The sequence below is a fragment of the Rhodococcus sp. 66b genome (genome assembly GCF_002076325.1).
GTDB lineage: Bacteria > Actinomycetota > Actinomycetes > Mycobacteriales > Mycobacteriaceae > Rhodococcus_F > Rhodococcus_F erythropolis.
This window is the reverse complement of the sequence record NZ_MUZB01000011.1, coordinates 230686-288356: the sequence shown is the minus strand read 5'-3', so window position 1 is coordinate 288356 and position 57671 is coordinate 230686. Positions and strand designations below refer to the sequence as shown.

The following is a 57671-nucleotide window of genomic DNA, read 5'->3' as shown; positions in this document are numbered from 1 at the left end:
CTCATGGTGACGGTGCCGCTGCTGGTTCAGCGTCTCAAGGGATGGCCTCGCACGGCAGTCGGCCCCAAGTTCGACGCCGAAGGCAAAAAGCTTTTCTCCCTGGGCATCTGGGGAGTTCCGGTCAACATCGCCGCGGTTGTGTACGGCGCGCTGATGGTGATCAACCTGTCATGGCCACGAGCCGAGATCTTCAACCCCACCGGGGAGTACCCCATTCTGCAGTGGGCCGCGCCCATCACGGTAGCGCTGGTCGTGGGGCTGGGAGTCGCTTGCTTCCCACGTGGCCGCGCCACCCCGAATCCCGTCACGATCGGAGCCTGACCATGAGTACTCAGACCACCGCCGGAGCGCGCGAGCATGCCCGGTCCCAGGCCGGAACAATCACAGACTCCATGCCGGTGTTGCCGGCCACCCGCTGGCCGAACCCGCCCGACGACGTCGCTCCCGAACGTCTGACCTGGGCTGAAACAGTGCCAGGTGGGCGATACACGACCAAGGTTCTCGCCCGTGGAACCCGATTGCGACTTCGCGACGTCGTCGGCAGCGCCTGTGCAAACATCTTGCTCTACCGCGCCGACGCCCCCTGGGAGCGTCTCAACGTCGCCGATACCGTCAAGGTGCCATGGCAGGCCTATCTCGGTGTCGGGCACCCGTTGCTCTCCGATCAGGGGCGAGTACTCGCGACGGTGGTCGCCGACACGTCGGGTCACCACGACGCGTTCTGCGGAACGACGTCACGCGCTACCAACGAGGCGAAGTACGGGCAGGGTTCGCTGCACAGTGCCTCACCCGCCGGTCGTGAACTGTTCACCGTCGCTGCCGCGAAGAACGGACTCGGGCCGCAGGACATTGCGCCGCCGTTGTCCTTCTTCCATGGTGTCCGCGTCGAGGCGGACGGCGCTCTCACCAGTACGGGTTCCGCCGGCGCCGGCGCGACGGTCGACCTTCTGATCCACCTGCCGGTCATCGTGATGATCGCCAACACCGCGCACCCACTCGATCCGGCGCTGGAGTTTCCCACCACGTCCCTCGAAGTGCTCGCGTGGAACGCGGCCGACGAACTCGGCAGCCTTGACGATCTCGGGCCGGAATACCAACGCGCAGTGCTCAATACCGGAGACGCCTGGACGGCTTCGAACCTGGAGGAGATCGCATGACCACCACCCTGGATGTCCCCGCCCTCGTTCCCGGAACGGTGATCCTCGACGAGATTGCTGACGCGTTCGGGCCGTGGTCCGCAGTTGTACGCGCCGGCGACGTCCTGACCATCGTCGATCTGCACGGAAATCAAGCCGTCGACACACTCGTCTTTGCCAGTGACGATCACAGCGTTCGGTACTCGGCAGCAGCGACGGTCACAGCGCAGCAGAATCTGTTTCTGACCACAGGATCCGTGCTCCGCAGTGACGACGGAACTCCGCTCATGACCCTGGTCGCGGACGAGGTCGGAAACCACGACACCGTCGGCGGCGCGTGCTCACAGGAATCGAACACCCTGCGATACGGCCACCACACCAAGCACCAGCACGCGTGCGTCGAGAACTTCCTCGTCGAGGGCGCCAAATGGAGGCTCGGTAAGCGGGACCTGGTGTCCAACATCAACTTCTTCATGAACGTCCCGGTCGACCCCGACGGCACACTCGGAATCGTCGACGGACTGTCTGCGCCAGGCAAGCGGCTCGCGTTGCGTGCCGAACGCGACGCGCTCGTCCTCGTGTCCAACTGCCCGCAGATCAACAACCCGTGCAACGGCTTCGATCCGACGGCCGTCCGCATGATCGTCACACGGCCGGAGGCAGACGAATGAATGCAAAACTGACCATCGTGCGTCCCGGAATGTTGACGACGGTTCAGGACTATCCAGGGCGCGTCGGGTACTGGCAGATCGGTGTCCCACCGTCGGGCCCGATGGACGACCTGTCGTTTCGGTTGGGAAACACCGCACTCGGAAATCCCGAAGGCGCACCCGGCATCGAATGCGCGATGGCCGGACCTGCGATGACGTTCGACGAGGACACCACGGTGTGCGTCACGGGCGCTCCGGTGTCTGTGGCCGTCGACGGCATCGCCCACGGTCAGTGGCGTCCTGTTTTCGTCCCCGCTGGAGCGGTGCTCGACGTCGGGACGCTCAGCGGCCCAGGACTGCGCATCTACGTACTCGTACAGGGCGGAATCGAGACCGACGACTATCTCGGCAGTGCGTCGACCTTCACCCTGGGCAGGTTCGGTGGACACGAAGGTAGGACTTTGCGGGCGGGGGACGTTCTCAAACTCGGACAGGCGACCGGGGCAGCGGGAGGTGTTCCCGCCGAGCATGTTCCGGCGATACACACGTGCTGGGAACTTGCGGTGACCGAGGGCCCGCACGGGGCGCCGGAGTTCTTCACCCGCTCCGACCTCGACACGCTGTACGCGACCGAGTACGAGGTCCACTTCAACTCCGACCGCACCGGAGTCCGGTTGATCGGTCCGAAACCTGACTGGGCCAGAACCACCGGCGGCGAAGCGGGACTTCACCCTTCGAACATCCACGACAACGCGTATTCGATCGGTGCACTCGACTTCACCGGCGACACGCCCATCCTCCTCGGACCCGACGGACCGAGCCTCGGCGGCTTCGTCTGCCCGATCACGGTGGTGTCTGCTGATCGCTGGAAGCTTGGACAGTTGGCTCCCGGGAACAAGATTCGCTTCGTGCCGGTCCGCGCCGACCGGGCAGCCTCCCGCCGTGACCTCGGAGTATCGCGTCGAGCGTCCAATTCGGTTGTGCATTCCTCCGGTGGTGACGGCGACGACGGCGTCATAGCCCGCCGTGACGGCGACACCGCGGTCACGTACCGGCGCTCAGGCGATGACAATGTGTTGGTCGAATACGGCGACATGAATCTCGACCTGGCGTTACGTGCGCGTGCACATGCACTGCATCAGCGACTCGAAGCCGAGAAGCCGGCCGGACTACTCGATCTCACCCCGGGAATCCGCAGCCTGCAGGTCCGCGTCGACCCAGACGTGCTGCCCGTCGGCAAACTGATGGGAATGCTGGCCGAGGCGGAGGACACCTTGCCTGCGGCCAACGAACTCGTTGTGCCCAGTCGCACTGTGCGGATGCCACTGTCGTGGGACGACCCGGCTACGCGCGAAGCGATCCAGCGGTACATGCACGGAGTGCGCGCGGACGCGCCGTGGTGCCCGTGGAACATCGAGTTCATCCGCCGGATGAACGGTCTCGAATCCGTGAACGACGTATTCGACACCGTTTTCGGCGCCGAATACATGGTGCTCGGACTCGGCGACGTCTACCTCGGAGCTCCGGTCGCGACGCCGCTCGACCCACGTCATCGCCTTGTCACGACCAAGTACAACCCCGCCCGTACCTGGACCCCCGAAAACGCCGTCGGGATCGGTGGGGCTTACCTCTGCATCTACGGCATGGAAGGCCCAGGTGGGTACCAGTTCGTCGGACGTACGACGCAGGTGTGGAATCACCGCCACCCCGCGAAGTCGGGCCCGTTCGAGGAGGGCACTCCGTGGTTGCTGCGATTCTTCGACCGGATCTCCTGGTACCCCGTCGAGCCGGAAGAGCTGATGGATCTGCGCGCGGACACTGCGGCCGGCCGCGGCGGGGGAGTCGAGATCGAGGACGGCAGCTTCTCGCTGGCCGAGCATCAGGAGTTCCTTGCGTCGAACTCGCGCTCGATCGAGGAGTTCCGCGCGATGCAGTCCGTCGCATTCGGAGCCGAGCGTCAGCGCTGGTCCGACGCGGGAGAGTTTGCGCTGCCCGGTTGATGGTCGAGTGAGCACCCTTTTCTTCGAGTGAACACCGCTTCCAGCGTGGCGGAAGCGGTGCTCACTCAGCAGTAACGGTGTTCAGTCCGCCCGGAACGGGCAGCAGATGTTTGCGTCAGCGAGTCAGAGCGCGATTGAATAGATCGATGAACGGGCGAGGCGACGGGGTCCCGGTGGGCCGGAAAGGCGCAGAATCCCTCGACGCGGATACCCACTCGGTTCTGCTCACCCGCGACAAGTCGAGCTGATATCGGGTGTCGGCGGCGAGTCGGTGGAGGAAGAGTGTTCCGGTTCGCCCGTTTCCTTCCCGAAACGGGTGGGCATGATTGAGCGTCGAGTACACCGATGCGAGCGCGAACGACGCAGCGCCGTGATCGAGCGCTACCCAATCGACGGCGGCGATGATCTCTTCCACCTCGGACAGGTAGTTCCGAATCGCCGAGACCGGAGCAAACGTTGCCGCACCTTTCCTGATGTCGACGGTTCTGATGTGTCCGGCCCACTGGTACAGATCTTGGAAAACGTGCTGGTGAAGTAGGAGAAGTTCGGCTGTGTCTCGCGTGTGCGGTACGAGGTCGCCGCCGAGATGCGCCTCACCCAGACGAAGCGCGGTCGCCGCGAACTCGAGTGATTGCAGTGCGGCGGGATCTCGCACGTCGAAATTGTTCTCCAGCACCGATGTACCGCGATAGACGTACGGCGCTGATCTTCGCCAGCGGATTCGCGGGGGGATTGCTGACGACAGGCCGACGGCTCGCGCTAATTCCTGCTCGAAATACTCACGCCGAGAAAGCATCCCGATCATGACGGCCTCGAGTTCCGCGATCTGCTCGTTACTCGGATCCCAGCCTTCGAGGCGCTCCGCCGCCAGAACCTGTTCGAGCGCAGTGCGATTCACGGGTCGATGTCGGGTAGCGCCGACGCGGACGCGGCATATTCGAGTCGTCGTTGCACACCTGCGACCTCGCGCACTGCATTGCTCAGCAAGCTCCGCGAGAGCGGAGTGAGTTCGGAGATCACGACTTCGTCGGTCGGTGGCCGACCTGCCGCGAACTGATCGGTCTGGTGGCGGACACGAATCTGCTGCAACACCTCGAAAGATTCGATCAGTACCTGGGCGTCGTCGTCGAGTAGGAAACCGCTTCCCGCCGCAGCCTTGAGGCGTTCGAGTGTCGAACTCGTGCGGGCGCCCACGGAAATCCCCGCCCATCGAGCGATGTTCACGATCGGTTGGACGGCGCTGGCTTTGAGGTCGACGGTTCCGGTCCGACGCGTCATCACGTCCTTGAACGAATGGAGCTTTGCCTTGTCTCCGACCGCTTCGCGAAGGAGTAGTCGCATGACGGCCGGGTGCAGTCGCAGTTGATCCAACGCCGCGGGACGAGGATCCAACGCCGGATCGCCTGCGACGACGCGGGCATCCGCCAGCATCGACAACATGACCAGGGCTTGGTCCTGATACGGGTTGGACACCCATTTCCGCAGCGCAGTGCGCCATTGTGGGAGCGTCCGAGCAAACCTGGCCTGGGTCGCGACGGCGTTCTTGGTGTCGCGAGGGAACCCGCAGAGATCGAGGATGTCGTGGATGGTCTTCGCGGCGTCGGCTCCCTCGTGATGTGATTCGCCGCCCCACACCAGCGCACTGTCGATATCCGAAGAGGGGAGCGCTTCACGCCTGGCGACGCTGCCGAGCGACAGCCACGCGAAATCCGGTCGCTCGTCTCCGCCCACCACCAATTCGATGGCTCGCCTGACCGTCACGTCGATCAGCACGGCCAGCGTCGCGCCGATGTCGAGCGGTGAGACCCGTGAGGCCACCAATTCCGTCACCAGAACAGGGACCGCGCGGGCTGTTTCGACGAGGTGGGCGTCGTCCTGTGCTGTGGCGAGCGCTGCGCGCAGTTCGAAACCCTGATTGGTGGCCGAAGTCAGGAGGTCGCTGAGTTCGAGCACACCCATCAGTGCGCCTGCCTCGGTCACGACCGGGAGATGGCGCAATCCGTACTCGAGCATGTCGGTCACGGCGTCGGCGCCCAATCGATCCGGATCGACTGTCACTGCTGACGGCGTCATCACTGTTGATACCGGCTGATTGCTGTCGATACCACCGACTACCACGCGAGCGCGTAGGTCACCTTCGGTGAAGATTCCGAAACCGCTTGTCTCCGTCGGGATCACAACAGCACGGCGGCCCGCATCGGTCATCAACTTCGCGGCCTCGCGGATGGTTGCCTGGCCGTCGCAGACAATTGCGGGCCCGCGCAACAGGTCTCGCACCCGGCGCATGGCGGGACTCTGGATGCCTTGCCCCGCCGAGTGCCCCGTCATGGGGTCATTGTCGCAGGTGTGTCCGTTTCAGGCAGCGGAGGGTGAGATGTCAGAGACCACCGAGCCGCGAGAGTACGTCGAGAGCGGAATCTGTAGTACGCCAGAGTGCGTCGATCTCCTGTTCTGCGCCGGGACGTGTCTGCGGATTCTGGAGGGCGAATCCGTTGGCCAGTGTGATGGTGTTGTATCCGCTGTCGGCGGCGCGGAGCAGCAGTTCCGAGGGTTGCGAGTTTCCGGCCAATCGGTCGAGTCCTTCGCCGACGAAGTAGAACCGCCAGAGCGGCCCCAGATCGGCGTCGTACTCGGCCTTGGTGAGGGTCACGATCGAACCACCCTTGACGGCAATGGAATCGACGATCTTGTAGAAATCGGTGACATCCTCCGCAGTGGTTCCGGACGTGGCGACGGCGTGAGCGAGGTCGACGGTGAGATGCGCGTTGTAGCCGGCCATGGCAACCCGTGCTGGACTGGCGTCGCACTGACGTGTCAGGGCGAAGTAGTTGGTCCACGCCGGATCGGTGGGAGTATCGGTGAACTCCGCATGGACGTTCACCAGGTACCTGCGCAGCAATTCGAAGCTGACGGAATGGGCCCACTCGTCATCGGCGAAGGCCGCAGGGTCTCGCTGCAGCGGCATCACCGCCTCGTGTTCGACAGCGTCGAGGCCGATGGAGAACAAGCCTCGCCAATCGTGGTGTGAGACGAGGATCGACGTGATCTCACGATGACGTTCGACAGCGGTCTCGAGCCGAGGCAGTCCGGCACCGTTCAGCGTCGTGACGTCGCTGAGTTCGGCAATCCGGCCCACCTCGGCATCGCTCAACTGGCTGCCGCAAGCCGTCGAAAGACTCTCGCCCGGATCTGCGAGTGCAGAACCGGGCGAGAGGAAAGCGGCGGTGATGCCGAGCGCGAGCGTCAACGGATACAGCCGCATCGGTTTCATCGGCTCAGACTAGGCGCCCATTTCACAAATGTCCGGATTGGCGATCAGCTGAGAACCGCGTCGGCCTCGATCTCGATGAGCAGAGCGGGGTCGATCAGCGAGCTGACCTCGAGGATGGTCGTGGCGGGACGAATCTCGCCGAACACTTCACCGTGCGCGAGAGCGGCCTGCTCCCACTGCGTCATGTCGCGCAGGTACATGCGAGTGCGGATGACGTCGTCGAGCGAGGCGCCGGCCTCGGCAAGTGCTGCCTTGATAGTTTCGAGCGCTGCGCGGGTCTGATCGGTGAGGGTCTCACCAGGAGCGGTGGTGCCAGAGACTGCGATCTGGTTACCGATGCGCACGGCACGGGAGTAACCGATCTTGGGTTCCCATTCGGAACCGGACGAAATATTGATTCTGTTCGACATGCACCGAATTCTGCCAACAACTTCCCGGCCGTGGTGAGGCACGGTCGGGTATTCGCTCCATCTTGACATACCTTAGAACAAGTGTTCGACTTGGGGCCATGAGGTGGTCGGGTCAGGCATTGGATGCAGATGACGGAGCGCTACCCGGACTCGAACGGGCCGGGTTGGTTCGCTCCGTGCAGACTCCCGAGTTCGAGGGAATCACGTTTCACGAGGTGCTCTGCAAGAGCGCGCTCAACAAGATGCCCGAAGAGTCGACGTTGCCGTTCAGCTTCACCGTCAACGCTTTTCGTGGTTGCTCGCACGCATGCCGATATTGCTTCGCGAGACCGAGTCACGAGTACCTCGACCTCGACGCCGGCGCGGATTTCGATTCCCAAGTGGTCGTGAAGACGAACATTGCCGCGGTGCTCCGCAAGGAATTGGCGCGAAAGTCCTGGAAACGGGAGGCAGTGGCACTGGGTACCAACACTGATCCTTATCAGCGAGCGGAGGGCCGATACCGCTTGATGCCCGGCATTATTCGCGCGTTGACCGAATCGGGAACTCCCTTCTCGATCTTGACGAAGGGAACTTTGCTCCGACGGGACCTGCCGCTGTTGAAAATGGCGGCGGCGCAGGTCGACGTCGGAATCGGAGTGTCGTTGGCGATCAACGACGCTGCACTTCAGAAGCAGATCGAGCCTGGTACCCCGTCACCGCGGGCGCGTCTCGAGATGATCCGGGCCATCACCGACGCGGGATTCTCGTGCAATGTCATGGTGGCGCCGGTCATTCCGTTCCTCACCGATTCCACCAGTCACCTCGACGGTCTGTTCGAGGCACTGTCCGAAGCCGGTGCGACGAGTGTGACGGTCTTCCCGATGCACCTGCGGGGGAGTACTCGGGGTTGGTTCATGAATTGGCTTGCTCAGGAACATCCGGCACTCATCCGTCGCTACCGCGAGCTGTACGGGCGGGGTGCGTATGTCACTCCCGAATACAAGCGTTGGCTCGCAAGCCGTGTCGAGCCATTGGTCGAGCGTCATGGGTTGGGTGGTCGTTCGGAGCATCGAGACGTCAGTGGGGCTGGCAGTGAATCGCGTGAGGCGCCTCGGGAACTGGTGGGTGCGGGAGCAGCTCTCACTTTGTTCTGACGGCCGCGGGCGCGTAAATCGGAGGCGCCCCGGACGTTTGCCGGGCTACATTCGCCTGGTGCTACTCACACTGACGTCCACCCCGACCCCGCAGACTCCTGATGCGACCGCGTTGAGCTACCTGCTGCACAAACATCCCGACCGCGTGCAAAGCTTCGACTTGGCGATCGGCACCGCCACGGTTCTGTACCCGGAGGCCTCGGCCGAAAAGACCACGGTGGCAGTGATTGTGGACGTCGACCCCATCGAACTTGTGCAGAGTAGGTATCGACGAGGCAAGAGTGGCGACAGCTTTTCGCTGGGGGAGTACGTCAACGATCGGCCGTATGCGGCGTCGTCCATACTCTCGGTTGCTCTGTCGAAGCTGTTTCGCACCGCGTTGACGGGAACGTGCAAGTCGCACCCGGAACTCGTCGGAACCGAACTCGCGTTGACCGTCTCGATTCCGGTGGTTCCGTGTGGCGGCGATGCGGAATTGCCTCGTCGGCTGTTCGAGCCGCTGGGCTGGGACGTGACCGCGATACCGGTGCAGCTTGATCCGCACCTACCGATGTGGGGAAACTCCGACTTCGTGTCGCTGACACTGACCGGGCAACACACGGTGCAGAGTGCCCTACGGCACCTCTACGTGCTGTTGCCCGTCCTCGACGATGTGAAGCACTACTGGGTGGGACCTGACGAGGCAGACAAATTGATCCGCGTCGCTGGAGAGTGGTTGGCGTCGCATCCGGATTCCGCGCTGATCATGTCCCGCTACCTGGCTCGTCGACGCGACCTGGTCGAATCGGTGGTCGATCGACTGATTCCCGAACAAGCTGAGGCGCAGATCGAAGCACCGAGACCGGATCCGCCGCTGGCACGCCTTCGCGTCGACGCAGTTTTGGCGACGCTTCAGCGACTGCACGTGAGAACAATTGTCGACATCGGTTGTGGCGAAGGTAAATTGCTCGAGGCGCTGATGCCGCACGCTCGATTCGACAAACTTGTCGGCGTCGATGTGAGCGCGCGCGAACTGACACGGGCGCAACGCAGATTGAAGTTCACCGAAATGTCCGACGTCCAGCGTGAACGTGTGTCTTTGATGCAGTCGTCCGCGACGTACCGCGACGCACGCTTGAAAGGCTTCGACGCAGCCGTGCTGATGGAGGTGGTCGAGCACGTCGACACGGCGCGCCTGCCGGCGCTGGTCCGATCGGTCTTCGTGGACGCAGCACCGCAGTATGTGCTGCTGACTACTCCGAATGCCGACTACAACGTGCTGTATCCGGCATTGGCGGGAGAGTTCAGGCACCCCGATCACAGGTTCGAGTTCTCCCGAACCCAATTCCGCGACTGGGCAACCGAAACGGCCCGGGCCCACGGCTATTGCGTGGAGTTCGAATTTATCGGAGCAATTGATCCGGTCCTCGGCGGGCCGACACAGATGGCAATCTTCACGAAGGAGGCACGAACGTCATGACGGTGTACGAGATTCCAGATCTCGCCCTGGTAGTACTCATCGGCGTCAGTGGCTCGGGAAAGTCGACCTTTGCAGCGCGCCACTTCGGTGAGTACGAAACCCTCTCGAGTGACACATTCAGAGGGTGGGTCAGTGACGATCCGAACTCACAGGAGTCGACGTCCGATGCTTTCGAAGTGCTGGAGTTCGTCGCGGCCAAGCGTTTGCGACGCGGACGCCTCACGGTGGTCGACGCGACCAACGTCCAGCCCGCCGCGCGCAAGCGACTCGTTGCGTTGGCTCGCGAGCACGACATACTGCCGGTGGCAGTCGTGCTCGATGTTCCGGAATCGGTCTGTTCTGCACGAAACGACGCTCGCTCTGATCGGACGTTCGGACGCGACGTGATTCGCCGCCAGCACCAACAGTTGACTCGCTCGCTCCGCGGGTTGGGTAAGGAAGGCTTCCGTTCGGTTCACATCCTCAGAGGTGAGGACGCGGTTTCCGAAGCCACATTCTTGCGCCACCCGCTCCGCAGCGATCTGCGTGTCGAGCGTGGTCCGTTCGACGTCATCGGTGACATCCACGGATGTCGAAGTGAGCTCGAGACGCTCCTCGTGAAACTCGGCTACACCGTCGACTTCGGGACGGATGGCAGAGCTGTCGATGCGGTGCCGCCGGACGGGCGAACTGCCGTCTTCCTCGGTGACTACGTGGATCGAGGTCCGGATTCGGTCGGTGTGCTGCGTCTGGTCATGGGGATGGTCGCGGCGGGACATGCGATAGCGGTTCCGGGTAACCACGAGAACAAACTCGTCAAGGCGCTGCGCGGTAAGAAGGTCACGCCGAGTCACGGACTCGCCGAGACCCTCGAGCAGATGGCCACCGAGTCGGCGGAGTTCCGCGAAAGCGTCGTCGACTTCTGTGACGGTCTCGTCGCGCACCTCGTCCTGGACGACGGCAAACTCGTTGTCGCGCACGCCGGTCTCAAGGAGGACTACCACAACAGGGCGTCCGGCCGAGTGCGAAGCTTTGCGCTCTACGGTGAAACAACCGGTGAGACGGACGAATTCGGCCTGCCCGTTCGATACCCGTGGGCGCAGGACTACCGAGGATCAGCCATGGTCCTCTACGGTCACACGCCGGTGCACGAGGTGGAATGGATCAACAACACCGCGTGCCTCGACACCGGCTGTGTGTTCGGTGGATCCCTCACCGCCCTTCGATACCCGGAACGAGAGATCGTGTCGGTTCCGGCGGAGCAGGTTTGGTACGAGCCGGTGGTACCGCTGGCACCGCCGACTCGCGATCCGGACGTGCTCGATCTCGCCGACGTCCTCGAAACAACAGGCGTCGACACCGAACTGCGCGGTCGAGTGTCCGTTCGCACCGACAACGCTGCCGGCGCCTTGGAAGTGATGAGCCGATTCGCGGTCGCGCCGCAATGGCTGAGGTACCTACCGCCGACCATGGCGCCCTGCGCGAGCGCCCAATCCGATGACTATCTGGAACACCCGTCGACCGCGTTCGACGCATACCGGGCCGGCGGAATCGGAACAGTGATCTGCGAAGAGAAGCACATGGGTTCGCGGGCAGTGGTGCTCGTGTGCCGTGATCGATCGGTTGCTCAGTCCCGCTTCGACGCACCGGATGCGCTCACCGGGATGGTGCACACCCGCACCGGCCGCCAGTTCTTCGACGACGACCTGACTCAGCAGTTGATCGATGACATCGCCGCCGCAGTCACCTCCGCTGGGTTGTGGGAAGAGCTGGGCACCGACTGGCTGCTCCTCGACTGCGAACTGTTGCCGTGGAACGTCAAAGCGGAAGGTCTGTTGCGCTCGCAGTACGCGTCGGTCGCGGCGGCCGGGCGATCAGACCTCACAGCTCGCGAGGCCGTGTTGGCGCAGGCCGGGTCGCGGGGCCTGGACGTGGCGGAGATGTTCGAACAGACAACTGTTCGGGCCGCCAGTATCGAGCGCTTCGGCGAGGCGTACCGACGGTACGTGTGGCCGACGAACGGACTGGACGGCGTCACCATCGCGCCGTTCCAGATTCTGGCGGCCGAGGGCAAGTCGTACGGGGAACGGGATCACGAATGGCACCTGGGTATTTCGGACCGCCTGGCCGCGGCCGACCCGAGTCGATTTACCACTACACGTCGCCTGGTGGTCGATCTCGGTTCCGAAGACTCGGTGTCCGAAGCGACGAAGTGGTGGGAGTCGCTCACCGGTGACGGTGGTGAGGGGATGGTCGTCAAACCGCTGGCGAATCAGATTCACGGACCGCGGGGGTACAACGCGAAGGTTCAGCCGGGGATCAAGGTTCGCGGCCGGGAGTACCTGCGATTGATCTACGGTGCCGACTACCTCGAACCGTCGACGCTTGCGAGATTGCGTAACCGCAACCTCGGACACAAGCAGTCGATGGCGCTGCGCGAGTACGCGCTCGGCATGGAGGCGGTATCCAGGCTCGTCGACCGCGAACCGCTGTGGCGAGCGCACCAGGCCGTGTTCGCGGTGTTGGCTCTCGAATCGGAGCCGGTCGACCCGCGATTGTGACGGCCGGTGCCCGGGCTCGGATTGATACCGTCGGGTATGGGTGTGATTGCGCGCTTGGACGGTTTCAACCGACGCCATCCGTGGAGTCACAACGATCACTACGGCCGGTGGGTTCTACGTAATCTGCGCGGGGTCAGGTCCGGTCGCGCTCTCGACGTGGGGAGCGGGACCGGCAATCTGATCGACCTCTTGCGGCGGCGGTTCGACGTGGTGGTCGGTGTGGAACCTGACCTGACGACGTCGGCCGCCGTGCGCGCAAGGTTTGTCGACGACGAGAACGTGATCATCGAAGCACGGCGGATCGAGGACTTTGCATCCGAGGCGAAGTACGACGCGATCACAGTCGTCGCGGCGTTGCATCATCTTCCACTCGAAGAGTCGATGAAGCGGCTGAGCGGCCTGCTCGAATCGGGCGGGCGGCTCGTCGTGGTCGGGTGTTATCGATCGACCACAGCCACCGACGCACTCCTGTCGGTGTTGGCGACCGTGTGCAATCCCGTCGTCGGCGTCGTCAAGCATCGACGGGTTGCCTCCGAGCCACTGAAGGCGATGACGGTTCCCACCGCGGAACCGAGTGAGTCGATGGCTGACGTCCGACGCGCGGCCGCGTTGTATTTGCCAGGTAGCCGGATCAGGAGACGACTGTTCTGGCGATACACCCTGATCTACGACGCGACCGTCGCTGCCGCGTCGGTGGGGGAGTGAGTAGACCGCTGCGGTTCGCGGGGAAATGCGCGTCGGCCGAACCCGACTATCACCAACGAACCGATCATCAGAGCGACCCCGATGCCCGCCAGATGTGAGAGCCCGCCACTGTCGACGACGGCCGCACCGAGCAGAGCGCCCGTTGCAATCGCGATCTGGAACACGACGACGTAGATGGCCGAGGCACGGTCGGTCCCGATCGGAACGGCGCGCAGAACCGAGGACTGGAGGCAGATCGGAACGGTGGTGAACGCCGCACCCCACAAGATCGTGGCGACAACTGCGAACGCTCCCATCGACGGCGCCAAGAGCCAGAAGATGGCCAGCGCGCCTGCCACCGTCGCGATCGAGATGAGCGTGAAGAGACGCGGTCGGCGGTCGTAGTACTTGCCGGCGACCCACACTCCGACTGCGCCGGCGGCGCCGTAGACCAGAAGCATCGCGGTACGGATGCCACCGGACGAGCCGAGGCTTTCCTCCACCAGAAGTGTGAAGAACGTGTACGAAGCGAACTGCCCCAGGGCGGCAAACAGCGTTGCCGCGCAGATGACGGCGAGTGCCCGTTTCATCGCCGGTGTCGGCTTCGGTTTGTCTCGCTTGCTCCGATGGTGTTGATCGACCGGCATTTCGGGCAACGCACGATGCAGTGAGAAAGCAATGACCACTGCCACCACACCGATTGCCGCCGACGCAGTCCGCCAACCCCAGGACTGGCCGATCGCCGAAGACAGTGGACCTCCGAGAACAAAAGCGAGAGACGTACCGGCATACACCATCGCGATGGCCTTGCCCTGTTGTCCGCGCGGAACCAGAGTGGCTGCGACCGGGGCAACGACAGCCCAGAACACTCCGTGCGTCGCAGCGCAGAGCAATCGTCCGATCACCAGCATCGGATAGTTGACGGCCAATGCTGCGACCAGTTGCGACACCGCGAGGGTGGCCACCGTCAGAACGACGACGCGTCGTCGCGGCCAGGTTTTGACCGCTCCGATCAGCGGAAGCGTCAAGGCCGCGACACCGTATGCGTAGAAGGTCAGCAGTAGGCCGACACGCCCTTCGGTGACGTCGAGGTCCGTCGAGATTTCGCTGAGCAGTCCGACGGGGAGCATTTCGGCCGTCACGTAGGCGAAGGCTGCTCCGGCCAGTGTCATCAGCCGTAGCGTGGTTGCCTTCGGCAGTCGAGCAGTCATGTTGTGTAACGATACATGTATCGATACACACCTGCGCAATGGATATTTTGCACTCGCTATGCTGATGCTCATGGCCATACGTGCGCAGCGTTCGAGTCGTCCGACGATGGCCGACGTCGCCAAGGCCGCAGGCGTGTCGGTGATGTCGGTGTCGTACTCCTTCGCGCAGCCCGAGCGCGTGTCGGAATCAACGCGGGCCAAGGTGTTCGCCGCTGCCGAAGAGCTCGAGTACGCGGGCCCTAACCGGGCGGCGCAGTCCTTGCGGAGCGGGAAATTCAACAACATCGCGGTCGTCTTCAGCGAGAAGCTGACGTACGCCTTCGAAGACGCAGTAGCCCGGCGATTCCTCTCGGGAGTCGCCGAAGCGTGCCTGGATGCGAACGCCGGATTGATGATGCTGCCGAACTCGGGGAAACCGGGAGACGTCGACAGAGTTCGCGACGCGGCAGTAGACGGTTTTGTCGTCTGGACCACCGTGTTCGACGATCCCATCCTCGACGCGATTGTCGGCACCGGAAAACCCGCATGCATCCAGGGTGGGCCGTTGCACGAGGGTGTGGATCTCGTCGGGATGGACGATGTTGCCGGCGCCGTTGCGATCGCGGCAGTCGGGTTGTCGGGGGCGCAGCGGCCCGCGGTGATCAGCCTTCCGTGGGATCGTGAGCGTCGGTCCGAGATTCGGATGGACGTGGATCCAGGTGAAGCGTTCTTTCCGGTGTCCCGCCATCGGCTCGAGGGCTACGAGCGCGCCGTCCGCGACGCGGGCCTCGATTGGCCCTCGGTGCGGGTGGGGGTCGTCACCGTCAACGAGCGGAGCGAGGGTGCGCGGATGGCTCGGTCCCTGCTCGACGTTCCCGAGAGCCGAAGGCCCGATGTCATCTTGGCGATGAGTGACGAACTGGCGCTGGGGGTTCTGGACGCGATCCGTGAACTCGGCCTCGCGCTGCCCGACGATGTCGCAGTCGTCGGATGGGACGACACAACAGCCGCATCGGACGCCGGCTTGACCACAGTTCGCCAGTCCCTGTTCGATCAAGGACGCAATGCAGCTCGCGTGGTTCTCGGGCTGGACGATGCGGTGGAGCCGGTCGAGTGGTCGGTGCGTCGGCGAACTTCGACACGATGATTACGCCGGTAGTGGTCGACGCTCTGCGTCTTCGGTGGTTCGTTCCTCCTGAATTGGGGGAGACCGTCCGGTGGGGACTCTCCTGGAATGTCGACAGCCCGAGCAGGTGGGCGGTAGTCGAGCCGGCGTGGCTCTTGACGGCGGAAGTGCGAACGAGTTCGAAACCATTGATGTGGAGACTGCCTCGCGACGGGTCAGACATCCGGGAGCCGGTCCAGCCGGCGGTCGGTCGCGTCGGTGCACTGCAATTCATGTTCGACGCCGAACCACCGTTGCCGTCTCGGATCGAAGCCGCGGGCGCTTTGCAACTACGCGCCGGAACTCCTCGTGACGACACAAATGCCCGTCAGGCGTGGACCGATTTCGACGAGAATGCCTCAACTACCGGAGTGGTTCGCCGTCTACGGGTGATGCCGATGGAGTCCGACATGCTGCCCGACCCGAAGTTTCCGCACGGCCCGAACTGGGGTTGGGCATCGAGGCAGTTCGTGTCCGGGTCCGAGCGGTTCTACGAGTTGGCCCGCGCGCCTCGCGCGTTGCGCTCGTATCGGCTGACCGATCGTGAATACGGGCCGCGGCGCGAGGACTTCCTCCTGGTCGACCTCGAGACGGCTGCTTGATCGTTGGGACCTGACACCGTTTTCATTCAGTGGACACAGACTCCAGCTGATCGGAACCAGTGTCTGCTCGACGAAACCGGTGCCAGGTGCTTCGACTAGCGCGCTCTGCCGACCACGTTCAGTGCGTATTTACCGGGCGGCGCCCCGACATGCTTGACGAAGTGCCGCGACAGGTGGGATTGATCGTGGAATCCGACGTCGACGGCCACGTCCGCCAATTCGCGACCGGCGAGGATTGCGCGTCGCGCCAGATCGATCCGACGTCCCGTCACGTACTTGTGAGGCGGAAGCCCGAAATGCTTCGCGAAGTTCTTGATCAGATACGTGGGGTTCCGTTGCAGGATGTTCGACGCTTCCCGCATCGTGATTCCCGTTGTGAGTCGCGCATCGAGCAGGTCCCGAAGTTGATCGGCAACGCGTTCGTCAACGGTCGGCGTGTGACGGGATCGACCTGTGGCCGGTGTGAGGATCTCGTTCAATCTTTCAGCGAGGAACCTCAGGCGACTTTCGGCTTCGAGTGATTCGCCGTCCGGGCCGAGTGCAGAGTGCAGTTGATCGATGCGGTGGCGCAGTAGAGGGTCTCGAATCTCGGGGCTGTCCACCGCCGGGCCTATGAGGACCTCGCCGAGAACTGACGTGTCGAGGTAAAGGATTCGTTGACGAAATCCGGCCTCGGTGACCGGAACTCCGTCGTGTGCGATGCCTGGCGGCAACAGAGTCACGATCTCGGGTGCTGCGCCATGAGCGCGATGATCGAGGTCGTATGCAATCGTGCCGCGGTCGACGAGCATCAGAGACCACTGATCGTGCGTGTGTTTGGGATAGGCGTGTCCGACGAAATCGGCATGGAAGACCTCGGTGATTCCCGCGAGGCCCGGTGCCCACGCGGTGATCTGTGCGCCGCGGGGATCCATGTCAGAAACGTACAAGACGCAGCTGCCGCGGGTGACGAAGAGTGGCGGGGTCGTCATCGCGGTGGTGGCGCGCCCGAGGGAGGAACAACATGAACAGTTCGGCAACAGCGGTATCGCTCCGCGAGAAGTTCGGTCAGTTCACCGAGCACTGGTCGCCCAAGAAGATTGCGGTCCTCAATGATTACGAGATCAAGATCGTCAAGATCAAAGGTGAATTCGTCTGGCACTCCCACACCGACACCGACGAAATGTTCCTGGTGACGAAGGGGCAGATTCGAATCCAACTCCGAAACGGAGATGTTCCACTGGGGCCCGGTGAACTGTTCGTGGTACCTCGCGGAGTCGAACATTGCCCGATCGCCGAGGAAGAAGCGGAGGTGATGTTGATCGAACCCGTCGGCGTGGTGAATACCGGGAACGTCGGAGGACCGCGAACTGCAGTGCTCGAGGACTTTTCGTAGTTACCGGCTCTTCCAATCCAGGGGATTGGTACGCAACGGCAGGGCCATTCCCGATCTCCAGAGCGTCGCCGCGCGAGAGTGCGGACGGAGCTCGACCTCGCGCCGCATCGATTGCGCAAACTCGTCGGTGAACCCTGTTCGCGGGTACTCCGCGATTGTTGCATCAACAGTTGCTCGCGGAATTTCGGGCGCACGCCGACCGGCAACGTCGAAATGCGCTGCGGCATGCAGTAGATAGGCGTCAGCGCCCGCGCCGCGGTCGACGGTCAGATCCATGTGCAGACGGATCGCTTCGCCGATTCGCTGTACCGACCTCTCCGAAGTTCCCACTCTGGTCGCGAGTTCTTCTGCGTCTGCGGCACTGATGTAGGTGAAACACCCGTGCTCGGCCGATCCTTTTGCGCCCAGTCCGACATCGTGAAGGGCGCACGCAGTGAAGAGATCTTCGGGGTCGTACTCGATCGCATCGATCTGCGCGAAGGCGTCGGCCCAGATCCAGCAGCGCAGGCTGTGGTTCAAGACCGCGGGGGAGAGGGTTCCTCTGGCGTGATCGAGCGCTTCGCTGCACAGCTTGGTGTCGGGGAGTGGGCGTTTGCGCAGTTCGGGTGTGCGAGTGGGGTAGCGGCCGAGCCGCAGCCGGAGCATCGACGGCGTGCTCATGGCCTGCGCAGCAGCCGCGCGGGCCATGAGCTGTATCTGCTCGAGGGTGGTCAGCTCACCAGGGCGCATCGAATTCCTGTCTGAGGTAGGGGACAGCTGGATATGAATCTAGTTGCCAGGTCTGATCCTTCGTTCGATATCAAAATCTGTCGACGACGGAAACAAGGAATTATCCGAACAATGTCGATCAGTTTGCACCAATCAACGGTTGAACCAATTCGGAAATCTCACCGCTCGCAACAATCAAGTTTCATCACGCAAAGACGGCGGGGTGGCTCAGATGACGCCGAACCCGACGATCCCCGGGACTTCCGACGGGACGATGCGATGGAGCATGACCTTGTTGTTCTCGTTGCCGCCGACGGTCGTCAGAGTGCCGCCGTCGTTGACCAGAACGACGTTGACGTGTTGGCCGAAGGGGCTCGAGTCGCCGTACAGGATCGTGTCGCCGACCTTGGGCTGGTAGTCCTGACCGTAGGGGACAAACGCGTCGACGGACTCGTAATACTCCCGCAGCGTGTACACCCCGGGGATGCGCCACGACCCTGAGTTGGGGTTCGAGAACGGCGTGCCTATCTGGTTCATCGACCAGCTCACGAAATCGGCACACCACGATTCTTCGACGCCCTCGGCGTACTTGGTGCCGGGACTCCCTGACTCCCACTCTTGCTCGAGGACGCCCAGTAGCGCACTCTGCTGAGCGCTGAGAATGCCGTGGTCGACGGCCGGGAACGAATCGAGATTCTCGCCGGCAAGAGCGTCGTCGCCGCGCGCGAACCACCACAGTGCGCCGGCGACAGCTACGACCACCACAACGCCGAATACGCCCAGAACAGCGAGAGTGCGTCTGGGCGTATTCGGTGCGTGCGACATCACGCCACGATAGTCAATTACTCGAGCGGGGGTGCCGAGCGATCGATCGTCGTCGCGAGTGGCTTCTCCTTGACGAAGAGCAACAGGACAACTGCCGCGATGACCAAGGGGACGAGGTACAGGAAGATCGGCGCCAGCGCGTCGTTGTACGCACCGACGATGATCTCGCGAACCTGGCTGGGCAACTTCCAGAGGATTCCCGGGGTCAAGGAGTTCTCGTCACCACCGACCGCGCCGCCATTCGCGGGGAGTCGCTCGGCCAGGAGATTGGTCAGACGCGAGGCGAACAGGCTGCCCACGATCGCGCTGCCCAACGACGCACCGATCTGACGGAAGAAGTTGTTCGACGCGGTGGCCGTTCCCACTTCGGCCGCGGGGAAGGTGTTCTGCACGATCAAGATCAAGATCTGCATGACGAGGCCGAGGCCGATACCCATGAGTGCGATGTAGCAACCGAAGACCAGCAGTGAGGTCGACGGCGTCAGACGTGAGAGCAGGACAAGAGCGACTGCGACGATGGATGTTCCGACGATGGGGAAGATCTTGTAGCGGCCGGTCTTGCTGACCAGCTGACCGGATCCGATGGAGGCGACCAGCAGGCCTGCCATCATCGGAATCATCATCAGTCCTGCTTCGGTGGCGTTCTTACCGGTCACCATCTGGATGTAGGTCGGCAGGTATGCGAGCGCACCGAACATCGCGATGCCGATGATCAGACCCGCGACCGTGGTCAACACGAAGTTTCGTTGAGCGAACAGGTGCATCGGAATTACCGGTTCGTCAGCACGCTTCTCGACGAAGACAAACGCCACTGCGGTCACGATGCAGCCGATGATCAACCCGATGATGACGCCTGACCCCCAGGCGTAGGTGTTGCCGCCCCAAGTGGTGAACAGGATCAGACAGGTTGCGGTCGTTGCGACCAAGACCATTCCCAGATAGTCGATGCGAGGCTTGCCGAGGTTCGGCTTCCGCAGGTGAAGGAATGCCATTGCGCTCGCGATTGCGAGGAGCCCGAGGGGGATGTTGATCCAGAATGCCCAGCGCCAGCCGATGCCCTCGGTGAACCATCCACCGAGAAGGGGGCCGGCAACCGAAGCCAGTGCGAACACGCCGCCCATCGCACCCATGTACCGGCCGCGTTGCCTGGCGGGGACGACGTCGGCGATGATCGCCTGGGACAGCAGGATCAATCCGCCGCCGCCGAGTCCTTGCACGGCTCGACCAGCGATGAGTGTGGTCATGTCGTGGGACAGGCCGCCGATCACCGAACCGACGATGAAAATGCTGATGGCGCCGATGAAGAGGCCCTTGCGGCCGATCAGGTCACCGAGTTTTCCGTACACCGGCATCATGACGGTCGAGGCGAGGATGTATGCCGTCGTCACCCAGACCATGTGGTTGACGCCGTTCAATTCACCCACGATGGTCGGGAGCGCGGTGCTGAAGATCATCTGGTCGAGCGATGCCAGAAGCATCGTGATCATAAGCCCGACAAAAACGAGGATGATCGACCGTTTGTCCGGCGCGGCCTCGGTATCGGTATGCGTGCCGTCGGGCTCGACGGTCGCAGCTTCTCGAGTGGACATGTAGTTCCTTAGTTGAGTGACAGCTGGTGCGAGAGAGTGTGGATCAGCTCTCGGACCTGAGTATTCGAGCCATCAGGAGTAGTGCCGGATCAAGCAAGTCGGTTCTGGGGCTTGCCCGTTCACTGTTCTGCCATTTTCGGAAGACGTAACGCATCGCGGCGCCTGCGGTGATGACCGTTGCCGTGGCTTCGTCGGCAGCGGTTGTATCCGAGTGCAGGCGGCGATACTCGGTTCTGTGCGACAACTCCCGCGTGAGGATCCGGGTGAGCGTGTCTTCAAGATCGTGGAAGGTGGCCAGATGTTGTTGCAACAGCGTGGGATGACGTTCGAACAATTCGCGTCGATGCGCGAGCAGATCGGGTCGCTCGTCGACGATCTGCATCGCCGCCTCGAAGACCGCGAGGGCGCCGCGCAGCGGATCGTCCGGGTGCTCGCCGATGAGCGTGAGCATGGTTGCCTCACTTGGCACGACGAGCATGAGCCCACCGATCGCCGCGTCCTTGGTGGGGAAGTAGTTGAAGAACGTGCGGGTCGACAGATTGCAGGCCTCGCAGATCTTCTCGACGGTCACTTCGTCATAGCCCAGGTCGAGGACGAGTTCGACGGCAGTGTGCTCGATCAGCTGCCTCGTCGCAATTCGTTTTCGTTCGCGCAATCCGAGAGTTTCGGTTCCCATTTCATCCATAATTGCACAGAGTGCAAAGTTTCAGCGAATGCAATATTTCGCCCAAGAATGCCTCATGAAATGCAAAAATGGGGATCGGGTGCCTGGTGGATAGGATGAACCGCGTGGAAGACACCTTGCCCCCTTGCCCCGAATGCGCCGGCGAATACACCTACGAGATGGGCGCGTTGATGGTCTGCCCGTCCTGCGCGCACGAGTGGGCGCCGACCGATAGTGCCGGCGAGGACTCGGGTGTGGTGAAACTGGGTGTGGTGAAAGATGCCGTAGGCAACATCCTTGCGGACGGAGACACGGTGACGGTCGTCAAGACGCTCAAGGTGAAGGGCAGTCCGACCGGCATCAAGTCAGGTACGAAAGTGCGCAACATCCGCCTTGTTCAGGGCGTTGGCGACCACGACATCGACTGCAAGGTCGACGGCATCGGACCGATGCAATTGAAGTCGAGCGTCGTCAAGAAGGTGTGACCGGACAGCGATAGATGTCGGCTCGAAATCCTGTTCAGTTTCGACGGTTCGATAGCCACAATCGAGGAGATCTTCGACCGCTCGAACGAATGGACCGAACTGTGCCGAACTCGATCTGCCTGGCGCCCGCACTCGATAACACCACACTCGATACAGACGAGCAGTGGGAACGCATCGTCGATGCGCTGACACGCAGGGGATTCCTCGGCGCCGGGCTCGGTGTCGCGGCTGCGACATTGCTGGCAGCGTGCAGCAGCGACGAAAACGGCTCGGCGCCAAGTGGTCTCGTCACAGTGCAGGATGAGACGGGCAGAGTCGAGATTCCGTCGGATCCGCAGCGAATGGTCATCGCCCACGTCAGCGCCATGGCGACGGTCCTCGACCTCGGTGTGCCGCCGGAAAAGATCGTCGGCGGCTTCTTCGGTCTCGAAGGGGTGGGCGGCGACGCGGTGTTGCGCACGATGCCGGAGGCGGCGAACATCCCGAACCTCGGCACGGCGGGAACGTGGAACAAGGAAGCGATCATCGGCGCGTCGCCGGATCTGATCGTCATGCTCCTGACCGCCGGAAATGCTTATGCGGCAAAGTCCTACGACGAACTCTCTGCGACCGGTGTTCCAGTGTTCGCCGGCTTCAACGGGTACCTCACGTGGGACGAGATGAAGAAGTTGGTCACCTCGATGGGCGTCGCGGTCCGACGGGAAGAAGCTGCTGCGGAATTGAACGCGAGAACGGAAGAGCGCCTCCTCACAATCAAGGATCGGCTCTCGGCCCTCGGCTCGCTACCGTCGGTGACGCTGCTGCGTACCGGCGAAAACGGTGTCGTCTACAACCAGGTCGACGCTCTTCTCGATGCTCTCGGTTTCCCGGGCGATCGAGCTACATCGGAGGAGTTCACCCGCACACTCACAGCGGAGCAACTCGATCAGGTGACCAGCGACGTGATCATCGTGGGTGCATTCCAGGACCAGCAGGACGTCCGCGCGCAGTTGGCAATGAACCCGCTCTGGGAGCGTCTTCCCGCTGTCCGCTCGGGGAACGTCCATTACGTCGACGACAGCCTGTGGGGCTCGGGCTATTCTCCTCGCGCGACCGAGCTGCGACTCGACGACATCGAGCGGATCTTCAGCTGACTCCGTCGTGTCACCTCGACTTATCGGTGCATTACCTCGAGAATCATGATCATGGACAAAATCAGGTTCTTCGAGCTTGTCACCGAATGGTTCGAAGTACTCGGTGTTGTCGCCATGGTCCTCGGGTTCGTGTTCGCATTCGTGATCGCGGGGCGCGCCTGGAGTCGAACGCGCGACGGTAGTTCAGCGTTTCGCACTCTGCGCGAGACGATGGGTGCGGTCATCCTTCTCGGGCTCGAGATCCTTGTCGCCGCTGATCTGGTGAAGACTGTGACGTCTTCACCGTCGCTGACCGACGCCGCAGTTCTGGGCATGATCGTTCTGATTCGGACCGTGTTGAGCCTGTCGATTCAGATCGAGATCGACGGGGTACTTCCGTGGCGCAAGGCGTTGGTGTCAAGTCCGGAACTCCTGGTACGCGCAGCGCGCGGATCAGGAGGCCGAACGACGCCCGACGCGTCGAGTTCGTAGCGATAGCCGTTGCGAGTGAAAGGTCGGGCAGATGACAGCAGTGCGTACCGAGCATCCCACTGTCGACGAGAGGCGGGCGCGCGGCCGCCAGGCGCGTAGAGATACGCCATTGGCCGCGCTCGCGGATCTGACAGAGAGTGACCGCGATCCGATATCACTGCTGGAATTGCAGGCGAAGTCGCGGGTACAGGACCTGGTGCCCATCCGATACGGGCGCATGTCGGCGTCCCGGTTCTCGTTCTTCCGTGGTGCTGCCCTGGTGATGACGGACGACTTGTCCCGAAGCCCTGATTCCGGCCTGAACAGCCAACTCTGCGGCGACGCACACCTGAGCAACTTCGGTATCTATGCGACGCCCGAGCGAAAGCTCGCGTTCGACATCAACGACTTCGACGAAACGTACCCGGGGCCGTTCGAATGGGACGTGAAACGGCTGGCCGCCAGTTTGGCGATCGCAGCGAAGGACAACGGATACTCCGGCAAAGAGCGTAAGAAGATCGTTCGCGGGTGTGCGGCCGAGTATCGCGAAACCCTGATCGCTCAGGCAGGATTGGGGAACCTCGCAGTTTGGTACGCGCACATCGCACCCGAAGACGGACTGGAAGAACTTCGCGTCGATTTGAAGAAGCGAATGCTCGAGCGGACCCAGGCGACGTTGGACAAGGCTCGTCGCCGAGACAGCGCTCAGGCAGCCGGCAAATTCACCGAAATCGTCGACGGGAGAAGGCGGTTCATCAGTGACCCGCCGCTGATCGTGCCGGCAGAGGAATTGTTCGCGGGCACCGACCTCACTCAGATCGAGGAGTTGCTACGTCAGCGCGTTCGTTCCTATCGAAGCACGTTGCAGTGGGACCGTCGGGTGTTGCTCGAAAGCTTCGAGATGGCGCACATCGCGCGGAAAGTTGTCGGTGTCGGGAGCGTCGGAACGCGCGCGTGGATGATCCTGATGAAAGGCGTCGACGACGACGATCCGTTGATCCTGCAGGTCAAGGAGGCGCAGCCGTCCGTTCTCTCGGCGTACGTCGATGGCCCCACCTTCTCCAACGAGGGCGAACGAGTAGTGAACGGGCAGCGCCTGATGCAGGCCACCAGTGACATCTTCCTGGGGTGGGAGCGCGGACCGGGACTCGACGAGGATGAGCACGACTTCTACATCCGCCAACTTCGGGACGGCAAGGGATCAGCGGTCATCGAAACCATGAAACCTGAAGGGATGGAACTCTACGGGCGACTATGCGCGAGGGTCCTGGCCTATGCGCATGCTCGCTCGTCCGATCGGATTGCGATCGCCGAATATCTCGGTGACGGAACCGAATTCGATTTCGCGATCGGGGAGTTCGCGGCTGCCTACGCCAAACGCAACGCACGCGATCATGCCGCTTTGCTGACCGCGATCGACGACGGTCGCGTGTCAGCAGAGCGGGGAGTGTGACGACTCAGGCGAACACGCCGTCGAGCCAGGCCTGCCACGCTGTCGTTGCTGATCCACCGTCAGCGCCCTCTGCGAAGAGGTGATGGGCCGCGTCGACGGTGCCGCCGAAGGCGTTTCGTCCGTAGAACCGCAGCAATGCGTCCTCGGTACGCAAGCCGATGAACCAGTCGTTGATGTAGTCGACAATCGCGTCGACGGTTCCGATTCCGGGGACTTCCATCGACGTGGCGTCACCGACAGCGGTGCCCGAGGTGATTCCGAGGGCGCTGCGAAGCGTTCCCATCGCTTGCGGCGAGGACGAGGATTCCGGGCCTTCGGCCGAGACATAGGTGACGGGTTTGCCGGCGAAGTACCGCACGTATTGGCCGAGACTGTGCAGGTAGAAGTCCGTGTGCTTACTCGCGCCGTCGTACTGGTTGTCCCAGTCCTCGGCAAACACTCCGGCGTGGACGTAGCGGACAACGGCGGTGCTCTCGTCGCGGGCCTCGACGACATACTCGAGGTTGTTGAACCAGCCGTCGGGGCCTTGCATGTGGATGGCTAGCTCGCGGGGCGGCTCCCACGTCGCGATGATCGGGCTGTCCGGACTACTGCCGTCCGCAGGGATTTCGAGCGGGGACGGGAACATCCAGCCGGCCGTCTCTGCCGAGATTGCGGCCCAGATCTGCTCGGGAGTTCCGGGGACGACCACCTCGCGGCGGATTTCGAATTTCTCGGACATCGCTACTGCTCCGTTTCGGGTGTGGTGACGTGGGGTGTGGTGAGACTGGGATGCAGGGCGACAACCAAGCGGTGTTTGCGCCCGGCTTCGGAATTGCCGTCGTGGTATTTGGCCACGAGTGAGTTGACCGACTCGCCGAGTTCGCCGGCGAAGGCGGCGCGGTCGGCCGCCGTGGCAAAGGTGATGTCGCTGTCGATGGCATAGGACGCCAACGGTTTTCCGGCCGCAGTTGCGCCGGCGATCAGTTCGCCGACCTCTCGGACGATCCGCGCCGCGAGAGTGACGAGCCAGCGCGCCGAGAGCTGATCCGGGAACCGGCTCGGGTCCGGCGCGAGCGCGGACATTGCAGCGGGGGAGATGACGTACGACGCGGCGCTGGCCTGCATGATCCGCTCCGTCATGTTTCCCCGCTTGCGCTCCTCGACGAGTTCGACGAGTCCGTGTTCCTCGAGAGTGCGCAAGTGGTAATTGATCTTCTGGCGCGTCAAGCCCACTCGGGGTGCCAGCGAGGATGCTGATGCCGGGACTGCCAGTTCAGCCAGAATCCGTTGGCGGATCGGATCGAGCGAGGCCTCGGCAGCTGCGGGACGATCGATGACTGCTACTTCCAACATGAGAAAACCATCCCACCGACAACTAGATCTGTCAAGACAGAAAAAATTGTCGGCGGGATGGTATTTCGGGGGTTCTCTACCGCTTCAGATCGGGCGGATTGTTCAGATCCCGCGCCGAGTACGTGTCACACGACGAGATCTGGCCCGCCTGGTATCCGGTCTTGAACCACGCCTGCCGCTGTGCCGACGATCCGTGTGTCCAGCCTTCGGGGTTGACCCGACCAGTCGTGGACTTCTGGATGCGGTCGTCGCCCACCGATGACGCCGCCGAGAGGGCGTCCCGGATATCGCTCTCGGACAAAGGCTTCAAGAATGGTTGACCGGAGTCGGCGTTGGGAGTTGTAGCCGCGAAGTGTGCCCACACGCCTGCATAGCAGTCGGCCTGGAGTTCGGTGCGAACCGCGCCGGACTGCTCACCCTGTGGGTCGGCCTGCGCGCGGCCGATGTCGCCGAGCTGATTCTGGATGTGATGTCCGAACTCGTGAGCGACCACGTACTCCTGTGCGAGCGGTCCGGCACTGGAACCGAAACGGTCGACGAGCAATTGGAAGAAGCTCGTGTCGAAATACGCCGTTTGGTCCGCCGGGCAGTAGAACGGACCGACATCACTCGACGCCTGGCCGCAACCGGTGTTGACCGAACCGCTGAACAGAATGACTTCGGGTCGCACGTACGCCGTGCCGGTCTGCTTGACCAACTGCTGATCCCAGACATCGTCGAGGCTTTCCGCAGTCAAGGCGACTCGGCAGTTAATGTCCGTATTTGCCATCGCCCCGGTGCAGTCGTCGACCGACGACAGTCCGGTCGACGAACTCGAAGTCTCGGTGGACGTGCCCAGTAGTGAGCCGGGGTCACCGCCGAACAACAGCGCCAGGATCAGGACGATAATGCCACCCGCACCACCGCCGATCGCGATTTTGCCGCCGCGGCCACCGCCGCCCCCGCCGCCTTGAACCTGAACGCGTCCCGCTTCAGCGCGGGCCCCCTCGTTGAAGGTCATCTATGTCCGCTTTCTGCTGTCGTGAACAAGTGCTTGCCGTCACTTCTGGAGATAGCTTCGCATGCGATGCGGGTCCGCGTTTCCGCTCTGCGCAGTTCGCTCCGTAGGATCGCAGGCAAAGTAGTCGGTCATCGGTTATTGGAAGTAGTTCGAAAGGAATCCCGTGCTGCGCACACATCTCGCCGGTTCATTGCGACCCGAGCAGGCAGAGCAGACCGTAACGCTCACCGGTTGGGTAGCCAGGCGTCGTGATCACGGCGGAGTGATCTTCATCGATCTCCGTGATGCATCCGGAGTTGCGCAGGTAGTTTTCCGGGCAGGTGACGTGGCCGAGCAGGCGCACCGTCTGCGCGCGGAATACTGCGTTCGCATAACCGGAACGGTCGAGGTTCGCCCCGAGGGCAACCAGAACTTCGAGATCCCCACCGGAGCAATCGAGGTCAACGCCACCGAACTCGAGGTTCTCAACGAAAGCGCACCGCTGCCGTTCCAGCTCGACGATCAGGTCGGCGAAGAAGCACGCCTCAAGTACCGATACCTCGACCTGCGTCGTGAAGGGCCCGGATCCGCAATTCGCTTGCGTTCCAAGGTAAGTGCTGCAGCGCGCGGCGTTCTCGCGCACCACGAGTTCGTCGAGGTCGAGACTCCGACGCTCACGCGTTCGACGCCAGAGGGTGCCCGCGACTTCCTCGTACCGTCACGCCTGCAGCCCGGTAGCTTCTACGCACTGCCGCAGAGCCCGCAGCTGTTCAAGCAGCTACTCATGGTCGGCGGCATCGAGCGCTACTACCAGATCGCGCGTTGCTACCGCGACGAGGATTTCCGCGCCGATCGTCAGCCCGAGTTCACTCAGCTCGACATCGAGATGGCTTTCGTCAACCAGGACGACATCATCCTGCTTGCCGAGGAAATCCTGACGGCGCTCTGGAAGCTCGTCGGCCACGAGATCAAGACGCCGATCGACCGCATGACCTACAACGAGGCAATGCGTCGTTACGGCAGCGACAAGCCGGACCTGCGTTTCGGTATCGAACTCGTCGAGTGCGCGGAGTTCTTCAAGGACACGACCTTCCGCGTCTTCCAAGCCGAATACGTTGGCGCCGTCGTGATGCCCGGTGGTGCAAGCCAGCCGCGCAAGCAGCTCGATGCCTGGCAGGAGTGGGCGAAGCAGCGCGGCTCCAAGGGCCTGGCGTACGTGTTGGTCGGTGAAGACGGCACTCTCGGTGGTCCCGTTGCCAAGAACCTGACCGACGCCGAGCGCGAGGGCCTGGCCGCTCACGTCGGAGCCCAGCCGGGTGACTGCATCTTCTTCGGAGCGGGCGCGACCAAGTCGACGCGCGCTCTCCTCGGCGCTGCCCGTGGTGAGATCGCCCGCAAGAAGGATCTCATCGATCCCGACGCGTGGGCCTTCGTGTGGATCGTCGACGCTCCGATGTTCGAGCCGACCGCCGACGCCACTGCATCCGGTGACGTTGCGCTCGGCCACTCTGCCTGGACCGCCGTGCACCATGCGTTCACGTCGCCGAAGCCGGAGTTCTTCGACACGTTCGACACCGATCCGGATTCCGCTCTGGCCTACGCCTACGACATCGTCTGCAACGGCAACGAGATCGGCGGCGGCAGTATTCGTATCCACCGCAAGGACATTCAGGAACGAGTGTTCAAGGTGATGGGCATCTCCGAGGAAGAGGCGCAGGAGCAGTTCGGCTTCCTTCTCGACGCCTTCGCCTTCGGCGCGCCTCCGCACGGCGGAATTGCCTTCGGCTGGGACCGCATCACCGCGCTCCTCGCCGGCATGGATTCCATCCGTGAGGTCATCGCGTTCCCGAAGTCCGGTGGCGGCGTCGACCCGCTGACGGATGCTCCGGCACCGATTTCTGCGCAGCAGCGCAAGGAATCGGGTATTGACGCGAAGCCCGAGAAGAAGTCAGAGGACAAGAAGTCCGAAGGCGACACCGCCGAAGCCAAGTAGAGCCGACACCGGATCGCCATGCTGCATTTGCGGGTGATCTGCCCGACCGAGCGCACCGAGCAAGTTCTCGGTGCGCTCGCGTCGCAGCGGGGCGCGACACACATCGTCGTATTACGTGATGTCGCGGTTCATCCCGCCGGCGACATGGTGGAGGCCGACGTCGCCCGTGAGGCGGCCAACGACGTCGTCGATGCTCTGACGGCTCTCGGCGTCGCCGAGGACGGCGGAATGACGCTCGTACCAGTCGAGACGGTGTTGTCGGCGGCGGCGCGCAAAGCTGAGCGCGACGTGCCGGGTGATCCCGCGGATTCCGTCGTGTGGGAGGAATTGCTGTCCCGCACTCGGGAAGAATCAACTCTCAACGGATTGTTCGTCGCGTTCCTGACGATCGCATGTCTGCTCGCGGCAATCGGCGTTGTCACCGACTCTCAGATCACGATCGTGGGCGCCATGGTCGTCGGCCCGGAGTTCGGGCCGCTGGCCGCGCTGGCTGTGGCACTCGTACGGCGGGATCGACGGTTGCGTCGACGTTCGATTCTCGCGCTCGCCGTCGGATTCCCCATCGCGATGGGCGTGACTCTCGCCGCAACGTTCTTGGTGAAGTTCTTCGGGTGGATGGACGTCGTGAGTCTCGAATCGCTCCACGAGGTCGATTTCGTCTACAAGGTCGGGCCCATCTCGTTTGTGGTCGCGCTTCTTGCCGGTGCGGCTGGAATGCTGGCACTCGTCTCGTCGAAGTCCGCTGCCTTGGTCGGAGTGTTCATCTCCGTCACCACGGTTCCTGCCGCCGGTTTCGCGGTGGTTGCGGCAGCAAACGGAGAATGGCGGATCGCCGGGTTGTCGTCGCTGCAACTGGCTGTCAACCTGGTCGGGATCGTCACTGCCTGCGTGCTCGTTCTCTGGGTCAGGACCCGGGCCGACGAGGAATTCGAAGCAGCGTTGAAAGGCATTTCTCGATTTGTCGACGAGGACAAAACTCCATGACATCGCCGGTTCGGAGTTCTGCTCACCGACAGCAGAATTCTCGCGAGAACTGTGTGCCGGTGTGGCGATTAGGGACTTTTGTCATCACCGCAGGTAGACGGCAATTTCTGTCGCTGTGAGAGCTTGAATTCGCCGCTGTGAGTGGATGAGCTGGGCATGATCGGAGTCACTAACGGGTAAGTTGGTCGGTGATGACCGCATTACTGGCAGACCCCGTTTCCGAAGTCGTCGCAGCTGCTGAGCAGTTGCTGACACGCCGCACAGGGGCACCCGTAACCCTGGTGGACCCAGTCGATCTCGGGGGGAGTGGCCGCACCGTCGTGCTGCGCGTACGTGTCGCCGAGAACCCGTTCTCCCTGCCTCGAACGCTGGTGATCAAGCAGGTCCGCGACAACTTCCAGGGAGCTACCAAAACCGCGATTGCGCTCCCCGCCGCGTCTGAAGGTGACTTCGACGTCGAGACCGCTTTCCTTCGTGAAGCGGTGTCGTATCAGTTCGCCAACGCGCTTGCCAAGGACGCACGCCCCGGCGCCGAACTGTTGGCGTCCGACCTCGATGCTCGCCTCTTGATCCTGAGTGATCTCGGCGACGCCACCGCCATCAGCGTCCGACTCGAAGACTCCGACCCGGACACCGTCACTCACACGCTGATGGCCATGGCGCAGGCCATGGGGCGCATGCACGCCGCGACCGTCGGCCGTGAGGACGACTTCACCGCACTGCTGCGTCGAGCCGAGGTCGCCCATTGCTCCGATGAAGTGGCGGATCAAGTGGGACGCGCAGTGGCCGGTGTTCCCGCGATGTTGGTGGAAAGTCTCGGCATCGATGTGAGCTCGGACATTCTCGAGCAGGTTCAGCACGCGCAGACACTGTTCAGTGGCGGTCGATTCCGCGCCTTCAGTCCGTCGGACCTGTGCCCAGACAACATCATCGTCAACGACGACGGCGTGCAGTTCCTCGACTACGAGTGGGGTGGCTACCGGGACGCCCTCCTCGACATCACCTACGCGTTGGTGTCGTTCCCCGGTTGCCTGTGCAACATCGACCTGACCGAAGAGCGGGCGTCGGCGATGGTCGATGCCTGGCGGGCCGAGGTCGTCGGGATGTGGCCTGCCCTGGCCGACGAGGCCGAATTGGGGCGCAGGATCGTCGAGGCCCAACTCATCTGGGTCTGGCTCAGCACCTATCTGTACCTGCCCGAGGATCATTCACGTATCGCCGCTGTCCGCGAGCACTATCTCTCGATTCCACGCGCCGACGCACTGGTGGGACGCTGGGCAAGGCTCGCGCGTTCGGCGAAGCTCGCCGGCAACGACGCCGTCGAGGCACACGCCCGCGACGTCGTGGCGGCGCTGCGCACCGAGTTCAGTTGAGTCTCTGACTGATCACACGCAGAAGGGCGCCCGTGCATGCAGCACGAGCGCCCTTTTTCGGTCGAGTCCGCTCAGTTGTCGGAGACCAGATCGTTCTCGGACAGGTCCGTCGCCGCGAGGGCCGTCGCCAGATCAGGATGGCGGAACGTCGACGTCACCTGGTCGGCCACGACTCGGAAAGCCGAGGCCAGGGTCGCGGACTTGTCCGGTTCGGCCGCCCACGTTGCGGTCTGTTCGACGACGACCACGCCGTGGTGGACGTACATCTTCCCGGGGACGAGCGTGATGCCGGCGTTGGTGGCCCACTCGCGCAGGGCAGCGAGTCCCTGGCTCGCGCCCTTGGGGCCGCCTACCTCGATGTCGTCACTCGACAACTGCAGAAGTGTGTCGATGTCTTGGGAGTTGAGTGCATCGTGCCACGCGAGGACGGTGGCGATCTCGGAGGTGCTCATGGCGACAACGCTATTACAGCGCCTTTGCCGAGGACGTGAGGGCTGGCGGAACCGCGGGTTGTGTCAAGCGTCGGTGGTCTCTAGTAGCGTCGATTCGTGAGCGATTGGCAAGCGGAAGACAGTGTGGGGGCGAAAGACGGCGTGGTGGCGGAAGACGGCGTGGTGGCGGAAGACGGCCTGTTCGAGGCAACTCCGGAGGAATCCGCGATCGTCGACGAACCCGATGTCGTGTCTGTCGCCGAGCGCGCATTGTCCTCGGTGCCGCCTGGAGCTCCTCTGGCCGTCCGCATGCGTCCCCTCACCCTCGGTGAAGTTGTCGGTCAACAGCACCTGCTCGGCCCTGGTGCTCCGCTGCGCAGAATGGTCGAGGGGTCCGGCGCCGCATCGGTTCTCCTGTACGGACCTCCCGGCACCGGCAAGACCACGCTCGCCTCGTTGATCTCGGGCGCTACCGGCCGTCGGTTCGAGGCACTGTCTGCTTTGTCTGCGGGTGTCAAGGAAGTTCGCGGTGTCATCGAACTTGCCCGCCGCCGTCTGCTGAACGGCGAACAGACCGTCTTGTTCATCGACGAGGTCCATCGTTTCTCCAAAACCCAGCAGGACGCCTTGCTCGCCGCGGTCGAGAACCGGATCGTGCTCCTGGTCGGCGCGACCACCGAGAACCCGTCGTTCTCGGTCGTCTCCGCGCTGTTGTCGCGTTCGTTGGTCCTGCAACTGCAATCGCTCACCGCTGCGGATGTCCAGGAACTGCTCGAGCGCGCGGTGGCCGACGAGCGCGGGTTCGGGGGAGCGATCGCGATCGACGACGACGCGATGGAACACCTCGTTCGTCTGGCCGCCGGTGACGCACGCCGAGCCCTGACGGCACTCGAGGCCGCTGCCGGAGCTGCACTGGACACGGCCGGCGACTCTTCGGGCCCGGTGGTGCTCGACCTGGCGACCGTCGAGGCCAGTGTCGACAAGGCCGCGGTTCGGTACGACCGTGCCGGAGATCAGCACTACGACGTCATCAGCGCCTTCATCAAGAGCATTCGCGGCTCCGACGTCGATGCCGCCCTGCACTACCTTGCTCGGATGCTGACCGCGGGCGAAGACCCTCGTTTCATCGCGAGGCGTCTGGTGGTTCATGCCAGCGAGGACATCGGCATGGCGGACCCGATGGCGCTGCAGACTGCCACCGCCGCTGCCCAGGCAGTGCAGCTGATCGGTATGCCGGAGGCTCGTCTGGCGCTGGCACAGGCCACCATTCATCTGGCGACGGCTCCCAAATCGGGTGCGGTCATCGCCGCTCTCGGTGCAGCCATGGCCGACGTGGCCGCCGGAAAATCCGGACTGGTACCGCCGCATCTGCGTGACGGGCACTACAAGGGTGCCGAGCAATTGGGCAACGCAGTCGGATACAAGTACCCGCACGACACACGTGATGGTGTTCTGCGGCAACAGTATCCACCGGACGATCTGGTGGGTGTCGACTATTACCAGCCCACCGCACACGGCAACGAGCGAGAGATCGCCGATCGGGTGAGCAAACTCCGCCGAATCGTTCGTGGCTGACGCCTGCCAGGTTCCACCGGTCGACGCGTTAGTCTGGACACCCATAGCTCGACGCTCTTGAAGGTAAGGACCGGTTAGTGCAAACCCACGAGATCCGCAGGCGATTCCTCGACCACTTCGTCAAGGCCGGCCACACCGAGGTGCCCAGCGCCTCGCTGATTCTCGACGACCCGAACCTTCTGTTCGTCAACGCGGGCATGGTTCCGTTCGTGCCGTTCTTCCTCGGGCAGCAGACGCCGTCCTACTCGCGCGCGACGTCTGTGCAGAAGTGTGTCCGCACCCTGGACATCGAAGAGGTCGGCATCACCACCCGCCACAACACCTTCTTCCAGATGGCGGGCAACTTCTCCTTCGGTGACTACTTCAAGAAGGAAGCCATCTCCCACGCCTGGCAGTTGCTGACAGGTTCGGTCGAGGACGGCGGATACGGCATCGATCCCACGCGCTTGTGGGCAACCGTCTATCTCGACGACGACGAAGCGTTCTCGATCTGGCGCGACGAGGTCGGTGTGCCCGAAGAGCGCATCCAGCGCCGCGGCATGAAGGACAACTACTGGTCGATGGGCATTCCCGGACCGTGCGGCCCCTGCTCGGAGATCTTCTACGACCGCGGCGCCGAGTACGGCGTCGAGGGCGGCCCGGAAGCCGACGAGGATCGCTACATCGAGATCTGGAACCTCGTGTTCATGCAGAACGAGCGCGGCGAGGGCACCAACAAGGGCGACTACCCGATCCTCGGACCGCTGCCGAAGAAGAACATCGACACCGGCATGGGCGTCGAGCGCGTTGCGTTCCTCCTGCAGGGCGTCGAAAACGTCTACGAGACAGACCTTCTCCGCCCCGTCATCGACAAGGCTGCCGAACTGACCGGCAGCGTGTACGGGACCGATCACACTTCTGACGTCCGTTTCCGCGTCATCGCCGACCACGCACGCACCGCCGCGATGTTGATCGCCGACGGTGTGAACCCCGGCAACTACGGCCGCGGATACGTCCTGCGCCGGTTGCTGCGTCGCATCGTGCGCTCGGCCAAACTGCTCGGCAGCGAGCAGCCCACCATGCGCGAGTTCATGATCGTCGTCCGCGACACGATGGCGCCGTCGTACCCGGTTCTGGAAACCGACTTCACGCGCATCGAGAACGTTGCCGTCGGTGAGGAGACCGCGTTCCTCAAGACGCTGGCGTCGGGTTCGGCCCTGTTCGAGAATGCTGCCGAGACGGTCAAGTCGTCCGGAAAGTCGGTCATCGCCGGCGATCAGGCGTTTGCACTGCACGACACCTACGGCTTCCCGATCGACCTCACGCTCGAAATGGCATCAGAGGCCGGTCTCACCGTCGACGAAGACGGCTTCCGCACGCTCATGGCCGAGCAGCGCAAGCGCGCCAAGGACGACGCTCAAGCGCGCAAGCACGCGCATGCGGACCTCACGGTCTACAAGGAACTGCTCGATCGAGGTGCCACCGAGTTCACCGGTTTCGACGAGCTCGTCTCCGAGGCTCACGTCCTCGCACTGATCGTCGACGGTGTCCGCGTGCCGGTCGCGAAGGCAGGTCAGGACGTCGAGGTCATCCTCGACCGCAGCCCGCTCTACGCAGAGTCCGGTGGACAGATCGCCGACATCGGTTCGCTCACCGCGCCGGGTCTCGAAGCCAAGGTCAACGACGTGCAGAAGATCGCCAAGAAGGTCTGGACGCACAAGGTGACGGTGCAGAAGGGCGAGATCACCGAGGGCGACGTCGTGCTCGCGCACGTCGACGCCGAGTGGCGCAAGGGTGCAACCCAGGGGCACTCCGGTACCCACATGGTGCACGCGGCGCTGCGTCAAGTGCTCGGCCCCAACGCCGTTCAGGCGGGTTCGCTCAACAAGCCGGGTTACCTCCGCTTCGACTTCTCCTGGCAGGGTGCGCTGTCCGACTCCCAGAAGCAGGACATCGAGGCACTCACCAACGAAGCCGTGGCGTCCAACTACGCGGTCAACACATTTGTCACGGATCTCGACAAGGCCAAGGCGATGGGTGCGATGGCACTCTTCGGTGAGAACTACGGCGACGAGGTTCGTGTCGTCGAAATCGGCGGTCCGTTCTCGATGGAACTGTGCGGCGGTACTCACGTCGGAAGCTCCGCCCAGATCGGTCAGGTCACGCTGCTCGGTGAGCAGTCGGTCGGCTCCGGAATCCGACGCGTCGAGGCGTACGTCGGTTTGGACTCCTACCGCTACCTCGCCAAGGAACGCGCTCTCCTCGCCGGACTCTCCTCCTCACTGAAGGTTCCTTCGGAAGAGGTACCCGCCCGCGTCGAGGCGCTTGTCGAGCGACTCAAGGTGGCCGAGAAGGAACTCGAGCAGACCAAGGCCAAGGCTGTGCTGGCGTCGGCAGGCGAGTACGTCGCCAAGGCCAAGCGCATCGGCAGCGTCCTCGTCATCGCCGAGCCTGCTCCCGCGGGAGTCGGCGGCAACGATCTGCGCAGCCTCGTCACGGACATCAAGGGCCGACTCGGCTCCGAACCCGCCGTCGTAGCTCTCCTCGGTGACGTCGACGGCAAGGTCCCGTTCGTGGTCGCATCCAGCAAGGCGGCCCAGGGTCTCGGTGTGAAGGCCGGCGAGCTTGTCGCGTCCTTCGGTCCCAAGATCGGTGGCCGCGGCGGCGGAAAGCCCGACATGGCCCAGGGTTCGGGTTCGGACTCTGCCGGAATCCCGGCGGCGCTCGATGCGATCCGGGACAGAGTCGGAGAGCTGGCGGGCGGCAGCTGACGGTGGTGGCTACGCAGCAGGGTCCCGATCGCCCCGGCATCGACGACCCTGGTCGCGGGCGGCGCATCGCCATCGACGTCGGCAGTGTTCGCATCGGCGTCGCGTCAAGCGACCCCGACGGCATCCTCGCGACACCGGTGGAAACGGTTCCACGCTCGAAGGAGCGTGGGCCCGACGCGCCGGATATCCGGCGCATTATCGCCATCGTGTCCGAATACGAGGCCGTTGAGGTTATCGTCGGACTGCCACAGACGCTGCGCGGTGAGCAAGGTAAAGCCGCCGGTATCGCGACTGCATTCGCCAAACGACTGCAGCGGGCCGTCGAACCGATCCCGGTGAGATTGTCCGACGAACGACTGACGACCGTCACGGCTGCGCGCAACCTCCGCGAAAGTGGAGTCAAGGCACGCGGCCAGCGGCCGATGATCGATCAGGCTGCGGCGGTGGAAATCCTGCAAGGCTGGCTGGACGAGCGGAGTAGAGCTGTGAAACCAGGGGAGTCGTCGAAGGACGCTGCACTGGAGGGCGATCTGTGAACGCGCGGTGGGATGAGGGCGGCGGAAGCCGGCCCACCAGTTCGTTCGACTTCGACAACGACGAGACCATGGTCATGCGTGCGTTGCCGCAGAGCATCGATCCGCCGTATATGTCGCGAGCGGAGGCACGCAAGCAACGCGAAGCGCGCAACAAGCGCGCCAAGCGAGGTAAGAAGGTTGGTGTTCTCGCTCTCCTGGTGTTGGTGATCGCGGTTCTCGGTGTCGGTGCATACGGTGCCCTCTGGTACATGGATCGCAACAAGGCCGCGGAGGACTTCGCCGGCCCGGGCGGCGCACCCGTGGTCATCCAGATCAACAGTGGAGAAACCGCATCGGAGATCGGTGCGACGCTGGAGGCGAAGAACGTCGTCGCGAGTTCCGCTGCTTTCTACAACGCTGCGATCGCCAATCCGTCGGAGATCCAGAAGGTACAACCCGGCTTCTACCAGGTGCCGGTGCAGAGTAGTGCCGCGAGCGCACTCGACAGTTTGGTTGCCCCGGACTCCCGAGTCGGCAGTGTTGTCATCGCCGAAGGGCGTCAGCTGCACGACAGTTCGGACGCGCAGACCGGCTCGCTCAAGAAGGGCATATACAACCTGATTTCCGAGGCGAGTTGTGTCGGCCCGGTTTCTGCTCAGAAATGTGTCTCGACAGACGAATTGAACACTGCGGGAGCATCTTCCGATCTGGCTTCGCTCGGTGTGCCGGACTGGGCGATGTCGTCGGTCAAGAGCGTGCCGGACAAGGACCGTCAGCTCGAAGGCCTGATCGCCGCCAGCAGTTGGGATTTCGATCCCACTGCGACGCCCACCGAGATCCTGCGGTCGTTGGTCGAGGGTAGCGCCGCCAAGTACGAGGCCACCGGGATTCTGACAGCCGGCAGCGGGGTCGGAATGTCGCCGTACCAGTTGTTGGTGGCAGCGTCGCTGGTCGAGCGTGAGGCATTGCCTGGCGACATGGCCAAGGTCGCGCGGGTGATCGTCAACCGACTCGCAGTCGATCAGCCTTTGCAGTTCGACTCCACGGTCAACTACTCACTCGACACCACCGAGGTCGCCACGACCGATGCGGACCGTGAGCGCGTCACGCCCTGGAACACGTACGCAATGCCCGGTCTGCCTGCGACGCCTATTGCTTCACCGAGCATCGACGCGCTGAAGGCCGTGGAATCTCCGGCGGCCGGTGACTGGTTGTACTTCGTCACGATCAACAAGGAAGGCCAGACGCTCTTCACCAAGAGTTACGAGGAGCATCTGGCCAACATCGAACTGGCACAGCAAAGTGGGATTCTCGACAGTGGACGGTAGTAACGCGACTTCGCTCGCGACGCCGCGTAAGGCGGCAGTTCTCGGAAGCCCGATCGCTCACTCGAAGTCGCCGTTGCTGCACCTTGCTGCGTACGAGGCTTTGGGTCTGAGCGATTGGACCTACGAGCGGATCGAATGCACCGGCGAGCAGTTGCCTGCCCTCGTTGACTCACTCGGCCCCGAATGGGTCGGCCTCTCCGTGACGATGCCGGGCAAGATCGCAGCACTCGACTATGCCACCGAACGCACACCGCGAGCGGTGACCATAGGCTCGGCCAACACCTTGGTCCGCATCGACGGCGGTTGGCGTGCCGACTGCACGGACGTCGACGGAGTCAGCGGTGCGTTGATCGCCGGCGGCGTCGGCGATCTCAGCGGCACTTCGGCGGTAGTCGTCGGCGCGGGCGGCACCGCGCGGCCGGCATTGGTCGCGTTGGCCGACATGGGAGTTCGGACAGTCACCGTGGTCGCGCGTGATCCGGGGCGAGCATCCGGTGCCATCGAATGCGGCAGTGCTGTCGGGTTGGGCATTGATCTGGTCTCTTTCGACGACGCACGACTCGGTGGGATCTGTGCCGAATCCTCGGTCTTGGTCAGCACCGTTCCCGCAGAAGCGGCCGCGCCTTTCGCCCAGCAACTGGGGAGGGCACGATTTGTCCTCGACGCGATCTACAACCCCTGGCCGACGCCACTCGCTTCGGTTGTCGAGGCGGCTGGTGGCACGGTGATCGGTGGCCTCGAGATGTTGCTCAATCAGGCCTTCGGGCAGGTAGAGCAGTTCACGGGCAAGCCCGCTCCGCGAGAGGCGATGGCAGCCGCTATCGCTTAGCTCTGTTCACAGTGTCGAGGTAGTCCACAAGACGATTCGTAGAGTGCCGCTGGTGAACGCCAGACACCAAGCTCGAAACCATGTGGACGTTGGTGGTCTTGGCAGGCGCTGGGGTAGTCGGTGGTGTCGGTGCTCGGGCGATCGTCGACAGTTGGTTGCGACGACACGGTTATCGACCAGTCGTGGCTCTCTGTTGTATGCCCCAGTGCGGTGTCGCCACAGGTTGGGTTGCCGTCGGCGCACTGAATACCTCGGTGGTGCAACTGATCTCAGGTCTGGCCGTGGTGTGGTGGTGCGTCGCAATCTCGACTGTCGACCTGGCCGTGCGACGGCTGCCCAACAGTTTCACGCTGCCCGGCTACGCAGTCGTGATGGTCTATGCGGCGGCGTCGGGAACGGTGTGGGTTGCTGCGGTGGGATCGGCACTGCTCGCCGGAATCCACCTCCTGGCGCACGTGATGTCGCCTGGTTCGATGGGTCTCGGCGATGTGAAGCTCTCTCTTCCGCTGGGCGCTCTGACCGGATTGGTGGGCGCTGACGCCTGGCTGTGGTCGTTGGTGTCTGCGTCGGTGCTCACCGCAACCCTGGGTGTCGTGATCGAACTGCGAAAACTGGGCCGGCGACAGTCGGGGCCGGTAGCCCACAATTCGCCCATCGCGCACGGTCCCTCGATGTGCCTGGCAGCCTGCGGTTCGATGGCGTTTGCCTGGTTGACGTGACGAGTGCAACATCCGCGGAAAACCTTGCGTTATTGACTATTCAACGACGGACCGTGATCTGCAAGAAAGACGTAACCGTCGGTTTCATAAAGGCGGGTATCGCAGGCGCGCAGTCCCAGTATGCGGCGAGTCGGACTTGCCGAATGTCCACTCCCTGACGTTGACTGAGGCTTCGGAAATGGGACAAAACGAATCTCGTTTCGCACTCGATTATCGGGGGAACCTATGCGCACAAGGCTTTTCGTCGCTGCGGCAGCCTGTTTGGCGGCTGTGGCTGCAGGGGCGGGCGTCGCCGGCGCCGCGCCTGCACCTTCGTCGGTGGCACTGGGCGGGGGCTCAGGAATCCTGCTGCCGGACGTGGATCATTCCGATCCGGAGCAAGTTGCGGCGTGCACGTTGACCGCGGTCGGATACGACAACGCCGGCTCACTCGTGGCACTCACCGCCGGACACTGCGGAGTTGTCGGGGACCGGGTGTTCGCCGAATACCTGCCCGAAGCCGGCCCCATCGGTCGGTTCTCCTACTCGAGTCCGGTCTCGGATATCGCGGTGATCGATCTCGACGACGCGAAGGTAGCCCCGCTACGTACCGTCGGCGGCACGACGATCAACGGAATCGGCGCTCCGCCGGCACCGGGCACGATCGTGTGCAAGGAAGGCCGTTCGACCGGCAACACGTGCGGTATCACCTGGGGCTACGACTCCGTCTACGGTGAAATTGTCGAGCACACGTGCTCGATTCCCGGAGACTCCGGTGGACCACTCGTCGTCGGCGATCGCCTGGTGGGCTTGATCAGCAACGGCTTCGAACCGTACTGCTTCGAGCCGCTCCCGCCGCCGTTCCATGCTCCCGACAACTCGGCGGACATCAACATCGGTTTGGCTGACATCAATGCCAACGGTGGAGGATTCCGCCTGTTCTAGACCCGCAGGAACCTCTGAGATGGCCCACACGCATCGTGCGTGTGGGCCATCTGCGTTCACCCGGAGGGCCACTGTGACAACTGAGGTCTGCGACGTGGAAAGATGGTCGGCGTGCTGCGTTGGATAACTGCCGGAGAATCCCATGGTCCCGCCCTCGTCGCGATGCTCGAGGGCATGGTCGCGGGGGTCGAAGTGACCTCTGAGGCCATCTCGTCCGAACTTGCCCGTCGTCGACTCGGTTACGGCCGTGGCGCGCGGATGAAGTTCGAGGCCGACAAGGTCACCATCATCGGTGGTGTCCGCCACGGATTTACGCTCGGTGGCCCCGTGGCCATCGAAATCGGCAACACCGAGTGGCCCAAGTGGGAAACCATCATGTCCGCCGACCCGGTCGACCCGGACCTGCTCGCCGATCAGGCTCGCAATGCCCCGCTGACGCGCCCGCGTCCCGGTCACGCCGATTACAGCGGCATGCTCAAGTACGGCTTCAACGACGCGCGTCCCGTCCTCGAGCGCGCCAGCGCTCGCGAGACCGCAGCCCGTGTAGCCGCCGGAACAGTCGCACGGTCGTTCCTGCGTCAGGTATTCGGTGCCGAGGTCGTTTCACACGTCATCTCCATCGGCGCTTCCGAGCCTTACGTCGGGCCCGTGCCGGATGGCAAGGACCTGGACGCGATCGACGCGAGCCCGGTCCGCGCATTCGACAAGGCTGCAGAAGAGTCGATGATCGCCGAGATCGAATCGGCCAAGAAGGACGGCGACACCCTCGGTGGCGTCGTCGAGGTCGTCATCCACGGCCTGCCGGTCGGACTCGGCACTTTCGTCAGTGGCGCCGAGCGTCTCGATTCACGACTTGCCGCAGCTCTCATGGGAATTCAGGCCATCAAGGGTGTCGAGGTCGGTGACGGCTTCGAGACCGCGCGTCGTCGTGGCAGCGAAGCTCACGACGAAATCCGCCCGGGCCCGGACGGCATCGTGCGTTCCACGAACCGCGCAGGCGGTATCGAAGGTGGCATGACCAATGGCGAGGCCCTTCGAGTTCGCGCCGCGATGAAGCCGATCTCGACGGTTCCGCGCGCTCTGGCGACGGTCGACATGGAGAGCGGCGAGGAAGCGGTTGCCATCCACCAGCGCAGCGATGTGTGCGCGGTTCCGGCCGCCGGCGTCGTCGCCGAATCGATGGTTGCGCTTGTCGTGGCTCAGGCCGCACTCGAAAAGTTCGGTGGTGATTCCATTGCTGAAACCACTGCCAACTACCGTCGTTACGCCGAGGGCATCGCAGCCCGACCGCCTCGATAGGACTCACGTATCGATGAAGCCGAAGGCTGTACTCATCGGTCCGCCCGGTGCCGGCAAATCGACCATCGGTCGACGTCTCGCGCAGGCACTCGAACTCGAATTGGTCGATACCGACGCCGAGATCGAACGGACCACGGGTAGAACGATCCCGGAGATCTTCACCCACGACGGAGAGCCTCGGTTTCGTGAGATCGAGGAATCGGTGGTTCGCGACGCGTTGCAGGCCACCGACGGAATCGTCTCGCTCGGCGGTGGTGCGATCCTGTCGGATCGCACGCGCGAACTGCTCCAGGGCCACACGGTCATCTACCTGGAGATCAGTGTCGCCGAAGGGCTTCGCCGCACGGGGGCGAACAATCATCGTCCGCTGCTGGCCGGCGGAGATCCCAAGGTCAAGTACCAGGAGCTGATGAGGCGTCGTCGTCCGCTGTACCGGCGTTCGGCCACGATTCGGATTCGGACCGACGGCCGAAGCCCGGCGCGTGTCGTCGGGCAATTGGTGTCGAAACTTCAAGACAAATGAACAACCGGAGCGGAGTAGTGGAGCAGTGACCGAACCCGTACGTGTAGAGGTGAAGACCGCAAGTCCCTACCCGGTCGTGATCGGCCGCGGCCTGCTCGGTGACCTTGTTGCCGAGTTCGACGGCGCGCGCACTGTCGCGATCTTCCATCAGCCGCCGCTGGCAGAGACCGCGGAGGCTGTACGGGCTGCGTTGGCGGAGAAGGGGATCGACGCTCACCGCATCGAAATCCCCGACGCCGAGGACGGTAAGGATCTTGCCGTCGCGGGCTTCTGCTGGGACGTGCTCGGCCGGATCGGCCTGACTCGCAGCGACGCGATCATGAGCTTGGGCGGGGGAGCGGCGACCGACCTCACCGGCTTCGTCGCTGCTACGTGGATGCGTGGTGTCAAGGTTGTTCACGTCCCCACCACTTTGCTCGCGATGGTCGACGCAGCAGTGGGCGGCAAGACCGGTATCAACACCGAAGCGGGCAAGAACCTCGTCGGTTCGTTCCACGAACCGGGAGCGGTGTTCATCGATCTCGCGACGCTCGAGACTGTGCCGCACAACGAGATCGTTGCAGGCATGGCCGAGGTCATCAAGACCGGATTCATCGCCGACCCGGTGATCCTGGACCTCATCGAAGCGGATCCCAAGGCTGCTCTCGATCCGTCGGGAACTGTTCTGCCCGAGCTGATTCGGCGCTCCGTCGAGGTCAAGGCCAAGGTCGTGGCCGCGGATCTGCGCGAGTCGGATCTGCGCGAAATCCTCAACTACGGCCACACCCTCGGCCACGCGATCGAACGTCGTGAGCGCTACAAGTGGCGCCACGGTGCCGCTGTCTCCGTCGGCCTGGTCTTCGCTGCCGAACTCGGACGGCTCGCGGGCCGACTCGACGACGCCACCGCCGATCGTCACAAGTCGATCCTCGATCTCGTCGGGCTGCCGACGTCGTACGACGGTGATGCGTTCGGCGATCTGATGAAGGGAATGCAGACCGACAAGAAGAACCGTGCCGGGCTGCTCCGTTTCGTGGTCCTCGACGGCCTCGCCAAGCCGGGCCGCCTCGAAGGGCCGGATCCGAGCCTGCTGGTCGCGGCGTACTCCGCGATCGCCCGTGATCCCAGGCCGGCCGGCGGAACGGTCCTGCTGTGAGGATCAACGTCGTCAACGGACCCAATCTGGGGCGTCTGGGTAAGCGTCAGCCCGAGGTCTACGGCGCGACCACACACGACGATCTGATCGAATTGTGCGTCGCGGCAGGTAAGGACCTCGGCGTCGAGGTGATCGTCCGTCAGAGCGATCACGAAGGCGATCTGCTCGGTTGGATCCACGACGCGGCGGACGCGGGGGAACCGGTGATCCTCAATGCCGGTGGCTTGACGCACACGTCGGTGGTCCTGCGAGATGCATGCGCCGAACTGACCGCAGGTCTCGTCGAGGTGCACATCTCGAACGTTCATGCGCGAGAAGAGTTTCGGCACCATTCCTACCTGAGTCCGATTGCGACCGGCGTGATCGTCGGACTCGGCGTCGCCGCGTATCCGCTGGCGATCAGGTTCCTCGCCGAGCGAGGCTGAACGAGGGAAGTCGAAAAGCCGACCACACGAATGCGGCCCCGAGGAAAATTTCCTCGGGGCCGCATTCGGTTGTGTGGACGGCGGGCGTTACTGCTCGCGCTTGCCCAGATCGATCGCTGGGAAGACCGCGGTATCGGCGTCGGATTCCTCGACGGACATGGCGGCTCCGCTGTATGCGTGCTGCTCGGTGGGGGAGTCGTAGCCCTCGCTGACGGGCACCGGTTCGTGGTGACGCTCGTGAGACGGGGTCTGCGGAGCGGTTCCGTTCTTGCGCTGCTCACGACTGACGAAGAAACGTCCGACGGTGATGGCGATCATGGCAGGGACGAAGATGAGAAGGATCGTGAACGCCGCACCGGAGGTCACCTCGAAGAACAAGCCCTGCTGAGTGAGTTCGAGGGAGGGGACCAGGCTGAGTGCCCAGCTGGCAGCGCCGGCGACGAATCCGCCGACCAAAGCAGCTTTGAGCCACAGCATGGTCAGATCGGCGCCGTCCTCGGGTTCGGGGAAGTTTCGGCGGTCGCGAATGCCGTCGATACCACCCCAGATCGCGGCGAAGACGATGACGATCAACAGGGACAGCCAGCGCAGGGTGGACCCCTGAAGTGGCCACTGTGCGATTGCTGCACCGAGCAACGCACGAAACACAACATGTATCAGGGCCATGCCGAGGCCACGTACCAACCACGCATTCATGGGTACAGCCTAACTAGAACCCATTACACCTTGTGGCCTAACCCACACTTATTGCTGTAACCGTGAGTTTCGAGTTGATCGGCAGGTCTGCCAGGGCGGTAGGTTCGAGGGATGCCGGTCGACTTCAGAGCACGCCGTGAATCCCTCAGACGCCTCCTCGCGGAGCGCGAACTCGACGCGATTCTCGTCACAGATCTCCTCAACATCAGGTACCTCACCGGTTTCACCGGTTCCAATGCTGCGCTCGTCGTCAGTGCGTCCGATTCGGCGTCCGACGAACGCGCGACGGTGATCTGCACCGACGGTCGTTACGTGACGCAGGTGGCGGAGCAGGTTCCGGACCTGCGCGCTGAAATCGCCCGTTCGAGTGCTGCGCACTTGATCGAGAAGTCGACGATGCCCGTTCTCGCGTTCGAGTCACACGTCGCGACGTTCGCCGAACATCGCGCATGGACCGAGGCAGCACCGAAGATCCGGTTCGAACCGGTGAGTGGACTCGTCGAACAGTTGCGCATGGTCAAGGACGAGCACGAGGTGGAGTTGTTGCGCGCCGCATGCACTTCAGCCGATGTCGCGTTGGCGCAGTTGATCGCTCGCGGCGGTCTGCGACCTGGCCGAACCGAACGAGAGGTCGGTCGTGAACTGGAAAACCTGATGCTCGACAACGGCGCAGACGGTATTTCCTTCGAGACGATCGTGGCGGCAGGCGTCAACTCGGCGATTCCGCATCACCGACCGACCGACGCGATCCTGGCGTCGGGTGACTTCGTGAAACTCGACTTCGGCGCACAGGTCGGTGGGTACCACTCGGACATGACCCGGACGTACGTGCTCGAGTCCGTTTCCGATTGGCAACGGGAGATTTACGAACTCGTCGCGCGGTCACAAGCTGCCGGTTGCGATGCCCTCGCTCCGGGTGTCGAATGTGCGGCCGTGGACGCCGCCGCCCGTTCGGTGATTGACGATGCAGGCTACGGCGAGTTGTTCCTGCACGGCCTCGGCCACGGTGTCGGCCTCGAAATCCACGAAGCACCGGGAATCGGCAAGCTCGGCACCGGTACACTTCTTTCCGGCGCGGCGGTGACCGTCGAGCCGGGCGTGTACTTCTCCGGGCGCGGAGGTGTACGGATCGAGGACACGCTCGTTGTTCGTGAGCAGGGGCCAGAGCTGCTCACACTGACCGCAAAAGACCTTACCGTCGTCTGAGACGGTTTCCCGACCCCTAGGAGACGCGAAGCAAGTGGCTTCCACCAGTGATTTCAAGAATGGTCTGGTTCTGCAGATCGAAGGCCAGCTGTGGACGATCATCGAGTTCCAGCATGTCAAGCCCGGCAAGGGCCCTGCCTTCGTGCGCACCAAGCTCAAGAACGTGCTCTCGGGCAAGGTAGTGGACAAGACGTTCAACGCCGGTGTGAAGGTCGAGACCGCCACGGTCGACCGTCGTGACATGACCTACCTGTACCACGACGGCAGTGACTACATCTTCATGGACGGCGACACCTACGACCAGGTGTCGATCAGTGAATCCACCGTCGGCGACCAGTCGCGTTTCCTGCTCGAGAACATGGCCGTCCAGGTCGCGACCCACGAAGACGTTCCCCTCTTCGTCGAGCTTCCGGTCACGGTCGAGCTCGTCGTCAAACACACCGATCCGGGCCTGCAGGGCGACCGCTCCACCGGCGGCACCAAGCCTGCCACCCTCGAGACCGGTGCCGAGATCAACGTGCCGCTCTTCATCAACACCGGTGACAAGCTCAAGGTCGATTCCCGTGACGGCAACTACCTCGGGCGTGTGAATTCCTGAGTGTCCGGCACACATAAGAAACTCGGTGCACGCCACAAGGCGCGCAAGCGTGCCGTCGACTTCCTCTTCGAAGCCGAGGCACGTGACCTCGATCCGGTCGCGCTCGCATCGGAGCGTTCCGATCTGTCCGTCAAGGACGACGCGGTAGCACCTGTCGCGGCCTACACCGTCACGTTGGTGTCCGGCGTTGCGGAGAATCTGGACCGGATCGATCAGGTCATCTCCTCGCATCTGCAGGATTGGACGCTCGAGCGTCTGCCCGCCGTCGACCGTGCGATTCTGCGTATCGCCGTGTGGGAGCTCTTCCATGCGACGGACGTTCCGCCGGTTGTCGCCGTGGACGAGGCCGTCGAACTCGCGAAGCAGCTCTCGACGGACGACTCTCCGGGATTCGTCAACGGAATCCTCGGTCAGGTCGTTCTCGTTGCGCCGCAGGTTCGATCGGCTGCAGCTGCGACCTCGCAGCGCGCGCAGGAATCGGATTCGGGTACCGAGTAGCAAGTTCTGTTCCACCACCGCCGTGCGAGTGTCACCGTGCGCGTTGTGTGTCTGCACACAACCGGTCGGAGTCGCTGCTCGCACGGCGGGATCAGGTCTGTCGGCTGATAGGGTGGGGACCGTCAGACATCCTTTAACGATCCGTCCAGTGAGGCGGAGAAGGAGGTCGCTGTATGAGCGTGCCCGAAGGGTCTCGCCCATCCGATCTTGCAGGTCCAGGCAGCGCCAAGGCATCCGCTGGTGCCGAGGCAAGTAGTGAGACCCGTGAATTGTTGTCCGCCCAGGATGTGGGCCGGACCATCGCGCGGATCGCTCACGAGATCATCGAGAAAACCGCGCTCGACGGACCCGAGGGAACAGCCCCTCGTGTGGTCCTGATCGGCATCCCGACGCGCGGAACCACACTCGCCACGCGACTGCGCGCCAAGATCGAAGAATTCTCCGGTGTGCGTCTTCCCATCGGATCTCTCGACATCACGCTCTACCGTGATGATCTCCGCACCAAGCCGCATCGCCCGCTCGAGCGCACGTCCGTCCCCGAAGGTGGCGTCGACAATGCTCTGGTCGTCCTGGTGGACGATGTCCTCTTCTCCGGTCGCACCGTGCGCTCCGCCCTCGATGCGTTGCGCGATCTCGGTCGCCCCCGGGCCGTCCAACTCGCAGTGCTGGTCGATCGCGGTCATCGCGAACTGCCGCTGCGCGCCGACTACGTCGGCAAGAACGTCCCGACCGCGAGGTCAGAAGACGTCAAGGTTCTCCTCCAGGAACACGACGGCAGGGAAGCGGTAGTCATCTCCGGAGGTAAGAGCGCGTGAAGCACCTTCTTTCCGTCGCGGACCTCGATCGTGAGTCCGCGGTAGAACTTCTCGACGAGGCAGAACGCTTCGAGCAGGCGCTGCTGGGCCGCGAAGTACGCAAACTCCCGACGCTGCGCGGACGCACGGTCATGACGGTGTTCTTCGAGAACTCGACGCGCACCCGGGTGTCCTTCGAGGTGGCCGGTAAGTGGATGAGCGCGGACGTCATCAACGTCAGCGCATCGAGTTCCTCGGTGTCCAAGGGCGAATCCCTGCGCGATACCGCGATGACCCTGCGCGCGGCCGGTGCTGACGCCCTCATCGTGCGGCATCCGGCTTCGGGTGCCGCCCATCAGATCGCCAAGTGGACCGGAGCGGCCGACGACGGTGGCCCGGCAGTCATCAACGCAGGTGACGGCACGCATGAGCATCCAACTCAGGCGCTTCTCGACGCTTTGACCCTTCGCCAGCGCCTCGGCGACATCGAGGGCAAGCGGATCGCGATCGTCGGCGACATTCTGCACAGCCGTGTGGCCCGGTCCAACGCGCTGCTGCTCTCGATGCTCGGCGCGGAGGTCGTCTTGGTGGCGCCTCCGACACTGCTGCCGGTCGGCGCGCACACGTGGCCGGTCACGGTCTCGCATTCGCTCGACGCCGAACTGCCCGGACTCGACGCGGTGCTGATGCTGCGGGTTCAGGCCGAACGCATGAACGGCGGCTTCTTCCCTTCGCAGCGCGAGTACTCGATCAACTACGGCCTGTCCGAGAAGCGACTGGCGATGCTGGCCGACCACGCGGTGGTCTTGCACCCCGGTCCGATGCTGCGCGGCATGGAGATCGCATCCGCCGTCGCCGATTCCTCGAAAACTGCTGTACTGCAACAGGTTACCAACGGCGTACACATGCGCATGGCTGTCTTGTTCCGACTGCTGGTCGGGTCGGAGGACGGTGCGCTGTGACCAGAAACGAGAACGGAGAATCACCCGTGAGTGTCCTGCTCCGCGGAGTCCTGATCTACGGAGAAGGTGAGCCCACCGACGTACTCGTCGGCGACGGCACGATCCTCGAGATCGGCGTGGACCTCGATCCGGCCACGGCATCCGAGGTGATCGATGCCGGCGGGCAGATCCTGCTTCCCGGCTTCGTGGACCTGCACACCCATCTACGTGAGCCTGGTCGCGAAGACACCGAGACCATCGAAACCGGAAGCTCCGCGGCCGCTCTGGGTGGATACACCGCGGTCTTCGCGATGGCGAACACGAGCCCCGTCGCCGATTCGGTGGTCATCACCGATCACGTCTGGCGACGCGGACAGGAAGTCGGCCTCGTCGACGTCCACCCCGTCGGCGCAGTCACCGCAGGCCTGGAAGGCAAGCAGCTCGCCGAGATGGCGACCATGGCCGCAGGCGTCGGCAAGGTCAAGATGTTCTCCGACGACGGTCACTGCGTCTACGACCCACTGATCATGCGTCGCGCGCTCGAATACTCCAGCTCACTGGGCGTCCTGATCGCGCAGCACGCGGAAGAACCGCGTTTGACGGTCGGTGCGGTCGCCCACGAGGGCCCCACGGCCGCGCGTCTCGGCCTGGCCGGATGGCCGCGAGCAGCCGAAGAATCGATCGTGGCCCGTGACGCACTGCTCGCGCGTGACGCCGGCGCCCGCGTTCACATCTGCCACGCATCCACCGCCGGAACCGTCGAACTCGTGAAGTGGGCTCGCAGCCAAGGGATTTCGATCACCGCCGAGGTCACCCCGCATCACCTGCTCCTCGATGATTCACGTCTCGAGACGTACGACGCGATCAACAAGGTCAACCCGCCGTTGCGTGAGGCCAGCGATGTTGCTGCCCTGCGCAAGGGTCTGGCCGAGGGCATCATCGACTGCGTCGCGACTGACCATGCACCGCACGCCGAGCAGGACAAGTGCTGCGAATTCGCGGCCGCCCGCCCCGGAATGCTCGGCCTCGAGACCGCGCTCTCGATCATCGTGCAGACGATGGTCCAGCCCGGCCTGTTGGACTGGCGCGGTGTTGCGCGGGTCATGAGCGAGCGCCCGGCGGCGATCGTCGGACTCGACGATCAAGGCCGTCCCATCGAGGTGGGGGAGCCCGCCAACCTGACATTGGTCGATCCGTCGGCCGAGTGGACGGTCCACGGACCCGACCTGGCGAGTGTCGCGCATAACACTCCGTACGAGTCGATGACATTGCCCGCACGGGTCACGACCACACTGTTACGTGGCCGCATCACCGCACACGACGGGAATGTGCGGCTGCGGAGTAGCGAGGAGTAGCGCGTCATGGACAGAGCACTGTGGATCATCGGTCTGGCGATCTTCTGGGTCGCGATGATCGGCCTGATGTACGTCGGTTGGCGTGGACGCGCTCGACGCCAGAAAGACAAGATCGGCGAACTGCCGACGGTACCGGCAACCCTGGGTGAACTGCTCGTCCTGCCGACCACCGGCCTGTACGTCGGTAGCACCATCGCACCCAGTTGGCAGGACCGCATCGCCGTCGGCGACCTCGGTTTCCGCGCCACCTGCGAGATCAGCCGCTACAGCGGCGGAATTCTGGTCGAGCGTGACGGTGCGTCGGCCATCTGGATTCCGGAGAAGTCGATCCGCGCGATCCGCACGGAGAACGGTCTTGCCGGCAAGGTCATGAGCAAGGACGGCGTCCTGGTGATTCGCTGGGAATTGCCGAGCGGAACCGAGATCGACACGGGCGTGCGCGGTGACGACAAGACGGTTTATCCGGACTGGGTCAAGCCGGTAACTGCTTCGAACAAGACTGCTTCGAACAAGACTGCTTCGAACAAGACTGCTTCGAACAAGACTGCTTCGAACAAGACTGCCTCGAACAAGACGAATGACAACGAAGACGCAAGCTCTGGCGACATCGAGCAGAACGGAAAGAACGCATGAGCGGCTTTGGCAACAGCCCCGCAGTACTGGTCCTCGAAGACGGACGGGTGTTCCGCGGAACCACCTTCGGTGCGGTTGGACAGACCCTGGGCGAAGCGGTGTTCAGCACCGGCATGACCGGCTACCAGGAAACGCTCACCGATCCCAGCTACCACCGCCAGATCGTGGTCTCCACCGCGCCGCAGATCGGCAACACCGGCTGGAACGACGAAGACGACGAGTCGGTCGGACCGACCGGCGAGAGTGCCGGTGCCAAGATCTGGGTTGCCGGGTACGTCGTTCGTGACCCCTCGCGCGTCACCTCGAGCTGGCGTGCAACCGGTTCGCTGCAGGCCAAGCTCGAAGAGCAGGGCATCGTCGGAATCGCCGGGATCGACACTCGTGCCCTGGTTCGCCACCTGCGTACTCGCGGTTCGATGAAGGCAGGCGTCTTCTCCGGTGAAGCCATCGCCGCCGATGACGAACTGGTCCGACGGGTTCAGGATCAGCCGACCATGCTCGGCGCCGATCTTGCCGGTGAAGTCAGCACCACCAGCGGCTACGTCGTCGAGCCGAAGGGCGGGGAGGCGCTGTACACGGTTGCCGCGATCGATCTCGGTATCAAGACAAACACCCCGCGCATGTTCGCCGAGCGCGGTATCCGCGTCCACGTGTTGCCGTCCAATGCGAGTCTCGAACAGATCCTCGACCTCAAGGCCGACGGAGTGTTCCTCTCCAACGGTCCCGGTGACCCGGCCACCGCCGACGGCGCAGTGCACCTGACGAAAGAGGTCATCGGACAGGGCTTGCCGCTGTTCGGTATCTGCTTCGGCAACCAGATCCTGGGCCGCGCCCTGGGCCTGAGCACGTACAAGATGAAGTTCGGCCACCGCGGCATCAACATCCCGGTGATCGAGCATCAGACCGGTCGCATCGCGATCACCGCGCAGAACCACGGCTTCGCGCTCGAAGGCGAAGCCGGCCAGGAATTCGACACCCCGTTCGGTCGCGCGGTGGTCAGCCACACCTGCGCCAACGACGGAGCCGTCGAAGGTGTTCGCCTGCTCGACGATTCGGCCTTCTCGGTGCAGTACCACCCGGAGGCGGCAGCCGGCCCGCACGACGCTGCGTACCTCTTCGACCGCTTCACCAGCCTGCTCTCCGCACGGAAAGAAACCGGAGTCAAGAACTAATGCCACGCCGTACAGATCTCAAGCACATCCTGGTAATCGGCTCCGGTCCGATCGTCATCGGTCAGGCCTGCGAGTTCGACTACTCGGGCACCCAGGCTTGCCGCGTCCTCCAGGAGGAGGGCCTACGCGTCAGCCTGGTCAACTCCAACCCGGCCACCATCATGACGGACCCCGAGTTCGCCGACGCCACGTACGTCGAGCCGATCACGGCCGAGTTCCTCGAGAAGGTCATCGCCAAGGAAGCGTTGCAGGGCAACAAGATCGACGCCGTCCTCGCGACGCTCGGCGGTCAGACCGCTCTCAACGCCGCAGTGGCGCTGCACGAGCAGGGCATCCTCGAGAAGTACGACGTCGAGCTGATCGGCGCCGACTTCGACGCCATCCAGCGCGGCGAGGATCGCCAGAAGTTCAAGGACATCGTCGCCAAGGTCGGTGGCGAATCCGCGAAGTCCGCAGTTTGCTACACGATGGACGAAGTACACGCCACGGTCGCCGAACTCGGTTACCCGGTTGTCGTGCGTCCGTCCTTCACCATGGGCGGCCTCGGTTCCGGCATGGCGTACGACGTCGACGATCTCAACCGCATCGCCGGTGGCGGTCTGGCCGCGTCGCCGACGGCGAACGTCCTGATCGAGGAATCCATTCTCGGCTGGAAGGAATACGAACTCGAGCTGATGCGCGACAGTCGCGACAACGTCGTGATCGTCTGCTCCATCGAGAACGTCGACCCGGTCGGTGTCCACACCGGAGACTCGGTCACCGTTGCTCCGGCGATGACGCTGACCGACCGCGAGTACCAGGCGATGCGCGACCTCTCCATCGACATTCTGCGTGAGGTGGGCGTCGACACCGGCGGCTGCAACATCCAGTTCGCGATGGACCCGAAGGACGGCCGCCTGGTTGTCATCGAGATGAACCCGCGCGTTTCCCGCTCGTCGGCGCTGGCGTCGAAGGCGACCGGTTACCCGATCGCCAAGATGGCCGCAAAGCTTGCCATCGGCTACACGCTCGACGAGATCGTCAACGACATCACCAAGGAAACCCCGGCTTGCTTCGAGCCGACACTCGACTACGTCGTCGTCAAGGCTCCGCGGTTCGCTTTCGAGAAGTTCCCCGGTGCCGACGGAACCCTGACCACCACGATGAAGTCGGTAGGCGAGGCCATGAGCATCGGCCGCAACTTCACCGAGGCTTTCGGCAAGGTCATGCGTTCACTCGAGACCAAGCGTGCGGGTTACTGGACCGGCGCCGACATCGAGACGGAGAGCCTGGACGCCCTGCTCGCCGATCTGAGCGTTCCGCAGGACGGCCGCATGTACGGCATCGAGAAGGCATTCGCCCTCGGCGCAACTGTCGAGCAGCTCTTCGACGCCACCAAGATCGATCCGTGGTTCCTCGACCAGTTCCAGCAGATTCACGAGCTCGGTGAAAAGCTTCGCGCTGCAGAGTCTTTCGACGAGGCTGCCCTGCGTCAGGCCAAGTACCACGGCATCTCGGACCGCCAGATCGCGGCTCTGCGCCCCGAACTCGGTGGTGACACGCACGCAGGTGAGGACGCCGTTCGCGCTCTGCGTGATCAGCTTGGCGTGCGCCCCGTCTACAAGACCGTCGACACCTGCGCCGCAGAGTTCGAGGCCAAGACGCCGTACCACTACTCGACCTACGAGCTTGATCCCGAGGCCGAGTCCGAAGTGGCTCCGCAGACCGAGCGACCCAAGGTTCTGATCCTCGGATCCGGCCCCAACCGCATCGGCCAGGGCATCGAGTTCGACTACTCGTGTGTCCACGCTGCCCAGACGCTGTCCGAGGCCGGGTACGAGACCGTCATGGTCAACTGCAACCCCGAGACCGTCTCCACGGACTACGACACCGCTGATCGCCTGTACTTCGAGCCGCTGACATTCGAGGACGTCTTCGAGGTCTACCGCGCGGAGGCGCAGTCGGGCACCGTTGCCGGCGTCATCGTCCAGCTCGGCGGCCAGACCCCGCTCGGATTGGCGAAGCGCCTCGAAGCTGCCGGCGTTCCCATCGTGGGAACCAGCCCCGCAGCCATCGACCTGGCGGAGGACCGCGGCGAATTCGGTCGCGTGCTCACCGAAGCCGGTCTGCCTGCACCGAAGTTCGGTACCGCCACCACGTTCGACGGCGCCCGCGAGATCGCAGCAGGCATCGGCTACCCGGTGCTGGTGCGTCCGTCGTACGTGCTCGGTGGACGCGGCATGGAGATCGTCTACGACGAGGCTTCACTCGCCGACTACATCTCGCGTGCCACGGAGATCTCCGACGATCGTCCGGTCCTGGTCGACCGCTTCCTCGAAGACGCGGTCGAGATCGACGTCGACGCTCTGTGCGACGGCACCGAGGTGTACCTCGGCGGCGTCATGGAGCACATCGAGGAAGCCGGCATTCACTCCGGTGACTCGGCGTGTGCGCTCCCGCCCATCACTCTGGGCCGTGCGGATCTCGAGAACGTCCGCCGCTCCACCGAGGCTCTCGCAAAGGGCATCGGCGTCAAGGGCCTGCTCAACGTCCAGTACGCCCTCAAGGACGACATCCTCTACGTGCTGGAAGCAAATCCCCGCGCCAGCCGTACGGTTCCGTTCGTCTCCAAGGCGACGGCCGTCCAGCTGGCCAAGGCATGCGCCCGCGTCATGCTCGGCGAATCCATCGCCGACCTGCGCGCAAGCGGCATCCTGCCGGCGACCGGCGACGGTGGAAACACCCCGGCCGGTGCACCGATCGCGGTCAAGGAAGCTGTGTTGCCGTTCAACCGCTTCCGTCGCGCCGACGGTACCGGCGTGGATACCTTGCTCAGCCCGGAAATGAAGTCCACCGGTGAAGTCATGGGTATCGACTTCGACTTCGGTACGGCTTTCGCCAAGTCGCAGACGGCCGCCTACGGGTCGTTGCCCACCACAGGCGCGGTGTTCGTCTCGGTCGCCAACAAGGACAAGCGTTCGCTGATCTTCCCGGTCAAGCGCCTGGCAGATCTCGGATTCACCATCCTTGCCACCGAAGGAACCGCAGATGTGTTGCGGCGCAACGGTATCGAGTGCAAGCAGGTGTACAAGCAGTCGGGTGAGGATGTTCCGGCCGGTGCCGAGACCATCGTCGACCAGATCCGCAGCGGCGAGGTCGCCATGGTCATCAACACCCCGTACGGCAACAACGGTCCGCGTGTCGACGGCTACGAGATCCGAAGCGCAGCAGTCGCGTCGAACATCCCGTGCATCACGACGGTCCAGGGCGCCTCGGCCGCCGTGCAGGGCATCGAAGCGGCGATCCGCGGCGACATCGGAGTTCACTCCCTGCAGGAACTGCACGCAGGTCTTCGTCAGCCGGCACAGCAGTCGTGAGTCACAGTTGGGGGCATCGTCTCCGGTCCGCGATCGCGGACCGGGGGCGGCTGTGCGTCGGTATCGACCCGCATCCCGCGCTTCTCGACGCGTGGGGACTGCCACGTACCGCCGAAGGTCTGGAGACTTTCGCCGAGATCTGCGTCGAGGCCTTCACCGGTGAGGTTGGACTCGTCAAACCTCAGGTTGCGTTCTTCGAGGCGTACGGCAGCGCCGGCTTCGCCGTGTTGGAGCGGACCATCTCGGTTCTTCGCGATGCTGGAACGCTTGTCGTCGCGGACGCCAAGCGCGGTGACATCGGTTCGACGATGGACGCGTACGCGCAAGCCTGGTTGGGTGATTCGCCGTTGGCCTCCGACTCGGTCACCGTTTCGCCGTACCTGGGATTCGGGGCGTTGGCTCCGACACTCGAACTGGCAAGGCAGAACGCACGCGGGATCTTCGTGCTGGCACGAACCTCCAATCCGGAAGGCGGCGTACTTCAACAGTCGTCGGCTGACGGTGTGAGCGTGGCTCAGTCGATCGTCAACGCTGCGGTCGACGCGAACGCCGACGGACGCGACACCGTCGGACTGGTGGTCGGTGCAACTCGGGACCACGGTCTGGACCTGTCGCAGTTCAACGGCCCGATTCTCGCTCCGGGGCTCGGCGCGCAGGGTGCGACGGCAGCGGATCTCGCAGACATCTTCGCGGGATCGACCGAGCTCCTGCTCCCGAACACTTCCCGTGGGGTGCTCAAGCATGGTCCTTCGGTATCGGCACTTCGGGAGGCAGCAATGCGTGACCGAGACGAGATCGAAGCCGCATTGGCGCACTGATCCGTGAGTGACCTCGAGGCTCGTTCGAGCGGTGGAACCCGGTGGTACCGTCCGTCGGTGAATCGTTGGTGGCAGATCGGACTTCTCGTCGCGGCGTGCGCGCTGCTCGCCACCGGGTTCCAATCCGTCACCGGCGTACACGGCGACGATCTCGCCGTGTACCGGACGGCAGGTCAAGCCGTCCTCGACGGCTCGAACCTGTACGACGAGTCGTTCAACGCGAGACTGCCGTTCACTTATCCGCCCTTCGCTGCGCTCGTCGCCGTTCCGGTCGCCTTGGGTTCCTGGGGTGCGGTCCAGTGGGGATGGAGTTTCGTCAGCCTCCTGATGCTGGCCGCGATCATCGTGCTCAGCTATCGCGAGGTCCCGTTCACACGTAGGCGGCCCGTCGTCGTCTACGTGGGTTTCCTGGTCCTGTGGACGGCGGCATCGCCGATCTCCGATCACCTCGGGTACGGGCAGGTCGGGTTGTTCCTGACACTCCTGTGCCTGATCGACGTGCTGGCTCGACCACGGTGGATTCCCGAGGGTGTGCTGGTGGGGATCGCCGGGGCCGTCAAACTGGTGCCTCTCGTCTACATCGGTTACTACGTGATCACCGGGCGTTGGAAAGCGGTTGCGGGCGCCCTCGCCGGCTTCCTCGGCGCCACGGCACTCGGCTTTGCCGTTCTCCCGCGCCAGACGATCGACTACTTCGGTGACATCGCCTCACTCTCGGGGCGCGTCGCGGTCGGTGACCCGTCTGTGTTCGGTAACCAGTCCGTGCGTGGAATGGCCTTACGGCTACTCCCCGAGGGCCTGGTGGGTCCGGCATGGCTCGTCGCCTGTGCAGTGTTGGGTGTCCTCGGAATTGTCGCGACGCGGCGCGCTCAGCGCCTGCGAGGTGATCTTGCCGGTTTCACGGTGGTGGCTCTGCTGGCGGCAATCGTGACTCCCATTGCCTGGACCCACCACTTCGTGTGGTTGGTGCCGGCGGTGGGTGTGCTCCTCGTTCCGATCAAGTCGGGCGTGGGGGAAGACACCCGATCGGTACCCGCGTGGTCCTGGATCGCGATCGGCCTCACCGCTGCGGTCGTGCTGTTTCGGCTTCCTCGGGTCGGCGCGGACATGGATATCCCGGTCGTCGGCTTCGTCCTGGAGAATTCATTGCTCTGGGCGAGCCTCGCGGTAGTACTCGCTCTGGCCGCCCCCGGCGTGAGCCGCACCGAACCGGACACGGTCGATGCCGACGATCCGAAATCGTCGATGCCGACCTGAAAACAGGCCGCGACACGCGCATGGGCTTCGAAAATGCTCGAAATTTTTGGATGTGTCGGCGACCACGTTCATTCCCGCAGGTAACGATTTCGCACACACGCATGGGGACGTCGCACCCGATGTATCGAAATGCTTTGTGTTACAGTCTATTTCGGTACTGTACGCACGTTCGTGTTGCGTCGAATCCGTCTCGATCCAGCCGAAAACGGCGACGATGTGTGACATCGATTCGACGCGCATAACCCACCGCGATCTGCATCGGACCGCGGGGGGTGGGTTAGCAATTCGCGCCAGGCGTGAGTACG

55 protein-coding genes (1 of these 55 running past the window's edge) are annotated in these 57671 nt (G+C 63.5%); 40 read left to right on the top strand and 15 right to left on the bottom strand.

All coding sequences use genetic code 11. The annotated features are described in order from the left end of the window. The 4 genes in view from B0E55_RS21690 to B0E55_RS21675 are tightly spaced (at most 2 nt apart) and all read left to right on the top strand, a layout consistent with a single transcriptional unit that may run on beyond the window. A protein-coding gene (locus B0E55_RS21690) for an amino acid permease (protein WP_042951823.1) crosses the window boundary here: on the top strand, positions 1-321 show its 3' portion. 1239 nt of this gene lie to the left of the window's left edge; the window shows 321 of its 1560 coding nt (coding positions 1240-1560); its start codon lies off the left edge, out of view; the stop codon is at positions 319-321. Between the two features lie 2 nt (positions 322-323). Beyond that, a complete protein-coding gene (locus B0E55_RS21685) occupies positions 324-1157 on the top strand; it encodes an urea amidolyase associated protein UAAP1 (protein WP_069146535.1) in 834 nt (277 codons plus the stop codon). Beyond that, positions 1154-1807, top strand: coding sequence for an urea amidolyase associated protein UAAP2 (locus B0E55_RS21680; protein ID WP_080910439.1), 654 nt, complete (start codon positions 1154-1156; stop codon positions 1805-1807). Before B0E55_RS21685 ends, B0E55_RS21680 begins: the two co-directional genes overlap by 4 nt. After that, positions 1804-3786, top strand: coding sequence for a 5-oxoprolinase/urea amidolyase family protein (locus B0E55_RS21675; RefSeq protein ID WP_080910438.1), 1983 nt, complete (start codon positions 1804-1806; stop codon positions 3784-3786). The genes B0E55_RS21680 and B0E55_RS21675 overlap by 4 nt, the downstream gene beginning before the upstream one ends. A 115-nt stretch (positions 3787-3901) precedes the next feature. On the opposite strand, the gene B0E55_RS21670 is transcribed toward B0E55_RS21675, so the two are convergent. The 4 genes from B0E55_RS21670 to B0E55_RS21655 are packed head-to-tail and all read right to left on the bottom strand — an operon-like array spanning position 3902 to position 7467. Next, positions 3902-4684, bottom strand: coding sequence for a Fic/DOC family protein (locus B0E55_RS21670; RefSeq protein WP_042951829.1), 783 nt, complete (start codon positions 4682-4684; stop codon positions 3902-3904). After that, positions 4681-6114, bottom strand: coding sequence for a putative nucleotidyltransferase substrate binding domain-containing protein (locus B0E55_RS21665; protein ID WP_223257836.1), 1434 nt, complete (start codon positions 6112-6114; stop codon positions 4681-4683). Before B0E55_RS21665 ends, B0E55_RS21670 begins: the two co-directional genes overlap by 4 nt. Positions 6115-6163: 49 nt before the next feature. Then, complete coding sequence (locus B0E55_RS21660; RefSeq protein WP_080910452.1) at positions 6164-7048, bottom strand: DUF5995 family protein; 885 nt, start codon at positions 7046-7048, stop codon at positions 6164-6166. A 53-nt stretch (positions 7049-7101) separates the two neighbouring features. Continuing rightward, on the bottom strand, positions 7102-7467 hold the full coding sequence (locus tag B0E55_RS21655; RefSeq protein ID WP_019748335.1) for a RidA family protein: 366 nt from the start codon (positions 7465-7467) through the stop codon (positions 7102-7104). A 98-nt stretch (positions 7468-7565) separates the two neighbouring features. On the opposite strand from B0E55_RS21655, the gene B0E55_RS21650 reads away from it, so the two are divergent. From B0E55_RS21650 to B0E55_RS21635, 4 genes are read left to right on the top strand one after another with little or no spacing between them, the layout of a single operon-like run. Next, a complete protein-coding gene (locus B0E55_RS21650; protein WP_080910437.1) occupies positions 7566-8603 on the top strand; it encodes an Rv2578c family radical SAM protein in 1038 nt (345 codons plus the stop codon). 37 nt (positions 8604-8640) lie between these two features. Then, a complete protein-coding gene (locus B0E55_RS21645; protein ID WP_080910436.1) occupies positions 8641-10062 on the top strand; it encodes a 3' terminal RNA ribose 2'-O-methyltransferase Hen1 in 1422 nt (473 codons plus the stop codon). Beyond that, positions 10059-12602: a polynucleotide kinase-phosphatase gene (locus tag B0E55_RS21640; RefSeq protein WP_080910435.1), complete on the top strand. Its 2544-nt coding sequence runs from the start codon at positions 10059-10061 to the stop codon at positions 12600-12602. Before B0E55_RS21645 ends, B0E55_RS21640 begins: the two co-directional genes overlap by 4 nt. Positions 12603-12608: 6 nt before the next feature. Further along, entirely contained in the window at positions 12609-13307 is a 699-nt protein-coding gene (locus B0E55_RS21635; protein ID WP_241896113.1) for a class I SAM-dependent methyltransferase, read from the top strand. On the opposite strand, the gene B0E55_RS21630 is transcribed toward B0E55_RS21635, so the two are convergent. Continuing rightward, positions 13268-14497, bottom strand: a complete 1230-nt coding sequence (locus B0E55_RS21630) for an MFS transporter (RefSeq protein ID WP_080910434.1) — start codon at positions 14495-14497, stop codon at positions 13268-13270. The genes B0E55_RS21635 and B0E55_RS21630 overlap by 40 nt on opposite strands. A 70-nt stretch (positions 14498-14567) precedes the next feature. On the opposite strand from B0E55_RS21630, the gene B0E55_RS21625 reads away from it, so the two are divergent. Together B0E55_RS21625 and B0E55_RS21620 are read left to right on the top strand one after the other, a co-directional pair. Then, a complete protein-coding gene (locus B0E55_RS21625; protein ID WP_228232709.1) occupies positions 14568-15623 on the top strand; it encodes a LacI family DNA-binding transcriptional regulator in 1056 nt (351 codons plus the stop codon). Next, the gene (locus tag B0E55_RS21620; protein ID WP_241896112.1) at positions 15620-16243 is read left to right on the top strand and encodes a hypothetical protein; all 624 of its coding nucleotides are present in this window, start codon (positions 15620-15622) and stop codon (positions 16241-16243) included. The genes B0E55_RS21625 and B0E55_RS21620 overlap by 4 nt, the downstream gene beginning before the upstream one ends. 95 nt (positions 16244-16338) lie before the next feature. Here the strand turns inward: B0E55_RS21620 and B0E55_RS21615 are convergent, their stop codons facing one another. After that, the gene (locus B0E55_RS21615) at positions 16339-17157 is read right to left on the bottom strand and encodes a helix-turn-helix domain-containing protein (RefSeq protein ID WP_069146542.1); all 819 of its coding nucleotides are present in this window, start codon (positions 17155-17157) and stop codon (positions 16339-16341) included. An 89-nt stretch (positions 17158-17246) separates the two neighbouring features. Between B0E55_RS21615 and B0E55_RS21610 the strand changes: the two genes are divergently transcribed. Beyond that, positions 17247-17618: a cupin domain-containing protein gene (locus tag B0E55_RS21610; protein ID WP_020969562.1), complete on the top strand. Its 372-nt coding sequence runs from the start codon at positions 17247-17249 to the stop codon at positions 17616-17618. Here the strand turns inward: B0E55_RS21610 and B0E55_RS21605 are convergent, their stop codons facing one another. The 4 genes from B0E55_RS21605 to B0E55_RS21590 form a co-directional block, all read right to left on the bottom strand. Then, positions 17619-18347: an HD domain-containing protein gene (locus tag B0E55_RS21605; protein WP_029538083.1), complete on the bottom strand. Its 729-nt coding sequence runs from the start codon at positions 18345-18347 to the stop codon at positions 17619-17621. A gap of 207 nt (positions 18348-18554) precedes the next feature. Next, positions 18555-19151, bottom strand: a complete 597-nt coding sequence (locus B0E55_RS21600) for a CHAP domain-containing protein (RefSeq protein WP_198538437.1) — start codon at positions 19149-19151, stop codon at positions 18555-18557. Between the two features lie 17 nt (positions 19152-19168). Beyond that, positions 19169-20740: an MDR family MFS transporter gene (locus B0E55_RS21595; RefSeq protein ID WP_080910431.1), complete on the bottom strand. Its 1572-nt coding sequence runs from the start codon at positions 20738-20740 to the stop codon at positions 19169-19171. 43 nt (positions 20741-20783) lie between these two features. Further along, positions 20784-21416 (bottom strand): TetR/AcrR family transcriptional regulator, encoded by a 633-nt coding sequence (locus tag B0E55_RS21590; RefSeq protein WP_080910430.1) that lies wholly within the window; start codon positions 21414-21416, stop codon positions 20784-20786. 113 nt (positions 21417-21529) lie between these two features. Between B0E55_RS21590 and B0E55_RS21585 the strand changes: the two genes are divergently transcribed. From B0E55_RS21585 to B0E55_RS21570, 4 genes are all read left to right on the top strand, one after another. Then, the gene (locus tag B0E55_RS21585; RefSeq protein WP_020969567.1) at positions 21530-21889 is read left to right on the top strand and encodes a zinc ribbon domain-containing protein YjdM; all 360 of its coding nucleotides are present in this window, start codon (positions 21530-21532) and stop codon (positions 21887-21889) included. Between the two features lie 101 nt (positions 21890-21990). After that, entirely contained in the window at positions 21991-23022 is a 1032-nt protein-coding gene (locus tag B0E55_RS21580; RefSeq protein ID WP_225989526.1) for an ABC transporter substrate-binding protein, read from the top strand. 51 nt (positions 23023-23073) lie between these two features. Next, positions 23074-23493, top strand: a complete 420-nt coding sequence (locus B0E55_RS21575; protein ID WP_007728052.1) for a DUF1622 domain-containing protein — start codon at positions 23074-23076, stop codon at positions 23491-23493. A gap of 31 nt (positions 23494-23524) precedes the next feature. Continuing rightward, positions 23525-24925 (top strand): DUF2252 domain-containing protein, encoded by a 1401-nt coding sequence (locus tag B0E55_RS21570; RefSeq protein ID WP_080910429.1) that lies wholly within the window; start codon positions 23525-23527, stop codon positions 24923-24925. A gap of 4 nt (positions 24926-24929) precedes the next feature. Here B0E55_RS21570 and B0E55_RS21565 read toward each other — a convergent pair whose 3' ends face one another. The 3 genes from B0E55_RS21565 to ypfJ all read right to left on the bottom strand — a co-directional run bounded on the left by B0E55_RS21565 (position 24930) and on the right by ypfJ (position 27260). Beyond that, positions 24930-25646 carry an ATPase gene (locus B0E55_RS21565; RefSeq protein ID WP_080910428.1) on the bottom strand — a complete coding sequence of 239 codons (717 nt, stop codon included), beginning with the start codon at positions 25644-25646 and terminating at the stop codon, positions 24930-24932. A gap of 2 nt (positions 25647-25648) precedes the next feature. Further along, on the bottom strand, positions 25649-26260 hold the full coding sequence (locus B0E55_RS21560) for an ArsR/SmtB family transcription factor (protein WP_080910427.1): 612 nt from the start codon (positions 26258-26260) through the stop codon (positions 25649-25651). A 76-nt stretch (positions 26261-26336) separates the two neighbouring features. Further along, positions 26337-27260, bottom strand: a complete 924-nt coding sequence (ypfJ, locus tag B0E55_RS21555) for a KPN_02809 family neutral zinc metallopeptidase (RefSeq protein WP_080910426.1) — start codon at positions 27258-27260, stop codon at positions 26337-26339. A 163-nt stretch (positions 27261-27423) separates the two neighbouring features. Here ypfJ and aspS point away from each other — a divergent pair, with 163 nt between their 5' ends. The 3 genes from aspS to B0E55_RS21540 all read left to right on the top strand — a co-directional run bounded on the left by aspS (position 27424) and on the right by B0E55_RS21540 (position 31589). Next, a complete protein-coding gene (gene aspS / locus B0E55_RS21550; protein ID WP_080910425.1) occupies positions 27424-29232 on the top strand; it encodes an aspartate--tRNA ligase in 1809 nt (602 codons plus the stop codon). An 18-nt stretch (positions 29233-29250) separates the two neighbouring features. Beyond that, positions 29251-30216, top strand: coding sequence for a DUF389 domain-containing protein (locus B0E55_RS21545; protein ID WP_080910424.1), 966 nt, complete (start codon positions 29251-29253; stop codon positions 30214-30216). Between the two features lie 191 nt (positions 30217-30407). Further along, on the top strand, positions 30408-31589 hold the full coding sequence (locus B0E55_RS21540; protein WP_024487255.1) for a kinase: 1182 nt from the start codon (positions 30408-30410) through the stop codon (positions 31587-31589). Positions 31590-31660: 71 nt separating this feature from the next. Here B0E55_RS21540 and B0E55_RS21535 read toward each other — a convergent pair whose 3' ends face one another. Beyond that, positions 31661-32041, bottom strand: a complete 381-nt coding sequence (locus B0E55_RS21535; protein ID WP_019748359.1) for a nuclear transport factor 2 family protein — start codon at positions 32039-32041, stop codon at positions 31661-31663. 207 nt (positions 32042-32248) lie between these two features. Between B0E55_RS21535 and B0E55_RS21530 the strand changes: the two genes are divergently transcribed. The 11 genes from B0E55_RS21530 (at position 32249) to aroQ (ending at position 44042) form a co-directional block, all read left to right on the top strand. Beyond that, positions 32249-33595, top strand: a complete 1347-nt coding sequence (locus B0E55_RS21530) for a replication-associated recombination protein A (RefSeq protein ID WP_372436840.1) — start codon at positions 32249-32251, stop codon at positions 33593-33595. Between the two features lie 77 nt (positions 33596-33672). Continuing rightward, positions 33673-36345 (top strand): alanine--tRNA ligase, encoded by a 2673-nt coding sequence (gene alaS / locus B0E55_RS21525; RefSeq protein ID WP_019748361.1) that lies wholly within the window; start codon positions 33673-33675, stop codon positions 36343-36345. A 2-nt stretch (positions 36346-36347) separates the two neighbouring features. Continuing rightward, the gene (gene ruvX / locus B0E55_RS21520; protein WP_003944838.1) at positions 36348-36881 is read left to right on the top strand and encodes a Holliday junction resolvase RuvX; all 534 of its coding nucleotides are present in this window, start codon (positions 36348-36350) and stop codon (positions 36879-36881) included. Then, a complete protein-coding gene (gene mltG, locus B0E55_RS21515) occupies positions 36878-38188 on the top strand; it encodes an endolytic transglycosylase MltG (RefSeq protein WP_080910423.1) in 1311 nt (436 codons plus the stop codon). Before ruvX ends, mltG begins: the two co-directional genes overlap by 4 nt. Further along, entirely contained in the window at positions 38178-39017 is an 840-nt protein-coding gene (locus B0E55_RS21510; RefSeq protein WP_080910422.1) for a shikimate dehydrogenase, read from the top strand. Before mltG ends, B0E55_RS21510 begins: the two co-directional genes overlap by 11 nt. An 80-nt stretch (positions 39018-39097) precedes the next feature. Beyond that, entirely contained in the window at positions 39098-39736 is a 639-nt protein-coding gene (locus tag B0E55_RS21505; protein WP_080910421.1) for a prepilin peptidase, read from the top strand. Between the two features lie 225 nt (positions 39737-39961). Next, positions 39962-40660: a S1 family peptidase gene (locus B0E55_RS21500; protein ID WP_020907692.1), complete on the top strand. Its 699-nt coding sequence runs from the start codon at positions 39962-39964 to the stop codon at positions 40658-40660. Positions 40661-40771: 111 nt separating this feature from the next. Continuing rightward, complete coding sequence (gene aroC, locus B0E55_RS21495; protein WP_024487252.1) at positions 40772-41959, top strand: chorismate synthase; 1188 nt, start codon at positions 40772-40774, stop codon at positions 41957-41959. A 13-nt stretch (positions 41960-41972) separates the two neighbouring features. Then, positions 41973-42482 carry a shikimate kinase gene (locus tag B0E55_RS21490; RefSeq protein ID WP_020907693.1) on the top strand — a complete coding sequence of 170 codons (510 nt, stop codon included), beginning with the start codon at positions 41973-41975 and terminating at the stop codon, positions 42480-42482. 25 nt (positions 42483-42507) lie between these two features. After that, a complete protein-coding gene (gene aroB, locus B0E55_RS21485; protein ID WP_020907694.1) occupies positions 42508-43617 on the top strand; it encodes a 3-dehydroquinate synthase in 1110 nt (369 codons plus the stop codon). Further along, positions 43614-44042 carry a type II 3-dehydroquinate dehydratase gene (gene aroQ, locus B0E55_RS21480; RefSeq protein ID WP_020907695.1) on the top strand — a complete coding sequence of 143 codons (429 nt, stop codon included), beginning with the start codon at positions 43614-43616 and terminating at the stop codon, positions 44040-44042. The genes aroB and aroQ overlap by 4 nt, the downstream gene beginning before the upstream one ends. An 87-nt stretch (positions 44043-44129) precedes the next feature. Here the strand turns inward: aroQ and B0E55_RS21475 are convergent, their stop codons facing one another. Further along, on the bottom strand, positions 44130-44738 hold the full coding sequence (locus B0E55_RS21475) for a B-4DMT family transporter (RefSeq protein WP_019748369.1): 609 nt from the start codon (positions 44736-44738) through the stop codon (positions 44130-44132). Positions 44739-44849: 111 nt separating this feature from the next. On the opposite strand from B0E55_RS21475, the gene B0E55_RS21470 reads away from it, so the two are divergent. The 11 genes from B0E55_RS21470 to B0E55_RS21420 all read left to right on the top strand — a co-directional run bounded on the left by B0E55_RS21470 (position 44850) and on the right by B0E55_RS21420 (position 57366). Next, complete coding sequence (locus B0E55_RS21470; protein WP_080910420.1) at positions 44850-45944, top strand: M24 family metallopeptidase; 1095 nt, start codon at positions 44850-44852, stop codon at positions 45942-45944. Between the two features lie 34 nt (positions 45945-45978). Then, positions 45979-46542: an elongation factor P gene (efp, locus tag B0E55_RS21465; protein ID WP_003944958.1), complete on the top strand. Its 564-nt coding sequence runs from the start codon at positions 45979-45981 to the stop codon at positions 46540-46542. Then, entirely contained in the window at positions 46543-47040 is a 498-nt protein-coding gene (nusB, locus tag B0E55_RS21460) for a transcription antitermination factor NusB (protein WP_007728014.1), read from the top strand. Between the two features lie 173 nt (positions 47041-47213). Further along, positions 47214-47855 (top strand): bifunctional pyr operon transcriptional regulator/uracil phosphoribosyltransferase PyrR, encoded by a 642-nt coding sequence (pyrR, locus tag B0E55_RS21455; RefSeq protein ID WP_020907698.1) that lies wholly within the window; start codon positions 47214-47216, stop codon positions 47853-47855. Next, complete coding sequence (locus tag B0E55_RS21450) at positions 47852-48796, top strand: aspartate carbamoyltransferase catalytic subunit (RefSeq protein WP_080910419.1); 945 nt, start codon at positions 47852-47854, stop codon at positions 48794-48796. Before pyrR ends, B0E55_RS21450 begins: the two co-directional genes overlap by 4 nt. Continuing rightward, positions 48793-50130 carry a dihydroorotase gene (locus B0E55_RS21445; RefSeq protein ID WP_007728012.1) on the top strand — a complete coding sequence of 446 codons (1338 nt, stop codon included), beginning with the start codon at positions 48793-48795 and terminating at the stop codon, positions 50128-50130. Before B0E55_RS21450 ends, B0E55_RS21445 begins: the two co-directional genes overlap by 4 nt. 6 nt (positions 50131-50136) lie before the next feature. Continuing rightward, positions 50137-50763, top strand: a complete 627-nt coding sequence (locus B0E55_RS21440) for a PH-like domain-containing protein (RefSeq protein WP_080910418.1) — start codon at positions 50137-50139, stop codon at positions 50761-50763. Further along, on the top strand, positions 50760-51935 hold the full coding sequence (gene carA, locus B0E55_RS21435; protein WP_003944927.1) for a glutamine-hydrolyzing carbamoyl-phosphate synthase small subunit: 1176 nt from the start codon (positions 50760-50762) through the stop codon (positions 51933-51935). The genes B0E55_RS21440 and carA overlap by 4 nt, the downstream gene beginning before the upstream one ends. Further along, positions 51935-55291: a carbamoyl-phosphate synthase large subunit gene (carB, locus tag B0E55_RS21430; RefSeq protein ID WP_019748372.1), complete on the top strand. Its 3357-nt coding sequence runs from the start codon at positions 51935-51937 to the stop codon at positions 55289-55291. The genes carA and carB overlap by 1 nt, the downstream gene beginning before the upstream one ends. Beyond that, on the top strand, positions 55288-56109 hold the full coding sequence (gene pyrF, locus B0E55_RS21425; protein ID WP_021332968.1) for an orotidine-5'-phosphate decarboxylase: 822 nt from the start codon (positions 55288-55290) through the stop codon (positions 56107-56109). Before carB ends, pyrF begins: the two co-directional genes overlap by 4 nt. A 57-nt stretch (positions 56110-56166) precedes the next feature. Continuing rightward, positions 56167-57366, top strand: a complete 1200-nt coding sequence (locus B0E55_RS21420; protein ID WP_232816752.1) for a glycosyltransferase 87 family protein — start codon at positions 56167-56169, stop codon at positions 57364-57366. Positions 57367-57671: the final 305 nt, after the last annotated feature.

Coding starts and splice junctions, on each gene's coding strand:
- B0E55_RS21685 (WP_069146535.1), top strand. CDS start 324: ATGAGTACTCAGACCACCGCCGGAGCGCGCGAGCATGCCCGGTCCCAG.
- B0E55_RS21680 (WP_080910439.1), top strand. CDS start 1,154: ATGACCACCACCCTGGATGTCCCCGCCCTCGTTCCCGGAACGGTGATC.
- B0E55_RS21675 (WP_080910438.1), top strand. CDS start 1,804: ATGAATGCAAAACTGACCATCGTGCGTCCCGGAATGTTGACGACGGTT.
- B0E55_RS21665 (WP_223257836.1), bottom strand. CDS start 6,114: ATGACGGGGCACTCGGCGGGGCAAGGCATCCAGAGTCCCGCCATGCGC.
- B0E55_RS21660 (WP_080910452.1), bottom strand. CDS start 7,048: ATGCGGCTGTATCCGTTGACGCTCGCGCTCGGCATCACCGCCGCTTTC.
- B0E55_RS21655 (WP_019748335.1), bottom strand. CDS start 7,467: ATGTCGAACAGAATCAATATTTCGTCCGGTTCCGAATGGGAACCCAAG.
- B0E55_RS21650 (WP_080910437.1), top strand. CDS start 7,566: ATGAGGTGGTCGGGTCAGGCATTGGATGCAGATGACGGAGCGCTACCC.
- B0E55_RS21640 (WP_080910435.1), top strand. CDS start 10,059: ATGACGGTGTACGAGATTCCAGATCTCGCCCTGGTAGTACTCATCGGC.
- B0E55_RS21630 (WP_080910434.1), bottom strand. CDS start 14,497: ATGACTGCTCGACTGCCGAAGGCAACCACGCTACGGCTGATGACACTG.
- B0E55_RS21625 (WP_228232709.1), top strand. CDS start 14,568: ATGGCCATACGTGCGCAGCGTTCGAGTCGTCCGACGATGGCCGACGTC.
- B0E55_RS21620 (WP_241896112.1), top strand. CDS start 15,620: ATGATTACGCCGGTAGTGGTCGACGCTCTGCGTCTTCGGTGGTTCGTT.
- B0E55_RS21615 (WP_069146542.1), bottom strand. CDS start 17,157: ATGGATCCCCGCGGCGCACAGATCACCGCGTGGGCACCGGGCCTCGCG.
- B0E55_RS21610 (WP_020969562.1), top strand. CDS start 17,247: ATGAACAGTTCGGCAACAGCGGTATCGCTCCGCGAGAAGTTCGGTCAG.
- B0E55_RS21605 (WP_029538083.1), bottom strand. CDS start 18,347: ATGCGCCCTGGTGAGCTGACCACCCTCGAGCAGATACAGCTCATGGCC.
- B0E55_RS21600 (WP_198538437.1), bottom strand. CDS start 19,151: ATGTCGCACGCACCGAATACGCCCAGACGCACTCTCGCTGTTCTGGGC.
- B0E55_RS21595 (WP_080910431.1), bottom strand. CDS start 20,740: ATGTCCACTCGAGAAGCTGCGACCGTCGAGCCCGACGGCACGCATACC.
- B0E55_RS21590 (WP_080910430.1), bottom strand. CDS start 21,416: ATGGGAACCGAAACTCTCGGATTGCGCGAACGAAAACGAATTGCGACG.
- B0E55_RS21575 (WP_007728052.1), top strand. CDS start 23,074: ATGGACAAAATCAGGTTCTTCGAGCTTGTCACCGAATGGTTCGAAGTA.
- B0E55_RS21570 (WP_080910429.1), top strand. CDS start 23,525: ATGACAGCAGTGCGTACCGAGCATCCCACTGTCGACGAGAGGCGGGCG.
- B0E55_RS21565 (WP_080910428.1), bottom strand. CDS start 25,646: ATGTCCGAGAAATTCGAAATCCGCCGCGAGGTGGTCGTCCCCGGAACT.
- B0E55_RS21560 (WP_080910427.1), bottom strand. CDS start 26,260: ATGTTGGAAGTAGCAGTCATCGATCGTCCCGCAGCTGCCGAGGCCTCG.
- ypfJ (WP_080910426.1), bottom strand. CDS start 27,260: ATGACCTTCAACGAGGGGGCCCGCGCTGAAGCGGGACGCGTTCAGGTT.
- B0E55_RS21545 (WP_080910424.1), top strand. CDS start 29,251: ATGCTGCATTTGCGGGTGATCTGCCCGACCGAGCGCACCGAGCAAGTT.
- B0E55_RS21540 (WP_024487255.1), top strand. CDS start 30,408: ATGACCGCATTACTGGCAGACCCCGTTTCCGAAGTCGTCGCAGCTGCT.
- B0E55_RS21535 (WP_019748359.1), bottom strand. CDS start 32,041: ATGAGCACCTCCGAGATCGCCACCGTCCTCGCGTGGCACGATGCACTC.
- B0E55_RS21505 (WP_080910421.1), top strand. CDS start 39,098: ATGTGGACGTTGGTGGTCTTGGCAGGCGCTGGGGTAGTCGGTGGTGTC.
- B0E55_RS21500 (WP_020907692.1), top strand. CDS start 39,962: ATGCGCACAAGGCTTTTCGTCGCTGCGGCAGCCTGTTTGGCGGCTGTG.
- B0E55_RS21490 (WP_020907693.1), top strand. CDS start 41,973: ATGAAGCCGAAGGCTGTACTCATCGGTCCGCCCGGTGCCGGCAAATCG.
- B0E55_RS21475 (WP_019748369.1), bottom strand. CDS start 44,738: ATGAATGCGTGGTTGGTACGTGGCCTCGGCATGGCCCTGATACATGTT.
- B0E55_RS21470 (WP_080910420.1), top strand. CDS start 44,850: ATGCCGGTCGACTTCAGAGCACGCCGTGAATCCCTCAGACGCCTCCTC.
- pyrR (WP_020907698.1), top strand. CDS start 47,214: ATGAGCGTGCCCGAAGGGTCTCGCCCATCCGATCTTGCAGGTCCAGGC.
- B0E55_RS21440 (WP_080910418.1), top strand. CDS start 50,137: ATGGACAGAGCACTGTGGATCATCGGTCTGGCGATCTTCTGGGTCGCG.
- carA (WP_003944927.1), top strand. CDS start 50,760: ATGAGCGGCTTTGGCAACAGCCCCGCAGTACTGGTCCTCGAAGACGGA.
- carB (WP_019748372.1), top strand. CDS start 51,935: ATGCCACGCCGTACAGATCTCAAGCACATCCTGGTAATCGGCTCCGGT.